49 protein-coding genes and 5 pseudogenes (1 of these 54 running past the window's edge) are annotated in these 56,680 nt (G+C 71.0%); 39 read left to right on the forward strand and 15 right to left on the reverse strand.

Going from position 1 to position 56,680, the window contains the following annotated elements; genetic code table 11:
* The 3 genes from ACLJTM_RS30535 to ACLJTM_RS30545 form a co-directional block, all read right to left on the reverse strand.
* The gene (locus tag ACLJTM_RS30535) at positions 1-912 is read right to left on the reverse strand and encodes a tryptophan 2,3-dioxygenase (RefSeq protein ID WP_411107014.1); all 912 of its coding nucleotides are present in this window, start codon (positions 910-912) and stop codon (positions 1-3) included.
* Positions 913-1,433: 521 nt separating this feature from the next.
* Positions 1,434-2,852 (reverse strand): 3-carboxy-cis,cis-muconate cycloisomerase, encoded by a 1,419-nt coding sequence (pcaB, locus tag ACLJTM_RS30540; protein ID WP_411107015.1) that lies wholly within the window; start codon positions 2,850-2,852, stop codon positions 1,434-1,436.
* Positions 2,849-4,882 carry an FAD/NAD(P)-binding protein gene (locus ACLJTM_RS30545; RefSeq protein ID WP_411107016.1) on the reverse strand — a complete coding sequence of 678 codons (2,034 nt, stop codon included), beginning with the start codon at positions 4,880-4,882 and terminating at the stop codon, positions 2,849-2,851. Before ACLJTM_RS30545 ends, pcaB begins: the two co-directional genes overlap by 4 nt.
* A 289-nt stretch (positions 4,883-5,171) precedes the next feature.
* Here ACLJTM_RS30545 and ACLJTM_RS30550 point away from each other — a divergent pair, with 289 nt between their 5' ends.
* From ACLJTM_RS30550 to ACLJTM_RS30630, 17 genes and pseudogenes are all read left to right on the forward strand, one after another.
* The gene (locus ACLJTM_RS30550; RefSeq protein ID WP_411107017.1) at positions 5,172-5,654 is read left to right on the forward strand and encodes an RrF2 family transcriptional regulator; all 483 of its coding nucleotides are present in this window, start codon (positions 5,172-5,174) and stop codon (positions 5,652-5,654) included.
* Positions 5,655-5,857: 203 nt separating this feature from the next.
* Entirely contained in the window at positions 5,858-7,519 is a 1,662-nt protein-coding gene (locus ACLJTM_RS30555) for an MFS transporter (RefSeq protein ID WP_411107018.1), read from the forward strand.
* Between the two features lie 28 nt (positions 7,520-7,547).
* Positions 7,548-9,191: an AMP-binding protein gene (locus tag ACLJTM_RS30560; RefSeq protein WP_411107019.1), complete on the forward strand. Its 1,644-nt coding sequence runs from the start codon at positions 7,548-7,550 to the stop codon at positions 9,189-9,191.
* Between the two features lie 72 nt (positions 9,192-9,263).
* Positions 9,264-9,533 (forward strand): acyl carrier protein, encoded by a 270-nt coding sequence (locus ACLJTM_RS30565; RefSeq protein ID WP_411107020.1) that lies wholly within the window; start codon positions 9,264-9,266, stop codon positions 9,531-9,533.
* Entirely contained in the window at positions 9,530-10,552 is a 1,023-nt protein-coding gene (locus ACLJTM_RS30570; RefSeq protein WP_411107021.1) for a hypothetical protein, read from the forward strand. The genes ACLJTM_RS30565 and ACLJTM_RS30570 overlap by 4 nt, the downstream gene beginning before the upstream one ends.
* Positions 10,549-10,797, forward strand: coding sequence for a phosphopantetheine-binding protein (locus ACLJTM_RS30575; protein ID WP_411107022.1), 249 nt, complete (start codon positions 10,549-10,551; stop codon positions 10,795-10,797). Before ACLJTM_RS30570 ends, ACLJTM_RS30575 begins: the two co-directional genes overlap by 4 nt.
* A gap of 9 nt (positions 10,798-10,806) precedes the next feature.
* Positions 10,807-11,457, forward strand: a complete 651-nt coding sequence (locus tag ACLJTM_RS30580) for a 4'-phosphopantetheinyl transferase family protein (RefSeq protein WP_411107023.1) — start codon at positions 10,807-10,809, stop codon at positions 11,455-11,457.
* Positions 11,458-11,500: 43 nt separating this feature from the next.
* Positions 11,501-12,001: a PaaI family thioesterase gene (locus ACLJTM_RS30585; protein ID WP_411107024.1), complete on the forward strand. Its 501-nt coding sequence runs from the start codon at positions 11,501-11,503 to the stop codon at positions 11,999-12,001.
* 97 nt (positions 12,002-12,098) lie between these two features.
* Positions 12,099-13,688 (forward strand): class I adenylate-forming enzyme family protein, encoded by a 1,590-nt coding sequence (locus ACLJTM_RS30590; RefSeq protein WP_411107025.1) that lies wholly within the window; start codon positions 12,099-12,101, stop codon positions 13,686-13,688.
* A 2-nt stretch (positions 13,689-13,690) separates the two neighbouring features.
* A complete protein-coding gene (locus ACLJTM_RS30595; protein ID WP_411107026.1) occupies positions 13,691-14,974 on the forward strand; it encodes a cytochrome P450 in 1,284 nt (427 codons plus the stop codon).
* Between the two features lie 9 nt (positions 14,975-14,983).
* Positions 14,984-15,781: an FAD-dependent thymidylate synthase gene (gene thyX, locus ACLJTM_RS30600; RefSeq protein ID WP_411107027.1), complete on the forward strand. Its 798-nt coding sequence runs from the start codon at positions 14,984-14,986 to the stop codon at positions 15,779-15,781.
* Between the two features lie 4 nt (positions 15,782-15,785).
* Positions 15,786-17,066 carry a protoporphyrinogen/coproporphyrinogen oxidase gene (locus ACLJTM_RS30605; protein WP_411107028.1) on the forward strand — a complete coding sequence of 427 codons (1,281 nt, stop codon included), beginning with the start codon at positions 15,786-15,788 and terminating at the stop codon, positions 17,064-17,066.
* 394 nt (positions 17,067-17,460) lie between these two features.
* A pseudogene (locus tag ACLJTM_RS30610) lies at positions 17,461-17,595 on the forward strand (hypothetical protein); the annotation flags it as partial.
* Between the two features lie 95 nt (positions 17,596-17,690).
* Positions 17,691-18,353, forward strand: a pseudogene (locus ACLJTM_RS30615) (beta-ketoacyl reductase); the annotation flags it as partial.
* A 248-nt stretch (positions 18,354-18,601) separates the two neighbouring features.
* Positions 18,602-18,853 (forward strand): annotated as a pseudogene (locus tag ACLJTM_RS30620) (thioesterase domain-containing protein); the annotation flags it as partial.
* Between the two features lie 21 nt (positions 18,854-18,874).
* On the forward strand, positions 18,875-19,249 hold the full coding sequence (locus ACLJTM_RS30625) for a hypothetical protein (protein ID WP_411107228.1): 375 nt from the start codon (positions 18,875-18,877) through the stop codon (positions 19,247-19,249).
* Between the two features lie 368 nt (positions 19,250-19,617).
* A complete protein-coding gene (locus ACLJTM_RS30630; RefSeq protein WP_411107029.1) occupies positions 19,618-21,195 on the forward strand; it encodes an MFS transporter in 1,578 nt (525 codons plus the stop codon).
* A gap of 61 nt (positions 21,196-21,256) precedes the next feature.
* On the opposite strand, the gene ACLJTM_RS30635 is transcribed toward ACLJTM_RS30630, so the two are convergent.
* A protein-coding gene (locus tag ACLJTM_RS30635) for an IS5 family transposase (RefSeq protein WP_411107212.1) occupies positions 21,257-22,050 on the reverse strand; the annotation gives its coding sequence in 2 pieces (ribosomal slippage) (positions 21,257-21,717 and positions 21,717-22,050; 795 coding nt in all).
* A gap of 247 nt (positions 22,051-22,297) precedes the next feature.
* Between ACLJTM_RS30635 and ACLJTM_RS30640 the strand changes: the two genes are divergently transcribed.
* Positions 22,298-24,154: a HelD family protein gene (locus ACLJTM_RS30640; protein ID WP_411107213.1), complete on the forward strand. Its 1,857-nt coding sequence runs from the start codon at positions 22,298-22,300 to the stop codon at positions 24,152-24,154.
* On the opposite strand, the gene ACLJTM_RS30645 is transcribed toward ACLJTM_RS30640, so the two are convergent.
* Positions 24,155-25,198 (reverse strand): IS630 family transposase, encoded by a 1,044-nt coding sequence (locus ACLJTM_RS30645; RefSeq protein ID WP_411107030.1) that lies wholly within the window; start codon positions 25,196-25,198, stop codon positions 24,155-24,157.
* An 83-nt stretch (positions 25,199-25,281) separates the two neighbouring features.
* Between ACLJTM_RS30645 and ACLJTM_RS30650 the strand changes: the two genes are divergently transcribed.
* Both ACLJTM_RS30650 and ACLJTM_RS30655 read left to right on the forward strand, forming a co-directional pair.
* Positions 25,282-26,160, forward strand: coding sequence for an AAA family ATPase (locus ACLJTM_RS30650; protein WP_411107031.1), 879 nt, complete (start codon positions 25,282-25,284; stop codon positions 26,158-26,160).
* Between the two features lie 55 nt (positions 26,161-26,215).
* Positions 26,216-26,431: pseudogene (locus ACLJTM_RS30655) on the forward strand (ATP-dependent DNA helicase); the annotation flags it as partial.
* A 149-nt stretch (positions 26,432-26,580) separates the two neighbouring features.
* On the opposite strand, the pseudogene ACLJTM_RS30660 reads toward ACLJTM_RS30655, so the two are convergent.
* A pseudogene (locus tag ACLJTM_RS30660) lies at positions 26,581-27,201 on the reverse strand (transposase family protein); the annotation flags it as partial.
* Between the two features lie 67 nt (positions 27,202-27,268).
* Here ACLJTM_RS30660 and ACLJTM_RS30665 point away from each other — a divergent pair.
* A complete protein-coding gene (locus ACLJTM_RS30665) occupies positions 27,269-27,469 on the forward strand; it encodes a response regulator transcription factor (RefSeq protein WP_411107032.1) in 201 nt (66 codons plus the stop codon).
* Positions 27,470-27,654: 185 nt separating this feature from the next.
* Here ACLJTM_RS30665 and ACLJTM_RS30670 read toward each other — a convergent pair whose 3' ends face one another.
* The gene (locus ACLJTM_RS30670) at positions 27,655-28,104 is read right to left on the reverse strand and encodes an Lrp/AsnC family transcriptional regulator (RefSeq protein WP_411107033.1); all 450 of its coding nucleotides are present in this window, start codon (positions 28,102-28,104) and stop codon (positions 27,655-27,657) included.
* A gap of 145 nt (positions 28,105-28,249) precedes the next feature.
* Here ACLJTM_RS30670 and ACLJTM_RS30675 point away from each other — a divergent pair, with 145 nt between their 5' ends.
* Entirely contained in the window at positions 28,250-29,251 is a 1,002-nt protein-coding gene (locus ACLJTM_RS30675) for an asparaginase (RefSeq protein ID WP_411107214.1), read from the forward strand.
* Positions 29,252-29,714: 463 nt separating this feature from the next.
* Here the strand turns inward: ACLJTM_RS30675 and meaB are convergent, their stop codons facing one another.
* The 4 genes from meaB to ACLJTM_RS30695 form a co-directional block, all read right to left on the reverse strand.
* Positions 29,715-30,737 carry a methylmalonyl Co-A mutase-associated GTPase MeaB gene (meaB, locus tag ACLJTM_RS30680; protein WP_411107034.1) on the reverse strand — a complete coding sequence of 341 codons (1,023 nt, stop codon included), beginning with the start codon at positions 30,735-30,737 and terminating at the stop codon, positions 29,715-29,717.
* A gap of 12 nt (positions 30,738-30,749) precedes the next feature.
* Positions 30,750-32,939 carry a methylmalonyl-CoA mutase gene (scpA, locus tag ACLJTM_RS30685; RefSeq protein ID WP_411107035.1) on the reverse strand — a complete coding sequence of 730 codons (2,190 nt, stop codon included), beginning with the start codon at positions 32,937-32,939 and terminating at the stop codon, positions 30,750-30,752.
* Complete coding sequence (mutA, locus tag ACLJTM_RS30690) at positions 32,936-34,795, reverse strand: methylmalonyl-CoA mutase small subunit (RefSeq protein ID WP_411107036.1); 1,860 nt, start codon at positions 34,793-34,795, stop codon at positions 32,936-32,938. Before mutA ends, scpA begins: the two co-directional genes overlap by 4 nt.
* Before the next feature lie 62 nt (positions 34,796-34,857).
* Positions 34,858-36,021 (reverse strand): ROK family protein, encoded by a 1,164-nt coding sequence (locus ACLJTM_RS30695; protein ID WP_411107215.1) that lies wholly within the window; start codon positions 36,019-36,021, stop codon positions 34,858-34,860.
* Positions 36,022-36,864: 843 nt separating this feature from the next.
* On the opposite strand from ACLJTM_RS30695, the gene ACLJTM_RS30700 reads away from it, so the two are divergent.
* From ACLJTM_RS30700 to ACLJTM_RS30725, 6 genes are all read left to right on the forward strand, one after another.
* A complete protein-coding gene (locus ACLJTM_RS30700; RefSeq protein ID WP_411107037.1) occupies positions 36,865-37,824 on the forward strand; it encodes a TauD/TfdA dioxygenase family protein in 960 nt (319 codons plus the stop codon).
* 291 nt (positions 37,825-38,115) lie between these two features.
* Positions 38,116-38,673: an NADPH-dependent FMN reductase gene (ssuE, locus tag ACLJTM_RS30705; protein ID WP_411107038.1), complete on the forward strand. Its 558-nt coding sequence runs from the start codon at positions 38,116-38,118 to the stop codon at positions 38,671-38,673.
* Between the two features lie 53 nt (positions 38,674-38,726).
* Entirely contained in the window at positions 38,727-39,767 is a 1,041-nt protein-coding gene (locus tag ACLJTM_RS30710) for an ABC transporter substrate-binding protein (protein WP_411107039.1), read from the forward strand.
* 7 nt (positions 39,768-39,774) lie between these two features.
* Positions 39,775-40,596: an ABC transporter ATP-binding protein gene (locus ACLJTM_RS30715; protein ID WP_411107040.1), complete on the forward strand. Its 822-nt coding sequence runs from the start codon at positions 39,775-39,777 to the stop codon at positions 40,594-40,596.
* Positions 40,593-41,645 (forward strand): ABC transporter permease, encoded by a 1,053-nt coding sequence (locus tag ACLJTM_RS30720; protein ID WP_411107041.1) that lies wholly within the window; start codon positions 40,593-40,595, stop codon positions 41,643-41,645. The genes ACLJTM_RS30715 and ACLJTM_RS30720 overlap by 4 nt, the downstream gene beginning before the upstream one ends.
* 163 nt (positions 41,646-41,808) lie before the next feature.
* A complete protein-coding gene (locus tag ACLJTM_RS30725; RefSeq protein WP_411107042.1) occupies positions 41,809-43,146 on the forward strand; it encodes an LLM class flavin-dependent oxidoreductase in 1,338 nt (445 codons plus the stop codon).
* A gap of 200 nt (positions 43,147-43,346) precedes the next feature.
* On the opposite strand, the gene ACLJTM_RS30730 is transcribed toward ACLJTM_RS30725, so the two are convergent.
* Both ACLJTM_RS30730 and ACLJTM_RS30735 read right to left on the reverse strand, forming a co-directional pair.
* A complete protein-coding gene (locus ACLJTM_RS30730) occupies positions 43,347-44,267 on the reverse strand; it encodes an NADP-dependent oxidoreductase (RefSeq protein WP_411107043.1) in 921 nt (306 codons plus the stop codon).
* A 60-nt stretch (positions 44,268-44,327) separates the two neighbouring features.
* Positions 44,328-45,113, reverse strand: coding sequence for a DUF2470 domain-containing protein (locus tag ACLJTM_RS30735; protein ID WP_411107216.1), 786 nt, complete (start codon positions 45,111-45,113; stop codon positions 44,328-44,330).
* Between the two features lie 172 nt (positions 45,114-45,285).
* On the opposite strand from ACLJTM_RS30735, the gene ACLJTM_RS30740 reads away from it, so the two are divergent.
* The 4 genes from ACLJTM_RS30740 (at position 45,286) to ACLJTM_RS30755 (ending at position 48,108) form a co-directional block, all read left to right on the forward strand.
* Positions 45,286-45,681: a cell division protein SepF gene (locus ACLJTM_RS30740; RefSeq protein ID WP_411107044.1), complete on the forward strand. Its 396-nt coding sequence runs from the start codon at positions 45,286-45,288 to the stop codon at positions 45,679-45,681.
* Between the two features lie 67 nt (positions 45,682-45,748).
* Positions 45,749-47,053, forward strand: coding sequence for an ATP-binding protein (locus ACLJTM_RS30745; RefSeq protein ID WP_411107045.1), 1,305 nt, complete (start codon positions 45,749-45,751; stop codon positions 47,051-47,053).
* 104 nt (positions 47,054-47,157) lie between these two features.
* Positions 47,158-47,499 carry a nucleotide pyrophosphohydrolase gene (locus tag ACLJTM_RS30750; RefSeq protein WP_411107217.1) on the forward strand — a complete coding sequence of 114 codons (342 nt, stop codon included), beginning with the start codon at positions 47,158-47,160 and terminating at the stop codon, positions 47,497-47,499.
* A gap of 123 nt (positions 47,500-47,622) precedes the next feature.
* Positions 47,623-48,108, forward strand: a complete 486-nt coding sequence (locus ACLJTM_RS30755) for a DUF6099 family protein (RefSeq protein WP_411107046.1) — start codon at positions 47,623-47,625, stop codon at positions 48,106-48,108.
* A 503-nt stretch (positions 48,109-48,611) separates the two neighbouring features.
* Here the strand turns inward: ACLJTM_RS30755 and ACLJTM_RS30760 are convergent.
* Positions 48,612-48,896, reverse strand: coding sequence for a hypothetical protein (locus tag ACLJTM_RS30760; protein WP_411107047.1), 285 nt, complete (start codon positions 48,894-48,896; stop codon positions 48,612-48,614).
* Between the two features lie 204 nt (positions 48,897-49,100).
* Here ACLJTM_RS30760 and ACLJTM_RS30765 point away from each other — a divergent pair, with 204 nt between their 5' ends.
* The 5 genes from ACLJTM_RS30765 to argF all read left to right on the forward strand — a co-directional run bounded on the left by ACLJTM_RS30765 (position 49,101) and on the right by argF (position 54,158).
* A complete protein-coding gene (locus ACLJTM_RS30765; protein WP_411107048.1) occupies positions 49,101-50,024 on the forward strand; it encodes an LLM class F420-dependent oxidoreductase in 924 nt (307 codons plus the stop codon).
* A 17-nt stretch (positions 50,025-50,041) separates the two neighbouring features.
* Entirely contained in the window at positions 50,042-50,971 is a 930-nt protein-coding gene (gene mmuM / locus ACLJTM_RS30770) for a homocysteine S-methyltransferase (protein WP_411107049.1), read from the forward strand.
* Positions 50,972-51,167: 196 nt separating this feature from the next.
* On the forward strand, positions 51,168-51,674 hold the full coding sequence (locus ACLJTM_RS30775) for a hypothetical protein (RefSeq protein WP_411107050.1): 507 nt from the start codon (positions 51,168-51,170) through the stop codon (positions 51,672-51,674).
* Positions 51,675-51,720: 46 nt separating this feature from the next.
* The gene (locus ACLJTM_RS30780) at positions 51,721-52,950 is read left to right on the forward strand and encodes an arginine deiminase (protein WP_411107051.1); all 1,230 of its coding nucleotides are present in this window, start codon (positions 51,721-51,723) and stop codon (positions 52,948-52,950) included.
* A gap of 197 nt (positions 52,951-53,147) precedes the next feature.
* Positions 53,148-54,158, forward strand: a complete 1,011-nt coding sequence (gene argF, locus ACLJTM_RS30785) for an ornithine carbamoyltransferase (RefSeq protein WP_411107052.1) — start codon at positions 53,148-53,150, stop codon at positions 54,156-54,158.
* 6 nt (positions 54,159-54,164) lie between these two features.
* Here argF and ACLJTM_RS30790 read toward each other — a convergent pair whose 3' ends face one another.
* Positions 54,165-54,590 carry an ATP-binding protein gene (locus tag ACLJTM_RS30790; RefSeq protein ID WP_411107053.1) on the reverse strand — a complete coding sequence of 142 codons (426 nt, stop codon included), beginning with the start codon at positions 54,588-54,590 and terminating at the stop codon, positions 54,165-54,167.
* A gap of 282 nt (positions 54,591-54,872) precedes the next feature.
* Between ACLJTM_RS30790 and ACLJTM_RS30795 the strand changes: the two genes are divergently transcribed.
* Both ACLJTM_RS30795 and ACLJTM_RS30800 read left to right on the forward strand, forming a co-directional pair.
* On the forward strand, positions 54,873-55,700 hold the full coding sequence (locus ACLJTM_RS30795; protein WP_411107054.1) for an enoyl-CoA hydratase family protein: 828 nt from the start codon (positions 54,873-54,875) through the stop codon (positions 55,698-55,700).
* A 4-nt stretch (positions 55,701-55,704) separates the two neighbouring features.
* Positions 55,705-56,680, forward strand: the 5' end (the start) of a protein-coding gene (locus ACLJTM_RS30800) for a bifunctional salicylyl-CoA 5-hydroxylase/oxidoreductase (RefSeq protein ID WP_411107055.1). It continues 1,292 nt past the right edge of the window; only the first 976 of its 2,268 coding nucleotides appear in the window; it begins with the start codon at positions 55,705-55,707; its stop codon lies beyond the right edge, outside the window.

Genomic DNA, 56,680 nt, shown 5'->3' on the forward strand with positions numbered 1-56,680 from the left:
TCAGAGTTCCGTACGAACGGACCACAGTTCGGGGAAGAAGCGGTGTTCGGCTACGCGCCGCAGCCACTCGACTCCCAGGGTTCCGCCGGTTCCTGGCTTGTAGCCCATGATCCGTTCGACCGCCAGGAAATGGGTGGTGCGCCAGCGCGAATACTGGAAGTTCAGTTCGGAAAGGGCCTCGGCGAACACGTACAGCTCGTGGTGTTCACGGGGCGATGTGTAGATTTCGGCCCAGGCGGCCTCGACCGCGGGGTGCGGCTCGTACGGCTCGGCGAAATCACGGGTGACGCATTCCTCCGGGATGTCCATGCCGCGGCGGCGCAGCAGGGACAGGACGGCGTCGTAAAGACTCGGCGCTTCCAGGGTCTCCGTGACTTGCGTGTACAGCCAGTCCACCGACCGGTAGGCCTCGGCCATGCGGCGGACCTTGTGGCCGAGAGAGAATTCCAGTTGTCGGTACATGTACGACTGGAAGCCGGAGGCCGTTCCCAGCTCGTTCCGGAAGCCGGCGAACTCGGTCGGCGTGATGGTACTGATCGGTTCCCACGTGGCCGTCAGAACGCGCTGAACACGCTCGATCCGGCGCAGGTACCAGATCGCTTCGTCGAGCCGGTCCTCGAAGAGGAAATCGCGCACCCTGTTCACCTCGGTGAACATCAGCTTGAAGAGGAGCTCCTGGATTTGCCCCGTGATGTAGAAGGGCCACTCCGCAGGTTCGTCGCTGCGGGGGTGCTGCAGGCTCAGCAGTACATCGACGCTGTGGTAGTCGATGTACGGTGTGCTGTTCTCGTTGACGCGTCCCGTGCTGAAGTCGAGTACGGGTTCTCCGTTGCTCTCCTCCATCTGCTTGCGCCGGTCCTCTTCGGACATCGGCTTGTAGGGGCGCGGCTGTGTCTTCGAGTGGGTGCTCATGGTGGGGTTCCGTCTCTGAACTTGCGTGGCGACACCGGGGCACAGCGCGGCGCACATACCCCGCTGAGAGTCGTCAGCCGCCGCTTACGGGCAGTTGAAACACAATCAAGGGATGCGAAGGGGACGCTTTGACAGGCTGTCAAAACAGTGGGTGCCGGCAGTTGTGCCAAGAGGTGAATGAATGCCGCTGTGGAACAGCGAATGAGGTACCCGACCGAACGGTTTCAGCGGTCCCAGCGGAGGAGCGCATGCCATGTCGGCGGGTGTTCTCGGAAAACGACTGGCTGGAATTCCGAAGTGCCGCGTGTGATCGCCGGAGCGCCTCGCTCTTCGCGGGCCCTGCTCAACTGGAGAACGACGATGCTGAATTCAGATGACGTTCAGTCAACCACGCGCATTCGGTATCTGATTGTCGGTCGGTCCTCCCATGGTTCCCCCGTGCCCCAGGTCGGAGCCAGCATACGTACGGCCAGATGCATCGTCAACTAAGCCATTTACACAAGAAAAGGCCTCGCACCTCTTCAGCCGCCGCTTCCCTGACGCAGCGCCCGGTCGACCAACGCCCCGGCGCCCCCCGTGTAGTGGGCCGGGTCACACAGATCGGCGAGTTCTGCCTCCGTAAGCCGGCCGGCCAGCTCCGGAAGCTCGGCCAGCACCTCGTGGAGCGGCCTCCCGGCCTCTTCTGCGGCAGCCGAGGCCTCGTTCAGCAGGCGGCGCGCCGCCGCACGCCCGAGGTGCGGCGTGAGCACAGCGGCGATCCGCTCGGAGGTGATGCGACTGCCGGTCATGCCGAGATTCAACTCCATCCGACTCGAGTGGACTTCGAGACCCTCTGCGAGTTCCACCACAGTGTGAGAGGCGCCACCTGTCAGCCGCAGGCACTCGCGGAGCAGCTGCCACTCCGCATGCCAGGCCCCCGCCGGGCGTTCGTCCTCGGCGACCATGCACTGCATCAGACCCGCTGCCATGAGCGGAACTTGGTGGGCAGCGCTGCGAATCAGCGTGGCCAGGACGGGGTTTCGCTTGTGCGGCATGGCCGAGGAGCTGCCCCGACCCGCTTGGAAGGGCTCCGTCACCTCCCCGACCTCGGTCCTGGTGAGGAACTGCACATCGGCGGCGATCTTCCCCAGTGCCCCGGCCGTGAAGGACAGCGCACCCGCCAGATCGGCCATGGGTGAGCGCAGAGTGTGCCAGGGCAGCACCGGCGCCGCGAGGCCGGTCTCTTCCGCATACATCTCGACCAGCCGCTCGAGGTAATCGCCGTCCGCCCACGGCTCCTCGGCGCCGACACGGGCGTACTCGAGGTAGCCGGCCATGGTGCCGGCAGCCCCGCCGAGCGATACGGGCAGCCGCCCCCGTTCCATCAGGTCGGCGAGCCGCTGTTCGGCGGCGAGCACCAGCCTCCGCCACCCCGCGGCCTTGAGTCCGAAGGTCGTCGGGACCGCGTGCAGCGCGAGCGTCCGCCCCGCCATGGGTGTGTCGCGGTGGCGCTCGGCCAGTACCGCCAGGGCCTGCGCGGATCTGTCCAGGTCGGCCCGGATGATCCTCAGGGTACGGACGCCGACCAGCATGGCACCGGTGTCCAGGATGTCCTGGCTGGTGGAGCCCCGGTGCACGTACTCGGCGGCCGCCGGATGCTCCTCGGCGACGAGCCGGGTGAATGCCTGTACCAGGCCCACCACGGGATTGGCGGTCTCGCGCCCGGCCAGGGCCACCTGTCTCAGATCGAGCCGCTCCGCTCTAGCGGCGGCGCTGATGGCGCGGGCCGCGTGCAGGGGCAGCGTGCCCAGGCGGGCCTGTGCGCGGGCCAGCGCCGCCTCGGCGTCGAGCATGGCCTGGAGCCAGGCGAGATCACAGACTGCTTCCTCCACCGGGGTGCCGGCGCGTACGGGGGAGAGGAGACCGGCGTCGAAGGTGACGGACTCGGGGTTCATGGTCATACGGGCACTCCGATCAGTTCGGGTTCGCGGGAGAGGGAGAGGGAGCGGGAGGGGCCGGCCGCCAGGGAGCCGCCGGCGGCAGGCAGGCTGAGGCAGGCGCGGGCGATTGCGTCGGAGTCCCCGAGGGTGACGGAGTCCACACCCGGCCGGATGCCCGCCGCCGTCACCCAGTGCACCGCCTCGGTCGGCACGCCGTAGGCGAAGCGCCGCGGGTGGGCCCGCCCGTCGGCGTCGATGACGTGGTACGGCCGCTGGGTCACCGCCAGTCCGCCGGTCTCGTGGAAGCCGCCCCGCGCATCGGCGATGCGGTACGTGGTGCACTGGCCGGTGTTCAGCATGTGCCGCTGCAGCGGGTCGGCCGTACGCCTGAGATCGGGCCCCGGCAGCCGGGCCTCGATCAGGACCGACGTCTCGACGGGTGCTCCGGGTACCAAGTCGGAGGAGGCGGTGAAGGCCGGCCTCCGCGGGTCGATGCGTACGGAGGTGCCCGGCCCCGTGGCGATCAGCACACCGGCCTCGATGAGCGCCGTCATCTGCTCGATGCGCGCTACCGGCGGGCCGATGGAGAGGAAGGCGTTGAGCGGGGTGAACCAGCAGTCCAGCTCATCGCGGTGCGACATCCCGTCCAGACCGCCGTGGTCCACGGCCAGCCGCACCTCGTTGCGTAGATCACGCAGTACGTCCAGGGCTGCTTTGAGCGGCCCGTCGACGTTTCCGGCCCGCGCGGCCTCGATATCGCGGGCCAGGTACTCCAGCAGCCAGGTGTTGAAGTCGTCCCTGCCGGTGAACGTCCGGTCTCCGCAGGGGTTCGTGACACGTTCCCAGTCCCACCGGTCCGCGGCCGGAATTCCGTACGCGTCCAGGAGCGCGAGCCGCTCCTCCTCGGCGGGGGTGCCGAGGTACTTGTCGGTGAAGGCCTCCGCCTCGCCCGCCCGGCCGCGGGAACGCAGCAGGGTCTGATAGTAGACGCTCTGTACTTCAGCGGAGATGAGCGGCCACAGCTGTTCGGTGAAGCGGATGTGCTCTCCGGCGCGTGTGCCCCGCCGCAGCCCTTCGATGTACTCGGGGGTGAGCAGGCGGGCGAAGTACCGCTCGTGCGCGCCCTTCTGGTTCTCGCCCCGCGCGTGGTAGGGCAGTCCGCGGCGGGAGGTCGCGTACATGGTGGGTTCGAGTCCGGAGGGCCGGTAGACCAGGCGCCATCCGCTGTCGTCCCCGGCCGCCGCCCGGACGAAGGTTCCGCCGCGACCGGTGGTGAACAGCGCCATGTAATCGAAGAAGTTGAGGCCCAGACCTCTGAGCAGTACGGGCTCACCGGGCAGGATGCCGCTGAGATCCGTGTCCGCCGGGTTCGCCGGCGCGAGGTACGTGAGCCGGTGGAGGTGCGCCAGGGACGCGGCGCGCTCCTCACCGCCGGACAGCCGGGCGGGTACGTGGCCCTGCGCCAGGACGACGGCGTGCAGATTCCGCAGCCAGCCGCCGTTCTCCAGCCGGATGCTCTGGGAGCCGCCCTGGCTGCCGTCGGCGTCGGCGATGGCAACGGCCCGCGTGCGGCGGGCCACCACGTTGACGTGTGCGGGCGCCCGCCGGACGATCCGCCGGAAGCTGTCGCGTAGGTAGTGCCCGTAGAAGGCGCGAGTGGGGTACGAGTCCGGGGTCAGCCGGCGGGCCTCGGCGAGCACGTGCTCGCCGGGGCCGTCCTCCTGCCCGGGCCGGGCGGGCGGGTGCGGGCTGGCGACGAGCGCCTGGGCCCACTCGTACAGGCTGGGCCCGGGCTCGATGGGGCCGTCGATGCGCACGCTGTCGTCGGTGTACACGGTGATCTGGGAAGCCACCGTGTTCATCAGCAGAACCCGGGACTGGTCGGTGCGCCACACGTGCCCGGCTCCGGGAGCCGCGGGGTCGATCACATGCACCGTCAGTGAGCGGCAGGACGGAGCCCTCCTCTCGTGGGCGCAGAGCCGCTCCAGGACGGACAGGCTTCGCGGACCTCCGCCGACAAGGCATATGTGGAGGTCGGCCGGGTCGTTCATCAGTGTTCTCCATCCCTGAGCCGTGTGCTCGGGGCGCGGACGGCCCCGTCGCGGGGCCGCTCTCTGGGGGCGCCCGGCGGGACCGTGTGAAGGGTGGCGGGGGCAATGTGGAGGGGCCGTCTGTCACAGGGGCGGAGCACACGGCCGATCTTTCGCCGCCTGGCAGGGCCACGTGGGTATCGGCACGTCATATGGCCTCGTGACCAACCCGCTTGATGCCACGTTACTTCCTCGCCCCCACCCGCTGAGCGGGGTGACAGGATCCAGGTGATCCTCTATCCTGAATCTCGTGAAGATCAGCACTGGTGTTGAGTGGATGGTTCACGCCTGCATCACCTTGGCGTGCGCTCCCCCGGGGACCCCGGTGCGGGCCGGTCGGCTGGCAGATTTCCACGGGCTGCCGAAGGCTTATCTCACCAAGCAGCTCCAGGCCCTGGTGCGGTTTGGGATCTTGCACTCCGTGCCTGGTGTGCATGGCGGGTTCTCTCTGGCACGCCCCAGTTCAGAGATCACCCTCATGGACATCGTCGCGGCAGTCGAGGGACGTGCCGACATGTTTCAGTGCACCCAGATCCGCAAGGGCGGAGTGGGCGCAACGTTCGGCACCACGGGGACGAACGTCCCCTGCACCGTTCAGAATGAAATGGCGAAGGCAGAGCTGGCCTGGCGAAAGGCCTTGGCGTCACGCACCCTCGCGGCCATTCTCGATGAGATCGCGAAGGATGCGCCAACGGTACTGCCCGTCACCCGCAAGTGGCTCGAAAACGCCTGATCCGCAGTATCTGATCGGGACAGCGCGCGATCCGGATAGCACCGGAACCGGGCGCGACGTCCCGCAGTGACCCTTGCCCCGCCCTGCCCGCTCCACCGCAGTGACCGCCGATTCGGTCTGTCGTGATGCCCACACATCCGACGTCGACCCGACGGGGTCTTGTCATGCCCTGACGCAACTTTGCCCGAAGACAGGAGTTTGCCGTGACTGGCAGCATAACTGCCACAGCTCAAGAGGACTCGAATCAGCTCAAGTCCACCGGCATGGCCGTCGCCGTCGTTCTCACCGCGGCGTTCCTCGTGCTGGCCGACACGTCCATCGTCAATGTTGCCGTGCCGGTTCTCCAGAGCGACCTGGGAGCCAGCTTCGCCCAGTCCCAGTGGGTCGTTGCGGTCTACCAGCTCGCCTACGCGGTTCTCTTGATCACCGGTGGCCGCCTCGGGGACCTGTACGGCCGACGCAGGCTGTTCGTGGTCGGCCTGGTGGGCTTCGTCCTCACCTCGGCGGCGTGCGGTTTCGCCACCAGCCCCGCCATGCTGATCGTCGCGCGAGCCCTGCAGGGTGTCGCCGCCGCACTGATGTACCCGCAGACCCTTGCCGTCATCCAGGTCGTGGTCCCGCCGGAGCGCCGTCCCAAGGCCTTCGCGGCGCTGGGCATGGTGGCCAGCTCCGCCACCATCGCCGGCCCGATGATCTCCGGTGTGCTGATCGAGCTCGACCTCTGGGGCAGCAGCTGGCGTCCGGCGTTCCTGCTGAACCTGCCCATCGGCATTCTCGGCGTGTTCGCGGCGCTGCGCTACCTGCCGGAATCGCGTTCGGAGCAGGCCCGCAAGCTCGACGTTCCGTCCGTCCTCATCATCAGTGCCGCCCTCGCCTGCCTGTGCTACCCGCTGATCGAGGGTCACGAGCGTGACTGGCCGTGGTGGACCTTCGCCGTGATGGCCCTCTCCCTGCCGCTCTTCGCACTGTTCGGGCTCCGCTGCACAAAGGTCCACCGCGAGACGCAGTCGGCGCTGGTGCCGCCCTCGCTCTGGCGCGACCGGGCCTTCACGGTGGGCCTGGTCATGTACCTGCTGGCCTACTCCGGTATCGCCTCGTTCTTCCTCTACCAGTCGCTGATGCTCCAGCTCGCCTTCGACTACAGCACCCTGGCGGTCGCGGCCGTCATGACCCCCTTCGCCATCGGCTCGCTGGTCGGCTATTACTCCTCCACCGCGTATGCACGCAAGACGAGCGGCCGCACGGCGGTCGTCACCGGCTCGCTGGTCTGGTCGGCGGGCGTGATCGGCGTCGGCGCCACCACGCTGCTGGCCGGCAACGGCCTCAAGGGCTGGTACTTCATCCCCACGTTCTTCATCGCGGGAGCGGGTCTGGGTCTGGCCCTTGCACCTCTCATGGGCGTGGTCCTGGGATCCGTGCGCAGCTCGGACGCCGGCTCCGCGTCCGGCACCCTCAGCACCGGCCAGCAGGTCGGAGCCGTACTGGGTGTGGCCCTGGTCGGTGTCGTGTTCTTCGGCACGCTCGGTTCGAGCTCCCACGACTCCGCCGCGGAGGGCGCGGAGAAGATCCGCGCATCGGTGTCGGCGACCGCGGACGGCGCACAGACCGAGCGGACGCTGCAGAGCTTCCAGGCCTGTGTGATCGCGCAGGGCGAGGGCAACCCGGCCGAGGCCGCCAAGTCCACGGACTGCCGCCAGGTGCTCGCCGACCCGGCAGGTCCCGCGAAGGCGCAGCTCGCGGAAGCCGCTCGGCACGACTACCGGATGGCCTACGGGGTGAGCTCGTTGGTCCTCGCCGCAGCGGCCGCGCTCATCGCCCTGGGCGTCGCCTTCCTGCCGCGCCCCCAGGCCGCGGCGAAGCAGTGAGCGCCCGGTACCCAGGAGGGATGTGACCATGAACGACACTCTGCTCGGTCTTCTCGAGACCCGGGTCCATGAAGGCGCCGAGTCCTCTGTGACCTTCGTCGAAGAGGAGCGCACGCTCCGGCTTTCCGAGCTGCTCGACGAGTCCAGGGCCACCGCCCGGGGGCTGATCTCCCGGGGAGTCGCTCCCGGCGACCGCGTCGCCTACATCATGCAGAACGGCAGCGGGTTCCTGAAGGCGCTCTTCGGCGCCCAGTACGCCCACGCGGTTCCCGTCCCCCTCGCACTGCCCTTCGGGCAGGCGGGCTCAGACGCCTACGCACGCCATGTCTCCGCGATCCTCAAGGACGGCGGGATCACGGTCCTCGTCGTCGACTCGGCGATGGAACGCGTCCGCCAAGCCATGGAGCAGGCGCTTCCCGGGATTTGCGTGGTGTCCTTGGGCGACCTCGTGCCGCCCGTCGGCGGGGCAGCGCTGCCCGCCGGCCCCGTCCCCGCCGATGCGCTGGCGTACATCCAGTACACGTCCGGCAGCACCTCGGCTCCCAAGGGGGTGGCGCTCACCCACGGGAACGTGATCGCCGGGCTCAACGCGATCGCGGAACCGTCGGCCGTCACCAGCGAGGACCGCTGGGGCATGTGGGCGCCGCTCTTCCACGACATGGGCATCTTCAGCGTGCTCACCGCTCTGTCGGTGGGCGCCGATGTGATCCTGTGGCATCCGCGTGCCGCCATCCGCAACCCGCTGGAGTGGCTGCGCCGGTTCGTCGAGGAGGGCTGCACCCTCAACTCCGCGCCCAACTTCTTCCTGGACGCCTTGGTCACCGCCGTGAGGTCTCAGGACGATCCGCCCGCGCCCCTCGACCTGTCGAAGTGGCGGCTCCTCTACAACGGCGCCGAGCCGGTGAACGTCAACTCCATCGAGGAGTTCCAGAAGACGTTCGGCCCCTGGGGTTTCCGGCCTCAGACCATGTACCCGGTCTACGGGATGGCGGAAGCCACGCTGGCTGTGACCTTCCCGGTGCTCGGCCGCGAGCCCGTCGTCCGCTGGGTGGACCGCGAGTCGCTTCTCGACGGCCGGTTCGTCCCCGCCGACGAGGGCGCGATCGGTGCTCGCCCGCTGGTCAGCCTCGGTCAGGCCGTGCCCGGCGTCCACGTGCGGATCTCGGTCGACGGCCGGCCCGCAGCCGAACGGCAGGCCGGCGAGATCGAGATCTCGGGCCCGGCCGTCACGCCGGGCTACTTCGGACGCCCGCCCGGCGATGAGCACACCGCCGACGGCTGGATACGGACCGGCGACATGGGCGTGATGGACGGCGGCCACCTGTTCATCTTTGGCCGCCTGAAGGACATGGTCATCGTGCGCGGGGTGAACTACTACGCGGAGGACGTGGAGGCCGTCGTACGCGACCTTCCGGGCGTATACCGAAAGCGCTGCGCAACCCTGCTGGAGTCGGAACACATGGCGCTCGTCGTGGAAACCGACCTCGGTGACATCGCCGAGCGTGCCGCGCTTGTCGCCGCGTGCCGCAGGGAAATCAAGCTGCAGATCGGGATAGGTGACGTAGTGGTATATCTCGCACCCCCGCGCTTCTTGCCGCAGACGAGTAGCGGTAAGGTTCAGCGTAACAAGCTCCGCCGTTCTCTTGATGAACTCACCGCCATTTACCCCTAGTTGTGGGGTTGGCGTGACGAGTTATCCGGAGCGATCAATGAAGGGAATCCCACAGTGGAGACACACTCCACGATGACCGTCGCCGATTCTGTCCGCGAGGTTCTCGCGACCGAACTCGGTATCGCGGTCGGCGATATTTCTGGAAAAGCCGAAATCAATCTGCTTCCTGGTATGGAGTCCGTGAAGCTCCTGAAAATTGTGAGCGAACTCGAGGAGATTCACGGGGTCTCCCTGGACGACGACGTGCTCTTCGCCATGGAGACGGTCAACGACTTGGTCCAGGCGCTCCAGAGCCCGGAATCCGCCGGGGGCGCGCCGGACGGCGTGGAGTCCGGACGATGACCCGCGAGGTGTCGGCACACGGCGCGGGCGGCTGGCTCGACGCCCTGTCGGAGATCGTGCCGACGCCCGAGGAGTACCTCCGCTTCGACATGGACCGCGCCAGTGCGCTGGCGGTCATGCGGTGTCCGGAGCCCGTTCTCGACGCGTTGATCGAGGCGGGGCTGCGGCACACCACCGAGGGCGGACGTGTGCTGTTCGACGACAGCGACATCCGCAATCTGGCCGCGTCCTCCGGATCGGGTACGTCCGTGCCCGAACTGGTGCAGCGCTACCTCTTCCGGTTCGCCGCTGGCGCGCCGAGCGAGTGGACCGACCCGCGCCCGTGGCACGTCCGCAATCTCGCCGCGTGTCCCGACGCGGCGGGTTGCACCGGCTCGTGGGAGTTCGCCGCCCTGTCCAGTGCGGACTTCGGCGGGCAGGCACGGGACGAGCGCACCCTGGTGGGCGCAGCGGTGGACGCCGGTGGAGCGAACGTCGACGGGTACCCCCCGATGGCGATGTTCGAGGCGACGGTCCGCACCGTCGGCAGTGTCCGGCGGGTCGGCCACCCGCTAGTCCGGCAGGCCTTCCACGAGGCGCTGGACGAGATGCGCACCGGTCGGATGCGCTACCAGTCGATGCCCCTCGCCCTGCGCAACGACCCGGTGGCGGCTCGCGCGAACGGCACGGTGAACTGCATCAGCGTCAGCCTCGAGCTGGAGCGGGTGTTCGCCGAGGCCGGCCTCGAGGCCCGCAGCCGGCGGGGATACCTCATGGGCCTGCTCGGCAGCGATCACTCGTGGACGGAGGTACGCGAGGACGGGGAGTGGAAGGTCATTGACCCCGTTTTCGCTCTGCTGGGGCTCCGGCAGGGCGCCTCCGAGGACTTCGTCGAGTTCTGCCTCGGCTCCGTACCCAACAGGCTCGTGCCCTGTGACAGCCCGGCGGACCGGGAAACGGTCCGGCACCAACACGGAGAGGCACCTGCCGCCACACGCAACGTGGTGCTGGTGCGTCCACTCAAGGAGAATCCATCATGACCGGCCGTCAGCTCTTGGCGGAGTGCATGTCCGCTCCCGCCATCCTCAACTCCATAGCCGATGACGACGACCTGCGTGATGCCGGTCTGAACTCCGGCGAGATGGTTCTCCTCGTGATGAAGCTGGAGGACGAGATCGGACGCGCCATGGAGGACGAGGAGATCGTCTCCGTGGCCACCATCGCGGACATAGACGCGCTGCTCGGTGCGCGCCCGGCGCAGGACACGGCTGCGGTCTGCGCCTAGTTCCCGTTCATGCCCACGACTGCCGGAACGACCGCCCCGCCGCTCTTCGGACTGGCCGAAGGGGTGGTGCTCGAGTACGCCCGTCTGCCGGTGGACGGACTGCCTCCGCTGCTTCGGGAGGAAAGCCGGCTGATGGTCGGCCTGCCACTCGCCCGCAGGGAGGACTTCCGGCTAGGACGTGCGGCAGCCGCGAAATGCCTGAGCGTACTGGGACAACGAGGTCCCGTACTGTCGGAGGGAAGAATGCCGCTCTTCCCCCAGGGTGTTGTCGGGTCGATCAGCCACCGGAATGGTACGGCGGTATGCCTGGCCGCCCGGAGCAGCGATATTCGGGCGGCCGGTGTCGACATCGAAATTGCGAGGTCGATTCCGCCGCGTGCTGCCAGGATTCTCTGTACGGAGCGGGAACGGGCCTGGCTGAAACAGCAGCCGGACCCCGAGCAGCAGCTCACTGCTCTCTTCTCGATGAAAGAAGCGGTCTACAAAGCCGCATGCGGACTGCGCCTGGCGATTCGCAGCTTCAAGGAACTGGAGCTTCCCGTGGACTGCTATGACGGGAAGGTGTGGGACGGAATCGCGGTCGTGCACGGCGTCCGATTGCAGACGGGCGGCCGGCCCGCCGACCGGACCGTATTGACGTGGGCGGTTGCCCGCCTCTGACCCCCGCGCTTCCGAACCCCGCCCTCTGACCATTGGACCTCTCATGCGCAGCTTCCACCTTCTCCTGGACAAGATCGTCGCCAAGGAGTCGCGCCCGCCCGCAATCGTCGAAGTGCTCCGCCTTCCGGGCATCGACGGCTGGGAGGAGGGCCGGATCTGGGGCGAGTGGGATGTGGACCCCGTCATGGTCGGCCCCGGGGGAGTCTTCGGCGGATACCTCTCCGCCGTCGCCGACAGCTACGCCGGCATGTGCATGTACACCGTGCTTGAGGACGGCGAGTGGCTGGCGACCCGGGAGCTCTCCATGCGGTTCCTGGCGCCTGTGCCCGGCGGGCGGGTGCGCACAGAGTCGTCCATCGTCAAGACGGAGGGCCGGCGGGTCTGGGTGGACACCGTCTTCACCGACGCGTCCGGAGTGACGGTGTGCACCGCGCAGGTGGTCCAGGTGGTCGTCGCCGCCAGGCGGACCGGTGCAGCCGCCCAGTGGCAGGAGGAGCCGCCGGCACAGAGCGGCACGACACGGCACGGGGCTGAAGAAGGCTGAGAACAGAGCCGGTCCGGCAGTCGGCGTATCGGCAGAGCAACAGGCGTACGGGGCGCCTTCCCCTCGATACTTCTACATCGCTTGGAGAGACAGCGACATGGCAGCAACGTCCAACGAGGCCCTCCGTATAGGTGAGCTGTTCGACATGGGGGCCGCCCGCCACCCGAACTCTCACGTCACCCTCGACCATCGGTTGGCCCTGTTCCCGGAATCCGGAACGAGAATCACCTTCCGCAAGCTCGCCGACCACGTGGCCGAGATATCGGCACGGCTGGCGGCCGCGGAGGTCCAGACCGGCCAGCACGTCGTCCTCTTCGCGTCCAACAGCTTCGACCTGGTCCTGGTCGCGTGCGCGCTGGGCCGCCTCGGCGCCATCCCGGTCCTGCTCTCCCCGAAGCTCGAGGGCGCGGTGGTGGCTGAGCTGCTGACCAAGCTCGACCAGCCCCCCGTCCTGCTGACGGACCCCGCAACGCTCGAAGGGGCTCTGGACGGGATCGACCTGTCCGGGATCACCAGCCGGGTCCTGCTGACGCACGGCACGACCGGGGACAGCCTCAGCCTGGAGAAGTTCGTCGGTGCACCGCGCCGGGTTGCCGTGCGCCGCGGTGCCGACGAGCCGGCGCTCGCGACGCACACCTCCGGCACGACCGGTCTGCCCAAGCTCGTGGTGCAGTCAGCCCGCAGCCTGTGGTGGCACCTCAAGCCCCAGCTGAAGACCGCCAAGGTGCTGCGCGCCAGTGAGACCCGCGGCTTCTGCGTCTCCTTCGTCCACGCCAGGATCTGGCCCCTCCTGTGGATCACCCTCTACCGGGGTCAGCACACGGTGATCCTCGCCGACCCGGATCCGCGCAACGCTGCCGATCTCTTCAGCGAGACCAAGCCCGGCATGATCGAGGCCCACCCCAACTGCCTGATCCAGTGGGAGAAGCTGGCCCAGGACCCGCGCGGACCGCTGGCCAACGTGCGCTACTTCATCAACACGTTCGACGCCATGCACCCCAGGACCATGCGCATTCTGCTGGGTGCCAGCCGGCGCAAGCTTCCGCTGTACATCCAGGGGTACGGACAGTCGGAGACCGGCCCGATCTGTATGCGTCCGTACACGCGGCAGCTGGCGAAGACGGCGGACGGCCGCTGCCTCGGGCGTACGTTCCAGGGCGTGTCCGAAGTCAAGATCGGTGAACCGCTGATCGACACGCCCGGACCCGAGCGGGTCGGCCCCATCCTCGTGCGTTCGCAGGGACACTCGCTGGGCATCATCGGCGGGGCCGAGCAGTTCGCCGAGCGGTTCGCGGGCGGCTGGTGGCGCATGGGCGACCTCGGCTACCGGACGAAGTGGGGCTGCGTCCACCTCCTGGACCGGGAGATCGACCACATCGACGGTGTGGCGAGCAGCCTGCAGGTGGAGGACGCGCTCATGGAGCGGCTGCCCGAGTTGACCGAGATCGTGCTCGTGGGCGACGCCGACGGCCGGCCGGTCCCGGTCATCTCTACCCACGACGACAAGCCGCTGGACCGCCTCGCCTGGCGGCAGGCGGTCGTCGGCCTCCCGCCGATGGCCGATCCGCTGCACTGCGCCTGGAACGCGCTGCCGATGACCTCGACCTGGAAGGTGCGCCGTCAGGCACTGGGCGTCATGGTGGCCGACGGCACGCTGCCCCTGGTCGGCTCCCCGGCACAGGTCTGATCGTGCTGACAACGGATGCAACCGGCGCCGGCGCGTCAACGGGCCGGGAGATAGACCTCTTCTCCCAGGAGTTCGCGGCCGACCCGTTCCCCGTCTACTCGCGGCTGCGCAGTTCCGCGCCGGTCCACTACGACCCGGCGACGCGTCTGTGGCTGGTGAGCAGGGACGAGGACATACGCAAGGTCCTGCTGGACTCGGCCACGTACCGCAATGACAACGCCCTGCGCCCGGTCCTGCCGTTGCGTCTCCCGGCGCTGAGGATCATGGAACGGGTCGGCTTCAATATTCCGCCGGCGCTGTTCAACAACAGCGGCGACAGCCATGCGGGACTGCGCGGGATCGTGCTCAGGATGTTCAGCGCGCAGCGGGTGCGCGAAGCGCTGCCGATGATCGAGAGGGTCACCGCCGAGGAGCTGGACCTGCTTGAGGCGGCCTTGGAGGTGGAAGGCCGGTGTGATGTGGCATCGACCGCCGCCCGCACCATCCCCATTCGGGTCATGCTGGAGATGCTGGGGATCGCCGGTCTCTCAGAGGTGGACACCGCGACGGTCGCGGAATGGACGGACGCCTTCATCACCCTCTTCTGGGGGCGTACGGACAAGGACGAGCAGCGTCTGCTCGCCGGCCGCGCCTCCGATTTCTACGCGTGGCTCTGCGACTTGGCCGAACTGCGCGAGGTTCCGGACGGTTCGCTGCTCGCTGCCCTCGCGGCGCACCGTATGCCGGACGGCTCGCCGATGACCCGCGACGAGATCGTGGCCATCTGCTCCAACCTGCTGGTAGCGGGTCATGTGACCACGTCCCAGATGATCAGCACGGCGCTGTGCCGGGCGTTGGAGAGCCCGGATGAGTGGCAGGCGCTGCAGGCCGGCGGGCCGGAGCGGGCCGAGGCCTTCGTGGAGGAGACGCTGCGCAGGGAGCCGTCCCTGACGGCATGGCGCCGGATCACCAGCCGGGAAACCACCCTGAACGGGGTGGAGCTGCCGGCCGACGCGGAGCTTCTGCTGCTGCTCACCAGCGCGGGAACCGATCCGGAGGCCTTCGAGGATCCGGAGGGAATCTGCCCCTTCCGCGATTCCGGCCGTCAGCACCTCGGCTTCGGGCTGGGCCGGCACCGCTGCCCGGGCGCCGAACTGGCCCGCGCCGAAGGACGTGTCTTCCTCGACATGGCCGCCCGGAGGTTCCCGAACCTCCGGGCGGCGGATGCGGACGGGCCTCCCTTCCTCGAACTGGTCTCCTTCCGCGCGCCCAGCCGGTTGCTCGTGGCCCAGACAGATGGCAAGTGAAAGAGAAGAATGAAGAACACTGAACCCGAGGTCCTGGTCGTCGCTCGTCCCGCGCTCGACTTCGAAGAGATCGCCAGGTACATGGGAGAGGTCGGTGGCGTCGAATGGCTGGCGCGGCTCGACCAGGGCCGGCTGGACGAGGAGTTGAACGAGGCGCAGACCCTGGCGGAGATCGCCGGCCGCGTGTGCTACAGGTCCTGGGAGCCTGGGCTCAACCCCAATGTGAAGCGGGTGCGTACCGATCAGGGCGCGTATCTGAAGAACATCCTGTCGAGTGCGCACGGGTCGGTGCTGGAGCACGCGAACTTCAGTTTCGTACTGAACAACGTGAGCCGGGTCTTCACCCACGAGCTGATCCGGCATCGCGCCGGTACCGCGGTGTCCCAGGAGTCGCTGCGGTTCGTCCGGTTGCAGGAGATCCCGTTCTGGTTCCCGGAGTGGGCTCGCGAGGATGCCGAGCTGATGGAACGGGCGTCCGGCGTACTGCGGGAGCTGGAGGAGTTCCAGACCTGGATGGCAGGGCGTTTCGGCCTCGACGAGGACGGCGTCGTGTTCTCGGAGAAGAAGCACAAGACTTCTTTCATGAGGCGATTCGCTCCCGAGGGCGTGGGCACCACCCTGCTCTGGACGGCGAACATCCGCACACTGCGGCACACCATCGAATCCCGGACGGCACCGGGGGCGGAGGAGGAGATCCGTCTCGTCTTCCACAAGATCGGAGAGATCATGCGTGCGGAGGCACCGGCGCTCTTCGGGGACTACACGATCGAGGACGGAGCTTGGGTGCCGTCGTGGCGGAAGGTCTGAGTCGATGTCCCTGCCGCCCTCCCGATGCGTTCCGTCGTCCGATGTCGTGGTCATCGGCGCGGGCATATCCGGCCTGTGCGCCGCCTACGCGATGCGGCGGGCGGCGCCTGACCTGAAGGTCGCCGTGCTGGAAGCGGGCGGTGCGGCGGGCGGGAATCTGCGCAGGGTCGCGGTCGGCGAGTCCTTCGTGGATGCCGGCGCTCAGACGGTGAACGGCCTTTCACCGGAGCTGGAGGACATGCTGAGGAGCCTCGGGCTGGAGAGCCTGATGACCTGGTCTTCCAAGCCCGAGGTCCGCATCTACGCCCGTGGCCGGCTGCGGGGCCTTCCCCGCTGGTCCCACGACGGCCCCATGGCACGGGACATCCTCCGGCTGGGTTACGTATCGGGTCCGACAGCGGCCCTGGGGGCGATCCGGTCGCTCCGGGCGGCCTTCAGCCGGGAGGCCGGCGGCGGGATCTCGGCCGACACGCTGCGCTCAGTGGTCAGGGCCGGTGCCGAGCCGTCGTTGCTCGCGCCCTTGCGGGAGTCCTCCTACGACCCGGGCATCTCCGGGGACCCCACGCGGAGGCGCCAGGCGTGGGGCCTGTCCGGAGGAACCGCTCAGCTCGCGGAACGCTTGGAGAGGGAGCTCGGTCCCGTCATCGAGACGGGGAGCCCGGTCGCGAAAGTGCTACGGGAAGGGCAGGGCCGGCTTCTGGTCGACGCGCGCGGCGAAGCGCTCCGGTATGCCGATTCCGTCATTTGCGCCACGCCGGCGCCTGTCGCGGGCGGCCTTCTCGCGGACCATTCGGTCTCGGAGGTCCTGACGGGAATCCCGTACCGGGCGTCGGCGACGGTCACTTTCCGTCTTGCCGACGGCAGCGAGCCGCTGCACGACGACGTGACGGGGATTCTGGTGGGAGACGCCCGGCTCGCGCCCCTCGTGGCCGTGTCCTTTCTGGACAGGAAGTTCGACCGCGCCGGAACGGGCGAGAACTTCGTACGCTGCAGTCTGCGGGTCGGCCCCTCTATGGACACCACCCCCGAGGCGGTTTGCCGGCTTGCCGCTGAGCGGCTCGGCGCAATCCTCGGTCATCAGCCCCGGATTGTTGACCGGGCCGCGTCGGTTTTCCGCTACGGGGTTCCCCAGGCATCTACCGAGGATGTACGGAGACTGCGGGAAGCGCAGGCCGGTCTCGGGGAGCAGGGCATCCAGCTCGCCGGATCGTACCTGGCACGCCCGTCAGGCCTCAGGGCAGCGATCTCCTCCGCGTTCCAAGCCGTTGACGCGTTGACGCGTTGACACAGCCGCGTTCCTTGCCCCGTGTCAGCTTCGGGCGGCGGCAAGGCGGTGGCCGGCGCCGCAGGCACTGGCGGCCGCGCCTGGACCGGGAGACCGTTCGAGCCGTCGGCTGCCCGCCCTACGGACCGGTCTGAGCTGCACCTGGTGGTCAGCGACGCCATGGTGATGTCTCTGGAAGCAGGCCAGTGCCCGCACAGGCGGTTCATCCGCTTGAATGACGAGCGTCGGCATCGGAGCGTGCTGGCCGGTGTGCCTTGACCGGTAGGGCTACCCCTTGAGACGGGTGGGCCCTCTCTCCGAGGTACGGCTATGCTCCCCGGCATGGTTGCGACCCGGCCGGTCCTCAGGGTGCCGCGATCCCGCTCTCGTTCAGCGGGTCCGCTGCGGATCTGTGGTGCAGATCGCCGGCAAGGACGAGTGGCTGTTCACCGGCAGGCTCTCGCTGCGCACGCACCCATGGCTCGCCGACCACGCCGTCTTCGGCGCGGTCTCGATGCCGGGTACCGGATTCGTGGAACTGGCTCTGGCCGCTGGTGCCCACCCTCACCACCACGCAGACGACACGGGTGCTGGCACCGAAAGTCGATGCGGCACTACATCTGCACGAGCTGACCCGGGACGGATCTGTCGGCGTTCGTGCCGTTCTCGTCCGCGTCGCCGTTGCTCGGCGGACAAGGACAGGGCAATCACGGCGCCGCGAACAGCGTGCTGGACGCGCTGGCACGCGCGCGGCGCAGCGCGGGCCTGCCCGCACACTCGTTGGCCTGGGGACTGTGGACCGTCGACATGGCAGGGATACTCGCCGGGGACGGCGCTGAGCAGTGCGCCCGCCAGTTCCGGGCCAAGCTCGGCCTGGTCCCCATCGACCCGGCGTCCGGGATGGCGCTGTTCGACAACGCGCTCGCGACCGACCGGGCGACACCGGTCACGGCACTGCTGGACACGGCGGCGCTCACCACCCTGGCCGGCGGCGGCACACTGCCCGCGGTACTGCGCGGCATGATCCGGATTCCCCCGGCCGCCGCGAGTACCGGTGTCAGCCTGACGCGGCAGCTGGCCGCACGGCCCGACGCCGACCGCGGCGCTGTGATCCTGCGCGAGGTGCGCAACGTCGCCGCGGGGGTCCTCGGCCACCTGTCCGGCGACGCGATCGACCTGCACGCGCCGTTCACCGAGCTCGGTTTCGACTCCCTCGGGGCCATCGAATTCCGGAACCGGCTCGTGCAGTCGACCGGGCTGGTGTTGCCTTCGACGCTGATCTTCGACCACCCGACCGCTGCCGACGTGGCCAAGCTGGTGCGATCGCTGATCGAGGAATCCGACACCGGGGTGGTCGAGCAGGCACCGGTCGGCGTGCGAGGCACGACCACCGACTTGGTGGCGGCGGCACATCGCCGCGGCGAACTTGAAACGGCGATGCCCCTGCTCATCGCGAGTTCGGCCCTGATGACCATGTACTCCGCCGACGAGGCAGCCGTACGGCGCCCGGCTGCGTCGCAGCTCTTGGCGCGCGGGGCCACCGCACCGGCACTGATGTGCATCCCCTCGTTCCTGGCGGGATCGGGACCGCACCAGTTCGCCCGGCTGGCCCGCGGTCTGGGCGGCGAGCGGCAGGTCAGCGCGTTGCGGCTGCCTGGTATGAGCCCGGGCGACGACCTGCCGCGACATGGGCGGCGGCGATCGGCAGCCTTGCCGCGGCCGTTGCGTCGCAACGCGAGCGGGGCCCGGTGGCGCTCATCGGCTATTCGGCCGGTGGTGCAATCGCCCATGCTGTCGCCCGGCGGCTCGAGGACGACGGCGTTGACCTCGTGGGCGTCGCGATGATCGACACCTACTCCCCGGAAGAGCACGGACTCAACCGCCTCGTGCTCACCGACGCGCTGGGGCAGATCCTGTCCCGGGACAACGCACTGACCCCCGTCGACGACCACGCCTTGGTCTCCATGGGCGGCTACGTGCGGATATACCCCGAGCGTGCGGCCGAGCCGATCACCGCGCCGACGCTGAACCTGCGGGCCACCGTGACGCTGAGCAGCTTCGGGGACGTCGACCCCGTCCCCGCCCGGCAACACCGTGGACCGATCGAGCGCATCGAGTCAGATCACTTCTCGATCATCGAAGAACAGGCGGAGGAGACCGCCGCGCACCTCCGGCGCTGGCTCGATCCGCTCAGCGGCCGTTGATGAGCGAACCGTCAGATTGGCGCCCGACGGGCTCGGGCGCCTGCGCCGGGCATTCGACGATGTTCAGGCGCGGGGGCCGACCCGAGCAGTTGCCCGGCTGGTCCCTGGCCCGAGCCGGCGATCACCGCGGCGACGGCAGGGCGGGCCGGGTCGCAGGACGCGGTGCGACAGGTTACTGAAGACATGGAATTCGCTTTCTTGTAAATCCACCAGAGGCACAAAAATATTCCATCCGCAAATCCGGCTGAGAGGCACGTATTTCGTTCGGCTGCAACAGTCTCGGCGAGGAATTCTAAGCTTGACAGGGTCGTAGGGTTTGCTTATGGTCCAGTCGTTCAGTTTCTGCCGATCGATATCCGAAGGTGTTCATGGCCGCGCCTGCAACGCTGCCCGAGCCCAGGCAGCAGTTGATTCTCGCCATTCTCATGCTGTGTTCGCTGCTGATTTGGCTGGACAATACCGTCCTGAGTACCGCGCTGGAGACCCTTGCAGACCCGGGCCGTGGACTGGGAGCCAATCCCGGTCAGCTGCAATGGGCGACAGGTTCGTACACTCTGGCCTTCGCCACATTGATGTTCACTGCGGGGGCACTGGGAGACAGGTTCGGCCACCGGACTGTGTTCTCCAGTGGATTGGCCATCTTTGCCGGGTCCTCGCTGTGGGCGGCATACGCAAGCGATGCGGGCCAGCTGATTGCGGCTCGAGCTGTGATGGGCGTGGGCAGCGCGCTGATCACGCCGGCCATGATGGCCATCCTTATGTGGACTTTCACCGGCACCGCGCGGGCTGCCGCAATCGGAATCTTTTCGACGTCGGCCGGTGTCGGAATGGCTGCCGGACCGGTACTGGCAGGTTTTCTGCTCGACCATTTCTGGTGGGGCTCGGTCTTCCTGATCAATGTCCCGGTCGCGGCCCTGGCACTGGCGGGGCTCGCCGTGCTGGTTCCGAATTTCCGCAGCCCTGTTCGGCGGCCCATGGACCCCGCAGGAATGCTGCTGTTGATCAGCGGCCTCGTGGCGTTGGCCTACGGACTGATCCGGGCGGGGCAGGTGGCGGCGTGGACGCGTACCGACGTCTGGGCGCCGATCGTCGGCGGTCTGCTTCTGCTGGCTGTTTTCGTATTGGTCGAACTACGTCTCAAGGCGCCCAGCTTCAACCCGCGACTGTTCGCGCAGCGCACCTTCAGCGGCGGCAATGTAGCGCTCGGGCTGCTGCTCTTCGGTGTGGCTGCCATCACCTTCTATAACGCGTTCTACCTTCAGGGTGCGCTCGGATTTTCGCCGACGAAGGCGGGTTTGGCCAATATCCCGACGGCGGCCGGTGCGCTCGCGGGGGCGCCTCTCGCCTCGCGCCTGGTTCGCCGCCTGCCGCTCCGCCTGGTCGCCGTGCCGGCACTGACCGTGGCTGCGTTGACCATGGGCGGGTACGGGTTCCTCGGACTCCAGACTCCGCTCGTCTGGGTCGAGGTCCTGTTGTTGATCCAGGGTCTCTCGATCGGCATGGTGATCGGTCCCGTCACGGCCGCGTTGACCAACGACTTGCCGTTGGAACAGGCCGGTGCAGGATCGGCGGTCACCAACACCGTGCGGCAAACCGGCAGTGTGATCGGAATCGCCGTCGGCGGCACGATCATGTCGATCATGTACCGACGGGCCATCGAACCTTCGCTGGAGGGCGTACCCGGTCCGCTGCAGGATCAGGTGCGAGTTTCCGCAGAACAGGCCCGCCACGTCGCCGCCACCATGCACCAGCCCACTCTCGCGCAGGCTGCTGACCATGCCCTTGTCGATGCCATGCACGTCGGCGCAGGCTGGATTGCGGCCATCGCACTGCTCGGAGCAGTCGTGCTGCTGATCACCTTGCCTGCTGCCGGGAAGAAGAAGAGTCCGGCAGTGGAGCCGGACTGTGAAGAGGCGCGCAGCTCCGACTCTCGATCCACCGCGTGAAGGTCGACCGGATTCCCTCCGCCCATGAGCTCGAAGGGCGGGCTCGCCCATAAGAACTTTCCTAACTCAATGCGGATCGGAGTCGTCTCCAGCAGATGAGTGAGCAGGCGAGCTTGAGGAAGGCCTCGTGAATGTCGTGACGGATCTCCCAGCGGATGCGGAGGCGTCTGAACCAGTGCAGGAGCGCGATGGTCTGTTCCACTACCCAGCGTTTGGTTCCCAGGCCTGAGTTGTGTTGATTGCGTCGGGCGATGCGGTGTCGGATCTTCCTGCTCCGCAGGAGGGTGCGGTTGGCCCGGGAGTCGTAGCCGCCGTCTGCGTAGACCTCGTCGGGAAGGCTGGCGGGACGGCCGACTTTCCCACGGATGGGCGGGAGAGCCTCCAGCATGGGGGCGAGCTCACGCATATCGTTGAAGTTGCCGCCGGTCAGGCGTACGGCAAGCGGGATGCCGTTGGCATCGCAGATCACGTGATGCTTGGAGCCCGGACGTCCTCGGTCGACCGGGCTCCTGCCAGTTTTGGGCCGCCTTTCATGGCCCGGATATGGGAGCTGTCGATCACCGCCCGTGACAGGTCGAGACGGTCAGCGGCGCGGAGCTCGGCCAGCATCACCTCGTGCAGGGCCTGCCAGACACCCGCTTCATTCCAGTCGCGCAGTCGTCTCCAGCACGTCATGCCCGACCCGAAGCCCAGCTCGGCCGGCAGCCACTCCCACCGGATCCCGGTGTAGAGGACGAACAGAATCCCGCACAGCACCTGACGATCATCCAGAGCCTTCCGGCCCGGATACCGATGCCGGCGCTGCCGCACCGGCAGCAGAGGCCTGATGCGAGCCCATAACTCGTCGTCCACCACCCACGGCTGAGGATCGCGCTTGCCCACGCACACCCAACGGCGTCACCCAGTCAGAGGACACGCTCAGCCCATTTTGTTAGGAGTTCTAAGGCAGGCGGGCATGGGAGCGCAAACAGCGATGACGTCCAGCTGCCTGCCGCGGGCCGGGCGGTCCGCTTGGCGGCGGCGGCACACTTCACCAAGGAGCCCTCTGTTGTCGAAGAAGAACGATCCTGCTGTGCGTGCGGTTCAATCGGAGCGGGACTACGTGTCCTCCTTGTATGCACTGCTCGCCGACCGTGTGTCCGAGGCGCGAGCACAGCGAGCCAGCGTGCTGAAGGCCCCGGCGGAAAGCGCCGGGGAGGCATACGAGAGGGAGATTGCCGCAGAGCGTCTGGCCAAGGAAATCGGACGGCTGGAGGGCGCCGAAAGGGGGCTGGTCTTCGGGCGCATCGACTGGACAGACGGCACGGCCCTGCGCCTCGGACGGATCGGCCTGCATACGGAGGAGGATGACCTGCCCCTGCTCGTGGACTGGCGCGCAAACGCGGCGCGGCCCTTCTACGAGGCGACACCAGTCCACCCGGTGGGCTTGCGGCGGCGCCGGCACCTGCGTCTCGAGGAGCGCACGGTCATCTCGGTGAGTGACGAACTGCTGGACGGGACCGCCCCGACCGACGAGGACGTCGTGGGCGACGGCCCGTTGACCGAGGCTCTGTCGGCACGGCGGACGGGCAGGGTGCACGCGGCCGTCGCGACACTGCAGGCCGAGCAGGACGAGATCGTCCGCTCCGCCCACCGCGGGGTGACCGTGGTGCAGGGCGGGCCCGGGACCGGCAAGACAGTGGTCGCCCTGCACCGGGCGGCCTATGTCCTGTACGCGTTCCCGCGCGCCGCGGAAGAGGGTGTCCTGGTGGTGGGCCCGAACGCCCGGTTCCTCGACTACATCTCGCATGTCCTTCCGTCACTCGGAGAGAATGACGTCGTTCTGGCGACCTGCCAGGAACTGGCCGGAGTGTCCACGGACACGGCAGACCCGTTCGATACGGCGCGCCTCAAGGGCAGCTCCGACCTCGCGGATGCCCTGGCCGGTCTGCTGCGCGTCCACCAAGCCCCCACAGGTGACTTCACCGTGTGGGTCGGACAGGAACTGGTCCGCCTCTCCGGCGAGGAAGTCGCCGCGGCCCGCGAGGGTGCCGTGGCAGCCGTATCGGGGCACAACCCCGCGCGCCAGGTGTTCAAGGAGCTGTTGGTCGACGCCGTGACCGACGGGATGCAACGCGACATGGGCGACCTGCTCGAACAGATCGACGCCGATGCCGAGAGGATGACGGGCATCAACCTCGACCGGTTCACGGGGGCCGCCCAGCGCCGTGCAGAAGGTGCGGCCGACCCGGGCCCGGTCCATGAGCTGGACTTGGACGCCATCCGAGCCGATCTCCTCGACGACGCCGGCGTCGACCGGGCGGTCGAGGTGTTGTGGCCGCGGCTGGCACCCGGTGACCTGGTGCAGGCACTCCTGACGAACGCCGGCGCTCTCGCCGAGCGCCTGCCCCGCCTTACCGCCCAGGAGAGGTCCCTCCTGCTGCGCGCTCCGCACGACCCGTGGACCGATGCCGATGTGCCGTTGCTGGACGAGGCGGCGAGCCTGGTCGACGGCCTTCCCGAGCGGACGTACGGGCACGTCGTCGTCGACGAGGCGCAGGAACTGACCGCCATGCAGTGGCGGATGATCGTCCGCCGCTGCCCGGCAAGGGCGATGACGCTGGTGGGTGACTTCGCCCAGGCAGGCCCGGTCGCGACAGCACGCGACTGGAAGGAAGCACTGAGCCCCCACGTCGGACCGCGGTTCACACTGCACAACCTGACCGTCAGCTACCGTACCACGCAGGAGATCCTGGAGAGCGTCCGGGATCTGCTCCTGGGGATCGCGCCGGACCAGAAGCCCACACGGTCACTGCGAAGCGGTGAGAGCCCTCGCGCCGTGACCACACGTCCGGACGGGTTGGTCAGCGCCGTCGCCCAGGAAGTCCGCGCCCAGAGCAGCGCGTACCCGGGCGAGCTTCTGGGAGTGATCTGCGCGGACACTAGTACTGCTCCGCGGAAGTTCGTGGAGGGGTGTTGATCAGGCGGCCTTGAGCGGTGTGCCTTCGTAGGTCCATCGGTAGGGCTGGGCGGTCTCGTTGTGCCCGATGACGTATGCCTCCAGTTTCTCGATCAGGTCGTCGCGGCTGGTGAAGTCGCCATGCCGCACGACCCGGCGGGTGAGGGCGGAGAAGAACAGCTCGACCTGGTTGAGCCAGGAGGCGTGCGGCGGGGTCCAGCGGACGTGCCAGCGCGGGTGCGCGGCCAGCCACGCCTTGGTGTGCTTAGCGGTGTGGGGGGAGCCGTTGTCGAGAACGACGTGGATCTCCTTGCCAGGAGCGATCGCCCGGTCGAGCTGGTCCAGGAAGGCGGTGAAGGTCGCCGCGTTGTTGCGGGCGATCACCTCGGTGAGGACCTCACCGGTACGAACGTCGAGAGCGGCGACGAGGGAGGCGGTGCCATCACGCCGGTACTCGAACTCCTGCCGGGCGGGTTCACCGGGGCGTGCGGGACGACCGGGATAGCGGCGTGAACGGGCGGCGATCGCGGTCTTCTCGTCGATGGAGAGCACCCCCGCCCCCTCCGGCGGATCAAGGTAGAGGGCGCACACTGCGGACGCTCGCTGCCAGAAGTCGGGGGTGTCCCGGCGGGTGAGCCAGCCACGGACCTTGTGCGGCTTCAGGTCCAGACCGGCCAGGATCCGGCCGACTTGGGAGGCGGAGACCGACACCAAGCAGGCACCGGCCACGCGCTGGGCGACGGCCCGGTGCGACCAGGTCCCCTCCGGATGCGGCGGCATGCTGGTTGCTGTGGCCACGATCGCCACGCGGACCTCGGGCCCGTAGATCTTCGGCCGCCCCGACCGTTCGGCGTCCCGCAGGCCGTCCGGGCCCAGTGCGGCGAACCGCCCGCGCCACTTGCGCACCGTGTTCACGCTGACCTCGAGCTCCCTGGCGATCGCGCCATTGGCGAGTCCGTCCGCCGCCGCGAGGACGATCCGGGCCCGCAGCACCGCCCGCATCTCGGACTTCGCCGAGGCCACCGTCCGCACCAGCCGCTCGCGGACCCGCGAATCGATCGCCACCGCCACCGCTGTCCCTGCCCGTCGCCCACCCTCCACGGCCAACGATCATGGCGGGCCGCCGCCGCACCCGGCAGGATGGGCCCGTGCCGAAGAACCCCCCGGAAGCGATGCAGCACCACCTGCGCCAGCGTCTGAACCGCCACGCCCGCGAAGGCTGGCCCCACATAGACGCCATCACGGTCCGCTTCCGCACAGGATTCGCCTACGTGGCAGCCGAGTTGCCCGGCGAGCGGAGCCTGCCGCTTTGCCGACTGCGCTTCACCGGCGTGCTGCACACCTGGGGCTTCGCCCTCTATCTGGCCAGCAGCGACAGCTACCGGGACAACATCCTGCCCAGCGGACTGCCGGCCGGCTCCCCGGAGGAAGCCCTCGACTGCGCAGGCGACCTCTACCTCAACGCTCTCGCGCCGGCCATCCGGGTGCCGGCAGGACTCGTTGTCCTCGTCGGCCCACCGGCCTCGGGTAAGACCAGCTTCGTTCGGGCACTGATCGCGAGCCGGCAGATCGACGCGGAAGCCGTGGTGTCCAGCGACGAGATCCGCGCGGAGCTTTTCGGCACCTCACCCGCGCAAGCGGAATCCGACGCGGCGGACGCACGAACGTTCGAGGAACGTGACCGCAGGATCGTCGCCAGGCTCGCCACCGGACACAGCGCAGTCGCCGAGTCAACGAACGTCACACCGCAGGCACGCGCACGACTCATCGCCATCGCCAGGCGCTTCAACGCCCCGGTGACCATGCTGCGATTCAACCCCGACGTCACCGACCTCCTCCAGCAGTACACCGAGCGAGGCCGCACGGACCTCACCGCCGCGGACGTCCGTGCCTACGCCGCCATCATGACCCGGGACGCCAGTGCCGACCAGCTCCGCTCCGAAGGCGCAACCACCGTCCACGATGTCCCCGGACGCCGCCAAGCGACCACGCCCGCCGAAGCCGCCGCGCGCTTCTCCTTCGCCTGACACATCCGACGTGTCCAGACCTGCCTTCCGACAACCCCTCCACGAACTTCCGCGGAGCAGCACTAGGATGGGCGAGCTGACGGCCCAGGGCATCGCTCACCACGCACGCATCGTGCCGGCGTCCGAAGCACGCGGTCTGGAATTCGACGGGGTCGTCGTCATGAACCCCGAGGAGATCATCACGAACCGCCCCGGCGGGGAAAGGGACTTGTACGTAGCCCTGACCCGGGCCACCAAGCGCCTCTGCACCATCGCCGTCCAGTCCGCCTGAAGACTTGGCGCCCGCGTCGTTGCCGCGAACGCACTCCGCGGGGTACAGACTCCGGCTCGCGCCGGGGGGCTGCTCCAGGACTGCCTCCCGTCCACGGTGTACGCGTTGCCGGGGTCCGGGCCCAGGCGGTCGGGGCCGGATGCGGTCGCTCATCCGGCGATGGCGAGGTTGTGCATGAGGGCGATGCCGAGCATGGCGTGGTGGACTCCCTCGTCGTGGAGGCGGCAGTCGCGGAGGATCTTCCAGGTCTTGAAGCGGGCCAAGGCATGGAAGACGCGGGTGGGTGCCTGCATGCAGGACGTGTGGCGGGTCTGCTTCGGGTCGGGCAGTCCTCCGCCTTGGCGAAGGCGGTGCGGCAGGACGAATCCGGTGCCCGGGCAGCCGCCGTCGGCCGTGGCCATGGTCGTGCCGACGGAGGCCTCGGCGCCGGACTCCGCCGATGCGTTGCAGTCGTTGCGGTGTCCGGCGGGGGGCCGGCCGACCACGATGACCAGGCGGGTGTCGGCGTCGATGACGACCTGGCGGCTGGTGGACAACCGGCAGTTCCCCGACCGGGCGGCGGTGGTGGTGGATTTGTGGGCGGGGACCAGGGTGCCGTCCACGATGAGCACGGTGTCCTTGCCGAACCGTTTGCGGGGCTGGAGCGCAAGCATCGGCCCGAGGTGGTCGATGATGCGGGCCGCGGCCGACTTGGACACTCCGAAAAGCGCCGCGATCTGGCGCATGGTGAGGTTGGTGCGCCAGTACGTCGCGACCAGCAGTGCCCGGTCTCTGGCGCGACGGTCCGTCACGGCACCCGACCAGGCAGGTGGTGACGCCGCCTCGAAGCGCGCGTCAATGATTGCTCTGACGGCACGTGAACAACAGGTACTGCGTCTGATTGCGGAGGGGCAGAACAACCGGCAAGTCGCCGGATCGCTGCGCATCTCTGAGCATGGGGTCAAACGCACGGTCGGCATCATTCTGGCCAAGCTCAACTGCCCGAATCACACTCTTGCGGTTGTCCGGGCCGTGGAGTCGGGGCTCCTCGCTGTGTGAGGTGTCGACCCGTTGACGAAGGTCTGTCCGCCCCTGTGACAGGACGTCCGGCCGCGCCCTACCGAGGGGGCGGCGTGGGTGTTGAGCCCATCGCTCCTGCGTGTCGGCGGGTGACTGCATGATTGGCCGGACACCCCGCACAGCGCAGCCGGACGAGGGCGTGGGCGGTGCGGGGTGCGGGGTGGTCAGACGGGGAGGCCTGTGGGTTCCTTGATGCGTTTCATGATGATCTGGGAGTTGACCTCCGTGACGCCCGAGAGGGCTGTCAGCTGTTCGATCCAGAGGCGTTCGTACGCGCGCAGGTCCGCGACCGCGATGCGGAGCAGGCAGCCCGGGCTGCCGAAGAGGCGGTAGGCCTCGATGACGTCCGGGATGTCCTGCAGGGCGGCCTCGAAGGCCTCGACCGCCTCGCGGTCCCGGCGCACCTCGACCGAGACGAGCACTTCGAAGCCGCGGCCCACCGCCTCCGGGGAGATCACCGCGCGGTAGCCCTGGATCACCCCGTCCTGTTCGAGCTGGCGTACGCGGCGCATGCACGGGGACGGGGTCAGGCCCACGCGCTGGGCCAGCTCCTGGTTGCTGAGGCGGCCGTCGGCTTGGAGCTCACGCAAGATATCTCTGTCAATCGCGTCCATGGCGCAATTATCGCTTGGTGAATGTTACGGGAGGGGAGAAAGAAGCAATCGCGTTGCGCGTAGATCTCTCTATCATTGCCGGGTTCCGCACGCGTGTGCGGGGCCTCACTCTCGTATGCGCGCACGATGGAAGGCGGCCACGGCCATGGGACGGATCGTCGTCATCAGCACCGGCGGAACCATAGCCAGCCGCTGGCAGGGCTCCGGTTTCGCGGCGGAAGCCGACGGCCAGGAGGTCGTCGCCACGGCGCCGCTTCCCGAGGGCGTGACCGTCGAGCTGGTCGACCTGTTCAGCGTGAACAGCCCCCGGCTCACCACCGCCCACCAGCTGACGCTGCTGCGTACCGTGCACGAGGTGCTTGCCGACCCGGGTGTGGACGGCATCGTCGTCACGCACGGCACCGACACCCTGGAGGAGAGCGCTTTCCTCGTCGACCTGCACCACCACGACGCACGCTCCGTGGTGTTCACCGGTTCGCAGCGGCCCATGGGCACGGCCGACGGTGACGGGCCGGGGAACCTGTACGACGCCCTGCTCACCGCGGCGAACACGCGCGGGCTCGGCGTGCTGATCGCCTTCGCGGGGCGGCTGCACGCCGCCCGCGGCACGGTGAAGACCCAGGCTGTGGACCTGGACGCGTTCGCCGACCCCTCGAAGGAACTGCTCGGGAAGATCGGCTACGGCAAGGTCACCATGCTGCGTACGCCGCAGCGGCCGGCGGCGCTGGCGCTGCCGGCCATGCCGGAGGTTCCGCCGCGGGTGGACATGGTCATGCACCACGCCGACGGGGACCCGGTGCTGCTGAACGCGGCGGTCGAGGCGGGGGCGCGGGGGATCGTGCTGATCGGGACCGGTGCGGGGAATGCGACGCCGGAGATCGTGGAGGCGGTCAGGGATGCGGTGGCCCGGGGGGTACTGGTCGCGTTGACCACGCGGGTGGTGGCCGGGCCGGTGACCGAGATCTACACGCACGGCGGTGCGGTGGACCTGGTGGCGGCCGGGGCCGTGCCGACCGGGACGCTGCGGGCCGGGCAGGCGCGGATTGCCGTGCTGGCCGCGTTGCTCGCGTCTCACGAGGTGGGGGAGCGGACGCGGGTGCTGCGTGAGGTGTTGGCTGCGGGTGGGTCGGTGCTCGTCGACGCGTGATCCCTCCGGGGGGCGGGGTACGGGCTCGGCTGCGCCGGGCTTGGCCCTGGGGGCGGGGGTTCGGCTGCGCGCCGAGGCCCTCGGGGCTCCGCCCCGGACCCCGCGCCTCAAACGCCGGCGGGGCTGAATATGTGACCCCGCGTCTCGAACGCCGGCGAGGCTGATCATCCGGCTTCGCGCCTTGAACCCCGGCGGGGCTGGGAGTGGGGCCCGGCTTGGGCGCGGGGTGAACCTGCGGGTCGGCTGCCGGGGCTCCGCCCCGGACCCCGCGCCTCAAACGCCGGCCGGGCTGGTTGTGCGGCCCTGCGCTGCGAGCGCCGGCGGGGCTCCGCCCCGGACCCTGCGCCTCAAGCGCCGGCGGGGCTGATCATGTGGCCCCGCGCCCCTAACGCCGGCCGGGCTGGGAATGGGGGCCCCCGGGGGCTCTGCTGCGGCCCCGCGCCCCCAACGCTGTCGGGTCTTGTCAGGTCGTGTCGGCCCGGGGCTCGTCCGTCGGGGGTGGCGGGGTGGTGAAGGCTGACAGGAGTTGGTCCGCCGCCGAGGTGGGGGTGGTGGTGCCCGTGCGGACGGCGGATTCCAGGGTGGGGGTCAGGGCGCGGACTGCGGGGTGGGCGCGGAGGCGTTCCAGGAGTTCTTCGCGGACCATCGACCAGGTCCACTCCACCTGCTGCGCCGCCCGCTTCGCGGCCAGGCGGCCGCCCGCTTCGAGCAGGGTGCGGTGCTGTTCCAGGCGGTTCCAGACCTCGTCGAGGCCGGACGATTCGCGGGCGCTGCACGTCAGGACCGGGGGGGTCCAGGCGGCGTCGGCAGGGTGCATCAGGCGCAGCGCGCCCGCCAGTTCGCGGGCCGCCGCCTTGGCGTCCCGTTCGTGCGGGCCGTCGGCCTTGTTGACGGCGAGGACGTCCGCCAGTTCCAGCACGCCCTTCTTGATGCCCTGGAGCTGGTCCCCCGTACGCGCCAGCGAGAGCAGGAGGAAGGAGTCGACCATGCCGGCGACCGTGGTCTCCGACTGGCCGACGCCGACCGTCTCGACGAGGACCACGTCGTAGCCCGCCGCCTCCATGACGATCATCGACTCCCGGGTGGCTTTCGCGACGCCGCCCAGCGTCCCCGCCGAGGGGGAGGGGCGGACGAACGCCGCCGGGTCCACCGACAAGCGCTCCATCCTGGTCTTGTCGCCCAGGATGGAGCCGCCCGTGCGCTTGGACGACGGGTCCACGGCGAGCACCGCCACGCGGTGGCCGAGCCCCGTCAGCATCGTGCCGAACGCGTCGATGAAGGTGGACTTGCCCACCCCCGGCACCCCGCTGATGCCGATCCGGCGCGCCCGGCCCGCGTGCGGCAGGAGCTGCGTCAGCAGCTGCTGCGCCAGGACCCGGTGCTCGGCGCGGGTGGACTCGACGAGGGTGATCGCGCGGGCGATGTGGGCGCGCTTGCCGTCGAGCACGCCTTTGGCGTACGCGTCGACGTCGATCTTCGGGGGCATCCGCGCGGCCGCCTACAGCTCGTGGCCCAGATCCGCGGCCAGCCGCGTCACCAGGTCGTGCGCCGCGTCCGGGATCACCGTGCCGGGCGGGAAGACGGCGGTGGCGCCCATCTCCAGCAGCGTGGGGACGTCGGCCGGCGGGATGACACCGCCCACCACGATCATGATGTCCTCGCGGCCCTCCTCCGCCAGCTGCTCGCGCAGCGCCGGTACGAGGGTCAGGTGGCCGGCCGCCAGGGAGGAGACACCCACCACGTGCACGTCCGCCTCGACGGCCTGGCGGGCCACCTCCGCCGGGGTCTGGAACAGCGGGCCGACGTCCACGTCGAAGCCCAGGTCGGCGAAGGCGGTCGCGATGACCTTCTGGCCGCGGTCGTGCCCGTCCTGGCCCATCTTGGCGACCAGGATGCGCGGACGGCGGCCCTCCGCCTCCTCGAACCGGTCCACGAGCGCACGGGTGCGCTCCACCGACGGCGACTCGCCTGCTTCGTTGCGGTACACACCGGAGATCGTACGGATCTGGCTGGCGTGCCGCCCGTACACCTTCTCCAGGGCGTCCGAGATCTCACCGACGGTGGCCTTCGCGCGCGCCGCGTCCACCGCGAGCGCCAGCAGGTTGCCCTCGCCGCTGCCGGCCGCGTTCGTCAGCGCCCGCAGGGTGTCCTGGGTGACGGCCTCGTCCCGTTCCTCGCGCAGCCGGCGCAGCTTCGCGATCTGCTGGGCGCGTACGGAGGAGTTGTCGACCTTGAGGACGTCGATGGCCTCGTCGCTCTCCACGCGGTACTTGTTGACGCCGATCACCGGCTGGCGGCCGGAGTCGATGCGCGCCTGGGTGCGGGCCGCGGCCTCCTCGACGCGCAGCTTCGGGATGCCCGCGTCGATGGCCTGCGCCATGCCGCCGGCCGCCTCGACCTCCTCGATGTGCTGCCAGGCGCGGCGGGCGAGGTCGTAGGTCAGCTTCTCCACGTACGCGCTGCCGCCCCAGGGGTCGATCGAGCGGCAGGTGCCCGACTCCTGCTGGAGGAGGAGCTGGGTGTTGCGGGCGATGCGCGCCGAGAAGTCCGTCGGCAGGGCGAGCGCCTCGTCGAGGGCGTTGGTGTGCAGCGACTGGGTGTGGCCCTGGGTCGCCGCCATCGCCTCGATGCAGGTGCGGGTGACGTTGTTGAAGACGTCCTGCGCCGTGAGGGACCAGCCGGAGGTCTGCGAGTGGGTGCGCAGGGAGAGGGACTTGGCGTTCTTCGGGTCGAACTGCTTGACCAGGCGCGCCCACAGCAGCCGGGCGGCGCGCAGCTTCGCGACCTCCATGAAGAAGTTCATGCCGATGGCCCAGAAGAACGACAGGCGCGGCGCGAAGGCGTCCACGTCCAGTCCGACGGCCTGGCCCGCGCGCAGGTACTCGACGCCGTCGGCGAGGGTGTACGCCAGCTCCAGGTCGGCCGTGGCCCCGGCTTCCTGGATGTGGTAGCCGGAGATGGAGATCGAGTTGTACCGGGGCATCTTCTGCGAGGTGAACGCGAAGATGTCGGAGATGATCCGCATCGAGGGCTTCGGCGGGTAGATGTAGGTGTTGCGGACCATGAACTCTTTGAGGATGTCGTTCTGGATGGTCCCGGCGAGCTTGTCGGGGGAGACGCCCTGCTCCTCCGCCGCCACGATGTACAGGGCGAGGACCGGCAGCACGGCGCCGTTCATCGTCATCGACACCGACATCTTGTCCAGCGGGATCCCGTCGAACAGCTGGCGCATGTCGTAGATCGAGTCGATGGCCACGCCCGCCATGCCGACGTCGCCGGTGACGCGGGGGTGGTCGCTGTCGTAGCCGCGGTGCGTGGGCAGGTCGAAGGCGACCGACAGCCCCTTCTGCCCGGCGGCCAGGTTGCGCCGGTAGAAGGCGTTGGACTCCTCGGCCGTGGAGAATCCCGCGTACTGCCGGATCGTCCAGGGCTGGTTGACGTACATCGTCGGGTACGGGCCGCGCAGGTACGGGGCCACGCCCGGGTACGTCGCCAGGAAGTCCAGGCCCTCCAGGTCCCGCCCGGTGTAGAGCGGCTTCACGCCGATGCCCTCGGGGGTCTCCCACACGAGGTCGTCGGGGGCGGCGCCGGTGGCCTCCTTGACGGCGGCGCGCCACTGGTCCTCGGAGCCGGCCGAGGGGCCGCCGCCGTCCAGTGCGAGCCCGGAGAAATCGGGGATGCTGCTCAAGACGTCACTCCCATCCGGTCGAGTACCGAGGACAGCACCTCGACGGCGTCGCAGCCGGCGAAGACGTACGCGTCCACCGCTTCCGCGGCAGTGCCGGGCTTGCCCGCGAGGAACACCGTGCTCGCTCCTGCCGCGCGCAGGGCCGCGGCCACCTCGGCGGCCTGCTCCCCGTACAGCGCGTCACTGGAGCAGAGCACGGCCGTGCCGTCCGCGCCGCTCGCCGCATAGGCTTCCGCGGCCGAGTCCGGGGTCACGGACACCGGGTCGTGGACGGCCTCGATGCCGCCCGCCTGGAACAGGTTCGAGGCGAAGGTCGCCCGCGCGGTGTGCGCGGCTGCCGGACCCAGTGCGGCGAGGAAGATCCGCGGCCGGGCCCCGGTGGCCGCCAGGTGCGCGTCGCTGCGGGCGCGCAGTGCTTCGTAGGCCTCGTCGCGCCGGACGCGGGGCAGACCGCCGACGGGTCCTGCGGGGGCGGGCTCGCGCACGACCGGCTTCTCCGCGAGCAGCGGGAACTCGCTGACCCCGGTGACGGGTTCGCGGCGCCGGGCCAGCTCCTTCGAGCGGGCGGCCCAGGTGGTGGCGAGGCGTTCGGCCACCAGTCCCGAGCGCAGGGCGGTGGCCAGGCCGCCCGCCTTCTCCACCGTCTGGAAGAAGTCCCAGGCGGCGTGCGCGAGTTCGTCGGTGAGGCGCTCCACGTAGTACGAGCCGCCGGCCGGGTCGATCACGCGGGCCAGGTGCGACTCCTCCACCAGGATGGTGGAGGTGTTGCGGGCGATGCGGCGCGCGAAGGCGTCAGGCAGGCCCAGTTCGTGGTCGAAGGGCAGGACGGTCACGGAGTCCGCGCCGGCCACGCCCGCGGCCATGCAGGCCACGGTGGTACGCAGCATGTTCACCCACGGGTCCCGGCGGGTCATCATCACCGGGGAGGTCACGGCGTGCTGGCGCTGGGCGCCGGACTCCGGGGCCCCGCAGGCCTCGGCGACACGGGCCCACAGCCGGCGGGCTGCGCGCAGCTTGGCGATGGTGAGGAACTGGTCCGCGGTGGCGGCGTAGCGGAACTCCAGCTGGCCCAGTGCCGCTTCGACGCCGAGTCCGGCCGCGGTCAGGGCCCGCAGGTAGGCGACGCCGGTGGCCAGGGAGAGGCCCAGCTCCTCGGCCGCGGAGCCGCCGGCCTCGTGGTAGGGCAGCGCGTCCACGGCGAGGGCGCGGATCCCCGGGTATCCGGCGGAGGCGGTCTCGGCCAGCGCGACGGCTTCGGCGAGGTCCAGGGCCTCGCCGGTCCGGGCCTCGTGGCCCAGCGGGTCGGCTCCGAGGCAGCCCCGTGCCGCTTCAGGCGCGACCTCGCGGTCGGCGTACAGGCGCAGCAACGCCCGGGCGGCGGCCGCGTATTCGGCGCCGGCGTCGAGCGAGACGGGAGCGAGGTCGAGGTAGACGCCGTCCAAGGCGCGCGGGAGCGCGTCGACGGGGAGCCCGTCCCGGCCCAGGGTGAGCCAGAGCGAGGTCACCCCGTTCTCCAGGTCGGCGAGGACGGCCTCGTTCACCCGTACGGGATCGCTGCCGAGGTGGCGCTGGCGTACGTCCCAGCCGTCGGCGGCGCTCCCCTCGGCCCGGCCGCCGCGGACGAAGGGGGCCGAACCGGGGAAGCCGGTGTCGGCCGCGGTTGCGGGTGCGGTGTAGAGCGGGCGGGTGGTGAGCCCGTCCTCGAGCGTGGTGGACAACGCGTCTTCTGCGGCCTCGCCGGTTGCTTCCTTGCCCGACTTGCGCAGCACGCCTTCTACCAGGCGCTGCCACTGCTCATGCGTCGCGTCAGGGAACTCGGCGGCCAAGGAGAGCCCGTCGTCAGGCAGGACCGTCATGGCTCGAATGCTAGGGGGGTGCCCGGGCAACAACCAGAACCACCGGATGTGATCTCCCCCTCTCATGTGAGGTGGGAGGGGTCACGGAAGAGCGGAACGAGCCGTACTGCCGCTGCCGCGCCCGGGAGCACGGCGGGTCCGGCGTACGGTCCCACGATCCGCTCCGGAGCGCTGTGCACCCGGGAGAGGGCCGCGGCGGCCTCGCGGATCTCGGCGAGGTAGCCGTCGTGGAGCACGCTCGACAGCTCGGTGACCACCATGACCGCCGGGTTGAACACGTCCAGGAGCAGGGCGGCGGCCCGGCCGACGGCGCGGGCGCGTTCGCGCAGCAGCCGGTCGGCGCGCGGGTCGCCGGTGGCGGCGGCGTCCACGAGCATCGGGACCGACGGGTCGGGGACGATGGCGCGGCGGACGGCCTCGGCGCCGAGCGCGGTGTCGGAGGCGGTCGCCTGGAGGCAGCCCGTACGGCCGCACGCGCAGGGAGCCTGCGAGCCCGGCACCGGGAGGTGCGCGACGTCGCCGGCGGCCGCGCCGGGGCCCTGGTGCACGGCGCCCTCGGTGCCGAAGGCGGCGTCGACGACGTTGCCGATGAAGAGGTGCACGAGGCTGCGGCGGGCCTCCGGACGGCCGAAGAGGATCTCGGCGTGGGCGACGGCGCGGGCATGGTTGTCCACGGACACCGGCAGGCCCAGTGCGCGTTCCAGTGCGGCGGCGAGCGGCACGTCCCGCCAGCCGAGCGCCTCGTGCCGCACCACGGTCCCGTCGCCGGGCCGCACCCAGCCGCCGAGGGCGGCCCCGATGCCGAGCAGCGGCCGGCCGGTGTCGAACGCGCGCAGGAAGCGGCCCAGCTGTTCGGCGATGTCACGGCAGAGTGCGGGGTCGCGGGGGTCGCGGTGCGGGAAGGACCGGCGGGCCAGGAGGCGCCCGCGCAGGTCGACGAGGCTGAACGTGGACTGGGGCACCCCGACGTGCAGTCCGGCGGCCACCGGCCCGCCGACCGCCCCGGTGTGCAGGTCGAGGGGGATCCGCGGGCGTCCCACGCCTGCGGCCGGTCCGGGCAGCTCGCGCAGCAGGCCGGACCGGAGCAGCCCGGTGGCCTGCCGGGACACGGCCGCGGGGCTGAGCCCGCACAACCCGGCGATCCCGCTCCGCGCGACCGGACCGTGCTCCAGCACCGTCCGCAGCACGGAGGCGGCGTTGGCGGCGGCCCTGCTGTCACCGGCCATGCGCGTCACGGGGCCTCCTCGGTGGACGTGTTCCCCCGATCATGCCGGACCCCGGCCGGGCACCCGGCGGCAACCGCCCCGGGGGCGGCGCCTGCGGCGGGGGCACCGGCCCGGCCCGGGGCGCGGGGCGGCGCCGTACGAGGGCGGGGCGTGGCAGGGGCGTTGCGGGACCGTGAAATCCGGCCATGGTTTTCGGCCGTCCCCCGGCCGGCCGGGCGCTTCTGGTACGGGCGGGAAAGACCAGGTCAGCGGCGGTGTACGGGGTCGGGCGGGAGCCCTTCCCGGCAGGTGCGGCGGGGGCGCTGGCGGGGGTTGACCGGGAGCGGGGGCGCTGACAGGCTCCGAGCCATGTCCGCGATCGAGTACCTCGCCCCGCGGCTCCACACCCCCGGCGGCCCCTGTACGGCGCCGCTCCGGTGTCCGGGCCGCTGTCCGGCCCTGCGCCGCGCCTGAGCTCCGCCGCGCCTCCGGGCGCCGATGCCCGTGACCTGCCGGGCCGTCCGCCGGCGCCGCCGGCACCGGGGAACCTCCGCGCCCCCGGTCCCGGCGTCCACCGGAGCGTCCACCGCATCCGCACCCGTATCCGCATCCGCACCCGTATCCACGGCACCCGCATCCGCGGTACTCGCCACCACGGCTGCCGTGGGTACGGCATCCGCACCCACGGCAGCCGCGAATGACGGCCGCCGCACCCACGGCGTCCGCGCCGCACCGCCACACCACCGCACCGCGCACGACCGCACCGTCACACCACCGCACCGCGCTCGACCGCACCCCCTCCTGCCGTACCCGCATTTCTTCCGCTGCGGAAATAAATACCGCAGCCCTGCCCGAGGAGTACCCATGGCCACCGCCACCCAGACCGCACCCCCCACCGCGTCCACCGTTACGAAGATCGGCGGCCGTATCGGCGCCGAGATCGGCGGCGTGCGGCTCGGCGGGGACCTCGCCCCCGAGACCGTCGCCGAGGTCCGCGCCGCGTTCCTCGCCCACAAGGTCGTCTTCTTCCGCGGCCAGGACCACCTCGACGAGGCGGGCCACGAAGCCTTCGCCCAGCTGCTCGGCGCCCCGGTCGCGCACCCCACCGTCCCCTCCGCCGACGGGCGCTACGCCCTCGGCATCGACTCCCACCACGGCGCCCGCGCCAACCAGTGGCACACCGACGTCACCTTCGTCCCCGCCTACCCCGCCTTCTCCATCCTGCGGGCCGTCACCATCCCCCCGTACGGCGGCAACACCCTGTGGGCGAACACCGCGACCGCCTACTCCCACCTCCCGGCGCCGCTCCGCGCCCTCGCCGACAGCCTGCGCGCCGTCCACTCCAACGCCTACGACTACGCAGCCCTGCGGCCCGACGCGCTTCCCGAGGCGCTGGCCGAGTACCGCGAGGTGTTCACCTCCACCGAGTTCCTCACCGAGCACCCGGTGGTCCGCGTCCACCCCGAGACCGGCGAACGCACCCTGCTGCTCGGCAACTTCGTGCAGCGGATCAGCGGGCTGACCGGCCGCGACTCCCGCGCCCTCCAGGACCTCTTCCAGTCGCACATCGAAAGTCCCGAGAACACCGTCCGCTGGCAGTGGCGCGAGGGCGACGTCGCCATCTGGGACAACCGCGCCACCCAGCACTACGGCGTGGACGACTCCGACGAGCACGAGCGCACCCTGCGCCGGGTCACCGTCGACGGTGACGTCCCGGTCGGCCCCGACGGGGTCCCCTCCCGGCTGATCAGCCCGGAGAGCGTTCCGGACCCTGCCTTCGGCATCGCCTCCGGCGCCTCCACCACGGCGCCCGAAGCCGCCTGACCGCCGCTTGCGGCCCGGCCGGGCGGCTTCGGGCCTACCGGCCTAGCGCCTCCCGGCCTACCGCTTCCCGGCCTACCGCCTGCCGGCCAACCGGCCGGCCCGGCCCCCGGCCGTCCGGGCCCTGCACGTCTGAGCGGCCCCCCGGCCGTCCGCCCGGCCCCGTCCGCCCGGACCTTGCACGTCCGAGCGGCCGGCCGGCCGGCTGTCCGCCGGGCCCGGCTGCCGCGGCTGTTGCCCTCCCCGCGGCGGCCCGCCCGCGCCCCGCCTCCGTACGCCTTCCAAGGAGCCCCCGTGCCCCGCTTGCTCGCCATCACCGGAAGCCCCTCCGCCCACTCCCGCACCGCTGTCGTCGCCGACCACGTCCTGCGCCGCCTCTCCCACGCCGGGTTCGAGGCCTCGCACCTGTCCGTGCGCGAACTGCCCGCCGCCGACCTCCTCTCGGCCCGCCGCGGCGAGCCGGAGATCCGCCGGGCGCTGGAAGCCGTCGCCGCCGCCGACGGGATCGTCGTCGCGACCCCGGTCTACAAGGCCTCCTACACGGGACTCCTCAAGGCCTTCCTCGACCTGCTGCCGCAGGACGGCCTCGCCGGGAAGACCGTCCTGCCCCTGGTCACCGGCGGCAGCCTGGCCCACGTCCTGGCCATCGACTACGCGCTGCGCCCCGTGCTCGCCGCGCTCGGTGCCCGGCACGTCACGGCCGGCCGGTTCGTCCTGGACTCCTCCGTGGAGCGCGGCGCCGGCCCCGACCGGCTGCGGCCCGAGGCCGAACTCGACCTCTTCCAGGCCGTCGACGAGTTCGCCGAGGCCCTGCGCGCCGTCCCGCTCCCCGCGCTCACCGCGACCCCCTAGCCCACCGTCCCCGCCCCAACCCCCGGCCCCGTACGCACCGACAAGGAACCGCCATGCCCGCAGCCTTCACCCCGACCACCACCTCCCGACGCCAGTTCCTCGCCCTGCTCGGCATCTCGGCGGCCGCGGTGAGCTGCGGCACGGCCACCGCCGGCGGATCCGGTTCCGGATCCGGCAAGCAGGTCACCACCCTCAAGTACCAGGGCGGAGTGGGCGCCGTGACGCTGCCCGAACTCGCCGCCGACCTCGGATACCTGGGGAACCTCAGCCTGGAGTGGGTCGGCAACACCATCAGCGGCCCGCAGGACATCCAGTCCGCCGCCACCGGACAGACCCACTTCGGCGGGGCCTTCAACGGTGCGGTCGTCAAACTCGCCGCGGGCAACGCACCCGTCAAGGCCGTCATCTCGTACTACGGCTCCGACAAGGACACCAACCTGGGCTACTACGTCCTGGAGGACAGTCCGCTGCGTTCGGCCCGCGACCTCATCGGCAAGAAGGTCGGCATGAACACCCTGGGCGCCCACGCCCAGGCCCTCCTGGACATCTACCTCGGCCGCGGGGGCCTCTCCCGCGCCGAGTCCGACAAGGTCGAAGCCCTCGTCGTACCGCCCGTCAACACGGAGCAGTCGCTGCGGCAGAAGCAGATCGAGGTCGGCGTCCTCAGCGGGGTGCTGCGCGACAAGGCCGTCGCGGCCGGCGGCATCCGGCCCCTGTTCAGCGACTTCGACCTGCTGGGCGCCTTCAGCGGCGGCACGTACGTGATGACCCAGCGCTTCATCAAGGAGAACCCGGACACCGTACGCACTTTCGTGACGGGCGTCGGCAAGGCCATCGACTGGTCCCGCAGCACGCCCCGCGAAGAGGTCATCGCCCGGATGACGGAGATCGTCAAGAAGCGGGGCCGCAACGAGGACACCTCGACCCTCCAGTACTGGCGCTCGTACGGGGTCGCCGCACCGTCCGGACGGATCGAGGAGAAGGAGTTCCAGCTCTGGATCGACTGGCTCGCGGAGCGCGGCGAGATCAAGAAGGGCCGGCTGCAGGCCGCCGACCTGTTCACCAACGAGTTCAACGGCAGCGGAAAGGGCTGAAGCCCCCATGGCGAAGATCGTGTTCGAGTCGGTCACCAAGACCTTCCCGACGAAGGACAAGAAGGTCACCGGGGAGTTCACCGCCCTCGACGGCATCGACCTGGAGATACAGTCCGGCGAGTTCCTGGTGGTCGTGGGACCCAGCGGGTGCGGCAAGTCCACCCTCCTGGACCTCCTCGGGGGCCTCACCCGGCCCACCTCCGGACGGATCCTGCTCGACGGCAGACCCGTCACGGGGCCGGGCCTGGACCGGGGCATCGTCTTCCAGCAGTACGCCCTGCTGCCCTGGCGCACCGCCCTCGGCAACGTCGAGTTCGGCCTGGAGGCGACCGGGGTGCCCCGGCGGCAGCGGGCCGCCAAGGCACGGGAGTTCCTGGACCTGGTCGGCCTGACCGGTTTCGAGGACCGGTATCCGCACGAGTTGTCGGGCGGCATGCGCCAGCGGGTCGCCATCGCCCGCTCGCTGGCCTACGACCCGGACGTCCTGCTGATGGACGAGCCGTTCGCGGCCCTCGACGCACAGACCCGCGAGTCCCTCCAGGACGAGCTGCGCCGCATCTGGCAGCGCACCGGCAAGACCGTCGTCTTCATCACGCACGGCATCGAGGAAGCCGTGTACCTCGGGCAGAAGGTCGCCGTCATCACCTCCCGCCCCGGCCGCATCAAGGAGGTCGTCCCCATCTCCTTCGACGACCGGGGACCCGGGCTCCAGGGCGAAGACCTGCGCTCCAGCCCGGAGTTCGCCCGCTACCGCCACGAGATCTGGACCCTGCTCCACGACGAGGTGGCCCGCGCCCAGCAACTGGAGAAGGAAGAGGCCTCGGTATGACGATCCGAACCGAAACCCCCGTAACCGCCGCCGGAGCGGTCGCGGCCGGCGCACCGGCTGCCGCACTGGCTGCCGCTCCGGCTGCCGCGGCCGCACCGACGGTCGCACCGGCGGTCTCCCCGGCAGCCGTGCCCGCCGCCGCGTCGGTCGGTGCTCCCGCCGCGGTGTCGGTTGCCGCGCCTGCTGCCGCGCCCGCTGCCGTGCCCGCCGAGGAGCGGAAGCCGCGCCGGAGCAGGCGGGCCCGGGCGAGCGCCCCCGCCCGGACCACATCCTCGGCGGCGGCGACCGTACTGCGCCTGCTGCGCGCCGCCCTGCTCCGGTCGGCTGCGGTCCTCGGCCTCCTCGCGCTGTGGGAGACCGCGCCGCGCCTCCACCTGGTCGACGCCACCTTCCTGCCGCCGGTCAGCGAAGTCGCCGTCGCCTGGTGGGAGCTGCTCGGCGACGGCCAGCTCGGCGAGCACGTCGGCGCCAGCCTCACCCGCTCCTTCGGGGGCTTCGCCATCGCGGTGGTCGTGGCGGTGCCCCTCGGCCTGCTGATCGGCTGGTACCGGCCGGTCGCGGCGTTCCTCGGCCCGCTGCTGGAGCTGTTCCGCAACACCGCGGCCCTCGCCCTGCTGCCGGTCTTCGTCCTGCTGCTCGGCATCGGCGAGACCTCCAAGGTCTCGATCGTGGTCTACGCCTGCGTCTGGCCCATCCTGCTGAACACCATCAGCGCGGTCGGCAACGCCGATCCCACGCTCGTGCGGCTGGCCCGCTCGATGGACCTGTCCACGCCGCGCCTGTTCCAGAAGGTGATCCTGCCCGCCTCCGTGCCGACGATCTTCACCGGCATCCGGCTGGCCGGCGCCGTGTCCATCCTCGTCCTGGTGGCCGCCGAGATGATCGGGGCGAAGGCGGGCCTCGGCTACCTGATCAACGCCTCGCAGTTCAACTTCGCCATCCCGCAGATGTACGCGGGAATCGTCACGATCTCCGCGATCGGCGTGGCCTTCAACCAGATCCTGGTCGCCGTCGAACGCCGCCTCAGCCTCTGGCGCGTACCGGCCTGAGCGCCGCGCACCCCGCTTCCTCAGCTCCTCCCGCCCGTACCCGCCCTCCGCCCGTACCCGCCCTCCGCCCGTGCCCGCCCTCCGCCCGTACGGCGCCCCCGTACGCGCCCGCACGCAGCCCGTTCGCACCCCGTACGCACCGCACGCACCCCAAGGACCCGACATGACTGCTCCCCGGACCCTCCACCTCAACGCCTTCCTGATGAACGCAGGGCACCACGACGCGGCCTGGCGCCACCCGGACAGCAGCCCCGAGCGCGTCACCGACCTGCGGTACTTCCAGGAGCTGGCCCGCACCGCCGAGCGCGGACGGCTCGACTCCATCTTCTTCGCCGACGGGCTCGCGCTCTGGGGCAAGGCCCGCTACAACGCCCTCGGCGGCTTCGAACCGCTGACGCTGCTCTCCGCCATCGCCGCCGTCACCGAGCACATCGGGCTCATCGCCACCGTCTCCACCACCTTCAACGAGCCCTTCCACACCGCCCGCAAGTTCGCCTCGCTCGACCACATCAGCGGCGGCCGGGCCGGCTGGAACATCGTCACCTCCGGCACCGTCGACGAAGCCCGCAACTTCAACCGCGACGAGCACCTCGCCCACGCCGTGCGCTACGAGCGGGCCCGAGAGTTCCTGGAGGTCGCCACCAAGCTCTGGGACAGCTGGGAGGACGACGCAATCGTCCTCGACAAGGAGCACGGCATCTACGCCGACACCGACAGGCTGCACCCGGCCGCCCACCGCGGGAAGCACTTCCAGGTCGCCGGCCCGCTCAACGTGCCGCGTTCCCCGCAGGGCCACCCGCTGCTCGTGCAGGCCGGCTCCTCGGAGGACGGCAAGGAGTTCGCCGCCCAGTACGCCGAGGCGGTGTTCACCGCCCAGCAGACCCTGGCCGACGGTCAGACCTTCTACAAGGACCTCAAGTCCCGTCTGGCCAAGTACGGCCGCACCGAAGGGGACCTGCTCGTCCTGCCCGGCATCGCCCCCGTCATCGGATCCACCGAAGCCGAGGCGAAGGCTTTGGAGCAGCAGCTGACCGACCTCCAGGTGCCGGAGTACGGGCTCGCCCAGCTCTCCGGCATGCTCGGCACCGACCTCACGGGACTTCCCCTGGACGGCCCGCTGCCCGACCTCCCCGAGGAGCGGGACATCAACGGCAACAAGAGCCGCTTCACCCTCGTCGCGGAACTGGCCCGGCGCGACGGCCTGACCCTGCGCCAGCTCATCGCCCGGCTCGGCGCGGGCCGCGGACACCGGGTTTTCGCCGGCACCCCCGAGCAGATCGCCGACCAGCTGCAGGAGTGGTTCACCCAGGGCGCCGCCGACGGGTTCAACATCATGGCGCCCGTCCTGCCCACCGGGCTGACCGACTTCGTCGACCACGTCGTGCCGATCCTGCAGCGGCGCGGGCTCTTCCGCACCGAGTACACCGGCCGGACCCTCCGGGAGAACTACGGCCTGCCCCGGCCCGCCAACCGCCATGCGGCGGCCGCCCAAGGCGCCTGACCGATCGGGCGCGGGGCGGGATCGGACCCGTCCGCGCCCGTGGCCTGCCTGCCCCGGCCGGCCGGGCAGGACGCGGCGGGGCAGATCGTCAGACGTTAAGGTCGTCACACCGGCACACCGGCACACCGGCACACCGGCGGACGGTCGGACGGTCGGACGGTCGGACGTTCGGGCAGACAGGCGGTCAGACCGTCAGACCGTCAGACCGTCAGCACGATCTTTCCGCGGGTGCGGCCCGCGGCGCTGAGCTCCCAGGCCTTCGCCGCCTCCGCGAGCGGCAGGGCGTGCGCGATGTTCACGGTGAGCCGGCCCGTGTCCGCGAGGTCGGCCAGGAAGGTGAGGTCAGCGGTGTCGGGGCGGACCCACAGCTGGTGCGCGCCCTGGGCCGCGGCCTCGTGGTCGGCGATGGAGACGACCCGTTCGCGCTGCTTGACCAGGGACTGGAGGAGTCCGATGACGCCGTCCCCGTGGAAGTCGAGGGCCGCGTCGACGCCTTCGGGTGCCAGCGCGCGGATGCGGTCGGCCATGCCCTCGCCGTAGAGGACGGGTTCGGCGCCGAGGGAGCGGAGGTAGTCGTGGTTGTGGGCGCCCGCGGTGCCGATGACGCGCAGGCCGAGGGCGACGGCGATCTGGACGCCGAAGGAGCCGGTGCCGCCGGCCGCCGAGTGGATGACGACGCTCTCGCCGGCCTTGAGGCCCGCGCGCGTGAGCGACTGGTAGGCGGTGAGCCCGGCCAACGGGAGGCCCGCGGCCTGTTCGAAGGTCAGCTCGCGGGGCTTGCGGGCGAGGGTGCGGACGGGGGCGCTGACCAGTTCGGCGTAGGTGCCGAGCTCGACCCACTCCTTGCGGACGTAGCCGTAGACCTCGTCGCCCACGGCGTAGTCGAAGGTGTCCTCGCCGACGGCTTCCACGACACCGGCGACGTCCCAGCCGGGTATGACGGGGTAGCGCACCTCCAGGATCGGGTCGAGGTATCCGGCGGCGACCTTCCAGTCCACCGGGTTGACCCCGGCGGCGCGGACGCGGACGAGTACCTCGCCCGGTCCGACCTTGGGTCGGGGGACCTCAACGAGCGCCAGGTTCGCGGGAGTTCCATAAGCGTTGTACGTGATGGCCTTCATGATCGACACCAACCGGGGCCGGCCGGCGGCTATTCCGTCTCCCACGGAATTCCCGGGGGTTCAGGCCGGCAGGGTGTTGCGGTGCGAGCGGCGGCGGGCCGCACTGAAGAGGGCCTGGATCTGCGCGCCGGACTGCTCCACGTCGTCAAGCGGGCAGGGGAATGCCAGCCGCACATCGCGGTGGCCGCGGCGCTCCTCCAGGCGCAGGGTGAGCCCGTACCGGTCCATCGCGACCGGCAGCGCGCGGAGCACCGTGGCGCTGGGTACGGGCCGGACCAGGCGCAGCAGCAGGGTGACGAGGTCGGGGTGGTCGTCGAGGAGGTGCGTCAGCATGCCGGCCTCGTAGGGGGCGAGGGGGTCGGGGCGCGCCTCGTCCAGCTCTTCGAGGCCGACGTACGCGACGCCCTCCGCGGTCTCCAGGACCGCCCGGCCGAATTCCATGCACGTGCTGTCGGGGGAACCGGTGCTCGGGGCGTCGAAGCCGGTGGCACCGGCGAAGCCGGGCGCGGCGTGCGGGTACGGGGTGAGCAGCCGTCCGAGGAGGGTCACCCGGGCGCGCACCCGGTCGCGTACGGGGGTGGGGGCGATGTCGGTGAACTCCAGCCGGATCGAGGGGAGGTCCCGACCGTTGCCGTCCGGTGCGGCGGGGTGCAGGTGCAGCCGGCCCAGCGGGTCGGCGCCGTCGAGGTGGCGCACCTCCGAGCGCAGCCCGTCGGCGAGCACGGTCATGGAGTGGGCGGCTGCCAGGACCGACCGGACCCGCTCGGCGTCGGTGGGCCGGTCGGCGGGCGCGGGGTGGGCGGCAGGGTTGGCAGGGCTGGCAGGGCTGGCAGGGGCACCGGGCATGCGCATGCGGATCTCTCCGTAATCCCGAGGAGTGACTTGGTTAGGTATGCCTAACCTAACTCACTTCGCTTCTGCGGTGTACCCGGTCCCGCCTCGTGTCGTTGTTGGGCTGAACGGGTGAAACGGGGGAGGATGGGGGGATGCACATGAAGCGCACGGCCGAGGCGGCCCGGTGAGCAGGTACGACGTCACCGACGAACAGTGGGAGGGGCTCGCGCAGGTGGTACCCCTGCGCAGTCGCAACGAATGGCCCTCCCGGGTGGACCACCGCACGATTCCCACGGCGCCGGTGGCGGCCGCTGCGGAACAGCGGCGCTTCGTGGTGATCCGGGTCCAGATCTTCGCGGACGCCCGGGAGGTGGCCGAGTACCTGATCGCCCAGATCCCGGTGCTGCTCGACCTCACGGGTGCGGACACCGAAGTGGCCAAGCGCATCCTGGACTTCAGCAGCGGGGTCGTCTTCGGCCTGGGCAGCGGGATGCACCGGGTGGACCGCAACGTGTTCCTGCTGGCGCCCGTCGGAACCGAGGTCGAGGGGATCGCCGCCGCAGCTGTCCCCCGATCGTAGGAAGGTGACGGGGGCGGAACGGTTCGGCGGGCTCCCGGGGGGTCCGGCGGCCCGTACCGTCCGGCCCATGGAAGCCTCCCCCCTGAGCGCGCCGCCGGCAGGCCGCGCCACCGCGTCAGCCGTTGCCGCCGCGTCCGTCTCCCCCTCCACCTCCACCTCCACCTCCCCTTCCTCCGCCGCTGTCGGTTCCGGCGCCGGCCCCGGCGGCTTAGCCGCAGCGGCGGCCCTCGTGCCTGCGCAACGGCAGTCGCAGCCCCGGCCCGTCGTCACCGAGCTGCGGCTGTCCGCCTTCGGCCCGCACCGCGCCGCCGTCTTCCCGCTCGGGCCCGTCACCCTGTTCGGCGGCCCCAGCGGCAGCGGCAAGTCCCGGCTGCTGGCTGCCTACGAGGCCCTGGCCGAACTGGGCTCCGGGGCCACGCTGGAGGAGGCCTTCCCGGACGCGGCCGCCTGCATCCCGGACCGGGCGGCCCCCGACGCCGACCGGCGGCGCGGCTTCCGTATCGGCTGCACGGTCGACGGCCCCGCCGGGCCGGTCCGGCTGGACCTGGCGGTTCAGGCCGAGCCCTCGCTGCGGATCGTCGGCGAACGCCTCACCCAGGACGGCCAGATCCTGCTGAGCACGGCCCTGCGCGACCCGGGCCGGCGCTCCGTCCAGGCCGCCTGGCTGACCGGCGGCTCCACCGGTGTCACCCGGGCCCCGCTGCCCGACGACCGGCTCGGCACGGCCCTGCTGCCGCTCCGGGTGGCCGGGTCCACGGCGGGGCAGCGGCAGGTGCTCGCCGCCGCCGAGCAGGTGGTGGTGGCCCTGCGCTCGGTGTTCTCCTGCGACCCGCAGCCCGGCCGGATGCGCGCCCCCGTCCCGCTCGGGGAGGGCCGGCTGCTGCGCGACTGCGCCAATCTGGCCGACGTACTGCGCCGGACCCGTCACGAGTGCGGTACGCGGCACGCCCTGCTGACCGAAGCGGCCCGGACCGGCTGCGCGGGCCCGGTCGCCGGGCTGGGTGTGCGGGGCGAGGCGGACGGTCCGGTCACGGCGCTGCTCGACCGCGGTCCCGACCGGCCCGCCACGGAGCTCGGGCGGCTCGGCGGCGGCGAACTCCGTTTCCTCGCCCTGTCCTTGGTGCTGCTGACCGGGCCCGGAGTGCTGGCGATGGATCCCGCCGCGGAACTGCTCTCGGCGCAGCAGACGCTGACCGTGCTCGCCGACGGGCTCGACCGCGAACTGGACCGGCGGCAGGCCGCCGAACTGCTGAGGCTGGCGGTGCTGTCCTGTAGCCGGGGCCATGTCCGGCTGGTCGCGTCCGTGGGGGAGGTGACCGCGGACCTCGCCCGTGGGATCCCGGGCCTCGCGATGGTAGACCTGACCCCATGAGCGACATGGGTGACGCGGGTGACGCGGGTGACGCGAATGGGCCGCAGGACCGGGCGGCGGACGAGGGGCGGACCGAGGGAGGGGACGAGGGAGGGGGCGAGCGGCTGCGGCAACTCCAGCGCAGGCTGGTCGAGTTCGCGACGGTCCGCGGCTGGGGGCCCTACCACACGCCGAAGAACCTGGCGGTGGCGCTGAGCGTCGAGGCGTCCGAGCTGGTGGAGATCTTCCAGTGGCTGACGCCGGAACAGTCGGCGAAGGTGATGGAGGAGCCCCGGAGCGCGCACCGGGTGGCCGACGAGGTAGCCGACGTGCTCGCCTACCTGCTGCAGTTCTGTGAGGTGCTGGGGGTGGATGTGCTGGATGCGCTCGCCGCGAAGATCGAGAGGAACGAGCTCCGCTTCCCGGTTCCGGGCAAGCCGACGGGTGATCGTCACTCTTCGGAGTGACGGGCTCGTCCACAATCACGTTTCTGTCCACAATTTCCGAATACCCCTGGCTTTACTGGCCCATTGCCCTCACTCTGGGTAGTGGTGAGATTGGCAGGATGTCGTGCGGACGGGGGACGGCATATGGATGCGGTACGGCTTATCGCGGCCGGCCGGCACGCGCTGGCACAGAGCGGGGCGGCATGGGACATCGTGGGGGAGGCCTGGCAGGCCCAGGCTCTCGCACAGGGGATGGGAGGGTGGTTGGCGGTCACCGGACCGCCGGAGCTGAGACCCGAGGCCAGAGGCCTGGGCGAGGCGGGAGGCAGGGGGTGCGGTGTGCTCGACCGCGCTGCCCTGCGCGGAGAGGGCGTCACGCCCGAACACCCGCCGCGGGCGGCGCAGCTGACCGGCGTGGCGGACGTCCGCCAGGCGCTGCTCGGGCTGCAGGCGCTGCTGGGTGAAGTGGGCATAGCGCTGGTCGGGGTGGCGTGCGGGACCGACGAAGAGGGCCTGTACTGGCAGTGCATAGAGTCCATCGACGCGGCCGACGAGTCGAGCGACCGGGTCAGGGCCCTCCTGCGCCGCCTGACGGTCCGCGAACGCGGCTCAGCCTCCGGGGTGACCTGACGGGCGGGCGTCTCGGGGGGCGAGCCGGGAGACGGCTGGGTCCCGGGGGCCGGCGTGCGGGTGGTCGGCGGCCGGGGCCGGTGTGTGGGTTCGGGGGCCGGTGGGTGGTTTGGGCTGCGGGCTGGGGCCGGGGGCCAGCGTGCTGGTGGTCGGTGGTCGGTGGTCGGTGGTCGGTTGCCGGGAGCGGGGAGCGGGGAGCCGCGGGGTACGGGGGCCTCGGCCAGATCGCGACGGGGGAGGGGTGCGCGGCCTTGCCCGTAGGGCGGCGGACATCCCCCGGGCCCTGCGGGAGGCGCCGGTCGTTCTCGTTGCGGCAGCGGCAGCGGCAGCGGCAGCGGGTGGGGGTGGGCCGGGCCTGCTGGTGCGGACGGTGCCTGTGCCGTCCGGCGGTCGGCCGTGGACGGCTCCACGGCCCGGGCCGGTTCCCGCCGGTCGCGGCGGCGAGCCCGGTCCGCCGCCCGGTCGGGGCTACCGGAGCGGCCCCCGGACCCGGACCCGTACGGTCACAGCGGGCGGTGGGGCGGGCGTTCGCTCCCGGTGGTGTGCAGGTCCGCGGTCGGGGGCCTGCCGGCGGACGGGCGGTCCGCGGAGGATTGGAGGTCGGCGTCGAGCTGCGAGAGGTCGGCGTTCAGCGCCGCCATCAGCTCCTCCATCTGCTGTAGCAGGCCCTTCGGCGCGCCGTGCAAGGCCGGGTCGGGCGCCGCGGCGTCCTGCCCTGCGTGCCCGGGTGCTGCCTGCCCGGTGGGTCCGGTCGGTCGGGGGGTCTGCGGCACGGCCTCGTGGGACATGGCGGCCTTCTCGGTCCTGGCCCTCCCGGTACGGAAGGGGGCGGTGGACGCACGGGCGGAGGGCCGCCGGCGCGCGGGCCGGGCGGTCCGGCTCCGTCCGAGCAACGATCCCCCTCCGGGGTGGTCACTGGCCGGGCCGCGGGCGCGCTGTCCCGTTGACGCAGATTCACCCTGCGGGGGTGGGAGGAAGGCAGGATGGAAGGCATGGACCTCCGCATCTTCACCGAGCCCCAGCAGGGCGCCGACTACGACACCCTCCTGGCCGTCGCCAAGGCCACCGAGGACTTGGGCTTCGACGCGTTCTTCCGCTCCGACCACTACCTGAGGATGGGTTCGGCCGACGGCCTGCCCGGCCCCACCGACGCCTGGATCACCCTCGCGGGCCTGGCCCGCGAGACCAGCCGCATCCGGCTCGGCACCCTCATGACGGCCGGCACCTTCCGGCTGCCCGGTGTCCTGGCCATCCAGGTGGCGCAGGTGGACCGGATGTCCGGCGGGCGGGTCGAGCTGGGCCTGGGCGCGGGCTGGTTCGAGGAGGAGCACAAGGCGTACGGGATTCCGTTCCCGACGGAGCGGATGGCCCGGCTGGAGGAGCAGCTGGCCATCATCACCGGCCTGTGGGCCACCCCGCCGGGGCAGCGTTTCGACTACACGGGCCGTCACTACCAGGTGGAGGACTCGCCCGCGCTGCCCAAGCCCGCCCAGGCCAAGGTGCCGGTCCTCATCGGCGGCCACGGCGCCCGGCGCACCCCCCGGCTCGCGGCGCGGTACGCGGACGAGTTCAACATGCCCTTCGCCTCGGTCGCGGACAGCGCGCGCCAGTTCGGCCGGGTCCGGGAGGCCGCCGAGGAGGCCGGGCGCCGGGCCGACGACCTCGTCTACTCCAACGCCCTGGTGGTATGCGTCGGCAAGGACGACGCCGAAGTCGCCCGCCGTGCCGCCGCCATCGGCCGCGAGGTGGACGAGCTCAAGGCCAACGGCCTGGCCGGCTCCCCGGCCGAGGTCGTGGAGAAGCTCGGCACCTACGCCGCCGTCGGCGCCTCCCGCGCCTACCTCCAAGTGCTCGACCTCGACGACCTGGACCACCTGGAGCTGATCTCCTCCGGCGTCCTGGCCCAGCTCGGCTGAGGGCGGGCGAAGAAGCCGTGCCCCGCGCATCCGGTCCGCTCGCCGAAGCCCTCGCCGGCCGGCCCCGGCCGCTGCTCCTGGACGGCGGGCTGAGCAACCAGCTCGCCGCCCAGGGCTGCGACCTGTCCGGAGGCCTGTGGACGGGACGGGTCCTCGCCGAGCGGCCGGACCAGGTGGAGGCGGCCCACGGGGCGTACGCGCGGGCCGGCGCCGAGGTGCTCGTCACCTCGTCCTACCAGGTCGGCTACGCCTCCTTCGCCACCCACGACCACGACCGCGCCGCGACCACCGCGTTCCTGGGTCGCAGCGTCGGCCTCGCGGCCCGGGCCGCCGGGGCCGCCGGCCACGAGGTGTGGGTGGCGGCCTCCGTGGGCCCCTACGGGGCGGTGCTCGCGGACGGCTCCGAGTACCGCGGCCGGTACGGCCTGACCGTGCGCGAGCTGGCCGCCTTCCACCGGCCCCGTGTCGAGGCACTGCTGGCCGCCGGGCCGGACGTACTGGCCCTGGAGACGGTCCCCGACCCGGACGAGGCCGAAGCCCTGCTCGGGATCCTCGCCGAGACGGGCGCCCCGGCCTGGCTGAGCTACACCGTCGAGGACGGCCGGACCCGCTCGGGCGCGCCCCTGGCCGAGGCCTTCGCGCTCGCCGCGGCGGCGCCGCAGGTCATCGCGCTCGGCGTCAACTGCTGCGCTCCCGGGGAGGTGCTGCCCGCCCTGGAGGCGGCGGCCTCGGTCACCGGCAAACCGCTGCTGGCCTACCCCAACGACGGCTCCGTCTGGGAGGCCGCCACCGGCACCTGGCATGCCCCGCCGGACCCGCCGCGCTGGCCCGTGGCCGCCTGGACCCGGGTCGGCGCCCGCCTCGTCGGCGGCTGCTGCCGCATCGGCCCCGCCGCGGTCGCGGACCTCGCCGCGACGCTGCGGGCGGGCCCCACCTGCGAACCGTAGGGCGCGGGACAGGGCGCGGGACAGGGCGCGGGGCCGGGCGCGGAGCCGGGCGTAAAGCAAGGGCCCCCGTACGGCCTGGAATTAGGTCGTATGGGGGAACTTTCGCGGAGAACTCCGGGAATGCCACCGGCGGGATCGTTCATCCAGGGCAGCGGAACGTCCGCGACCTTGGAAGGACGGAACATCACCTATGAAGATGACCGCGCGCGGAAGCATTGCGGCGCTCCTGACCTGTATGGCCGCGGCCGGCGCGGCCACCCCGGCCATGGCCGACTCGGTCCCGGTGGGCGTCCCGCTGGAGGCCGTGGAGACCACTCTGGGCGTGGCGGCCCCCCGCGTGGCCACCGGCGTGCCGGTCCCGGTCGTCGGAGCGCCCGAGGCGCCCCGCCACCACAAGGGCGACATGCTCCCCACCCCCCTGCTCCCCGCCGTCCCGATCGGCGCCGAGCTCGGCAACACCCTCGTCACCTCTCCGGTGCCGAACCTCCTGGGCGCGCCCGAGACCGACGGAGAGGGGTCCCTGGACGCCCCCGCGGACACCCTGCGCACCCGCACGCCGGGGCTGGTCCTCGGCGCTCCGCTGACGATGCCGGACGGCTCCAACTACGGTCTGCCGAACCTGACCAGGCCCGAACTGGGCCTCCTCACCCCGGAACTGACCGGCGCGCCCTCCGCGCTGCTCGGCCTGACCACCCCCCGCTGAGCGGAGGCCACGTCAAAACGCCGCCCGGTCTGCGAACGTGTACGGCATGGGATTCCACGTCGACTCCGAGACCGGGCGGCTCCGCCGCGTCATCCTCCACCGGCCCGACCTGGAGCTGAAGCGGCTCACACCGAGCAACAAGGACGCACTGCTCTTCGACGACGTGCTGTGGGTGCGCCGGGCCCGCCAGGAGCACGACGGGTTCGCGGACGTGCTGCGCGACCGGGGCGTGGAGGTCCACCTGTTCGGGGACCTCCTGTGCGAGGCCCTGGACATCCCGGAGGCCAGGCACCTCGTGCTGGACCGGGTCTTCGACGAGAAGGAGTACGGGCCGCTCGCCACCGACCACCTGCGGTCGGCCTTCGACGGGCTGGGTCCGGCCGCGCTGGCCGAGGCGCTGGTCGGCGGGATGACCAAGCGGGAGTTCCTGGAGCGGCACGCCGAACCGGTGTCGGTGCGCTTCCACGCGATGGAGCTGGACGACTTCCTGCTGGGGCCGCTGCCCAACCACCTCTTCACCCGGGACACCTCGGCCTGGATCTACGACGGGGTGTCCATCAACGCGATGCGCTGGCCCGCCCGGCAGCGCGAGACCGTCCACTTCGAGGCGATCTACCGCCACCATCCGCTCTTCACCTCCTCCGGCGCGTTCCACTACTGGTCGCAGGGGCAGGCGGACTACCCCTCGACCATCGAGGGCGGGGACGTGCTGGTCATCGGCAACGGGGCGGTGCTGATCGGGATGAGCGAGCGGACCACTCCGCAGGCCGTGGAGATGCTGGCCCGGGGCCTGTTCGCCGCCGGTTCGGCGACCACGATCGTGGCCCTGGACATGCCCAAGTCGCGGGCCTTCATGCACCTGGACACCGTGATGACGATGGTGGACGGAGATACGTTCACTCAGTACGCGGGCCTGGGCATGCTGCGCTCCTACACGATCGAGCCGGGGGCCGGGGCCAGTGATCTGAAGGTGACCGACCATCCGCCGGAGCACATGCACCGGGCCGTCGCGGCGGCCCTCGGGCTGGACTCGATCCGGGTGCTGACCGCGCGGCAGGACGTGCACTCGGCGGAGCGCGAGCAGTGGGACGACGGCTGCAACGTGCTGGCCGTCGAGCCGGGGGTGGTCGTCGCGTACGAGCGGAACGTCACGACCAACACGCACCTGCGCAAGGAGGGGATCGAGGTCATCGAGATCCCGGGCAGCGAGCTGGGCCGCGGACGCGGCGGCCCGCGCTGTATGAGCTGCCCCGTCGAGCGGGACCCGGTCGGCTGACACCGTCACACCGCCACACCGCCACACCGCCACACCGCCACACCGCCACCCCGCCACACCGCCACCCCGCCACCCCGCCACCCCACCACACCGTCCGGGGCGGCAGGGCGGTGGAGGGGACTCATGGGACTGTATATCGATGCAGAGGATCGTATAGACTTCCATCATCCCCTGTCACCGTGACTCTGGAGCGACCCATGGCCACCGATCTCGTCGGCCGTAGTTTCCTCAAGGAGCTCGACTTCACCGCCGACGAGTTCCGCGGCCTGGTCGAGCTCGCCGCCACGCTCAAGGCCGCCAAGAAGGCCGGCACCGAGCAGCGGCTGCTCCGGGGCAGGAACATCGCGCTGATCTTCGAGAAGACCTCGACACGGACCCGCTGCGCCTTCGAGGTGGCCGCCGCGGACCAGGGCGCCCACACCACCTACCTCGACCCCTCCGGCTCCCAGATGGGGCACAAGGAGTCGGTCAAGGACACCGCCCGGGTGCTGGGCCGGATGTTCGACGGGATCGAGTACCGCGGCGACAGCCAGGAGGTCGTCGAAGGGCTCGCGGCGCACGCCGGGGTCCCCGTCTTCAACGGCCTCACCGACGACTGGCACCCCACCCAGATGCTGGCCGACCTGCTGACCATGACCGAGCACAGCGCCAAGCCGCTGGAGCGGATCGCCTTCGCCTACCTCGGCGACGCCCGCTTCAACATGGGCAACTCCTACCTCGTCACCGGCGCCCTGCTCGGCATGGACGTGCGGATCGTGGCGCCGAAGGCGTACTGGCCCGCGGAGCCGGTGGTGGCCGCGGCCCGGGAGCTCGCGGAGCGCAGCGGGGCCCGCATCACCTTGACGGAGGAGATCGGCGAGGGCGTCGCCCAGGCCGACTTCGTGGTGACCGACATCTGGGTGTCCATGGGGGAGCCCAAGGAGGTCTGGGACGAGCGGATCCAGGCCCTGGCCCCGTACGCGGTGACGATGGACGTGCTGCGCGCCACGGGGAATCCGGACGTGAAGTTCATGCACTGCCTGCCCGCCTTCCACGACCTGGGCACCGAGGTCGCCCGGGAGATCCACGAACGCCACGGGCTCGCCTCCCTGGAGGTGACGGACGAGGTGTTCGAATCGGCGCACTCGGTGGTCTTCGACGAGGCCGAGAACCGGCTGCACACCATCAAGGCCGTGCTCGTCGCCACCCTCGCGCGGCCCGCCGCCTAGTGCTGGTCATGCCGGGGCCGCCCGGCCCGGCAGGGTGAACCACACCGCCTTGCCGTGCGCGGTCTGCCGGTGGCCGCAGTCGGAGCTGAGCGCCCGGATCAGCAGCAGACCGCGGCCGTGCTCCTGCCAGGGGTCCGGCGGGCGGCATGCGTCGCCGGGACGGGCCGCCAGCCCTCCGGGCAGGCCCGGGTCGCCGTCGTGCACCTCCACCTGGCAGCCGTTCGCCAGCAGCTCCACGACCAGCTCGATCGGCCCCCCGGCGGGGGTGTGCTCCACCGCGTTGGCCACCAGTTCGGCGGTCAGCAGCTCCGCCGTGTCGCTGTCCGCGGGCGTCTCCACCTCGGTCAGCGCCGTACGGACCAGGGCGCGGGCCATGGGGACGGCGGCGGCCGTGTGCGGCAGGGCGATCCTCCAGGCGGAGGCGTCGGGCACGGCGGGTCCTTCCTGGCGGGAGGGGCGGCTGGGGGTGCGGGCGCCCGGCGGGAGGCGCCAGGTCCGGTTGTCGTGCCCGGCCGACGCGCACGGCGGCCGGGAAGTCGTCGTTTCAACCATACGGACGGCCCGCGGCTCCCCGTAGGGCACCCCGCCCGCAGCCCGCGGGACCAGAGGGTGCCCGCGGCCGGGACCTTCGGCGCGTGTGGCCGCCCGACCGGACCGGAGCAGGCGTGTCGCGTTTCTGTGACGGCAGTCACCATCCAGTGATACCGTCTGCGTGTGAGCCCTTTCACCGGTTCCACCTCCGCGACCGAACGGTGGCGCCACCTCCGGGTGACCCGGCAGGACGGCGTGGCCACCGTCACCCTCGACCGCCCCGACAAGCTCAACGCGCTCACCTTCGGCGCCTACGCCGACCTGCGCGACCTGCTGGCCGAACTGTCCCGGGAACGCTCCGTACGCGCCCTCGTCCTCGGCGGGGAGGGGCGCGGCTTCTGCTCCGGCGGCGACGTGGACGAGATCATCGGCGCCACCCTCGCCATGGACACCGCCCAGCTCCTCGACTTCAACCGGATGACCGGCCACGTGGTCCGCGCCCTGCGCGAATGCCCCTTCCCGGTCGTCGCCGCCGTGCACGGGGTGGCCGCCGGAGCAGGCGCGGTCCTCGCCCTCGCCGCCGACTTCCGCATCGCGGACCCCACCGCCCGCTTCACCTTCCTCTTCACCCGGGTCGGCCTCTCCGGCGGGGACATGGGCGCCGCCTACCTGCTGCCCCGGGTCGTCGGCCTCGGCCACGCCACCCGGCTGCTGATGCTCGGAGAGCCCGTACGGGCCCCCGAGGCGGAGCGGATCGGGCTGCTCAGCGAACTCACCGACGAGGGCAAGGCCCACGCGCGGGCCGCCGAACTCGCCGCGCACCTGGCCGCCGGACCGGCCCTCGCCTACGCGCAGACCAAGGCGCTGCTCACCGCCGAACTCGACATGCCGCTGGCGGCCTCGGTGGAGATGGACGCCGCCACCCAGGCCCTGCTGATGAACGGCGAGGACTACGCCGAGTTCCACGCCGCCTTCACCGGGAAGCGGCCGCCGGAGTGGAAGGGCAGGTAGCGGCATGTCCGCGGACACCGCACACGCCCCGCACGCCCTGAGGGTCGCCGTCGTGGGCGGCGGGCCGGGCGGACTGTACGCCGCCGCCCTGCTGGCCCGCCAGGGCCACCGGGTGGACCTGTGGGAACGCAACGCACCGGATGACACCTTCGGCTTCGGCGTGGTCCTCTCCGACGAGACCCTCGGCGGCATCGAGCGGGCCGACACCGAGGTCCACGCCGCCCTGGCCGCGGAGTTCGTACGCTGGGACGACGTGGACGTCGTACACCGCGGCCGCCTGCTCACCTCCGGCGGCCACGGCTTCGCCGCCCTCGGGAGGCGCCGGCTGCTGGAGATCCTGCACGCGCGCTGCGCCCGCCTGGGCGTCCGGCTCCGCTTCCGCGCCGCCGTCCCCGACGCCTTCACCCTCGCCGCCGACCACGACCTGGTCGTCGCGGCGGACGGGGTGCACAGTGCGACCCGGCAGGCCGGGGCCGCCCACTTCCGCCCCACGGTGACCCCCGGACGCTGCCGCTACATCTGGCTCGCCGCAGACTTCGCCTTCGACGCCTTCCGCTTCGAGACCGCCGAGACCGAGCACGGCGTGATGCAGCTGCACGCCTACCCGTACTCCGCGGACTCCTCCACGGTGATCGTGGAGATGCGCGAAGAGGTGTGGGCGGCGGCCGGCTTCGACCTGTGCGACGCGGACGAGTCCGCGGCCCGCTGCGCCAAGGTCTTCGGGGAGGCCCTGCGGGGACGCCCGCTGCGCGGCAACCACTCCGCGTGGACGCGCTTTCACACCGTCGTGAACGAGCACTGGTCCCACGGCCGGGTCGCCCTGCTCGGCGACGCGGCCCACACCGCCCACTTCTCCATCGGCTCCGGCACCAAACTGGCCGTGGAGGACGCCCTCGCCCTCGCCGACGCGGTCGCCGCGCACCCGGACGTACCGGCCGCCCTCACCGCGTACGAGACGGCGCGCCGCCCGGCCGTGGCGA

It is taken from the genome of Streptomyces sp. cmx-4-9 (assembly GCF_046548835.1).
GTDB lineage: Bacteria > Actinomycetota > Actinomycetes > Streptomycetales > Streptomycetaceae > Streptomyces.

Coding starts and splice junctions, on each gene's coding strand:
- ACLJTM_RS30675 (WP_411107214.1), top strand. CDS start 28,250: ATGGGACGGATCGTCGTCATCAGCACCGGCGGAACCATAGCCAGCCGC.
- ACLJTM_RS30670 (WP_411107033.1), bottom strand. CDS start 28,104: ATGGACGCGATTGACAGAGATATCTTGCGTGAGCTCCAAGCCGACGGC.
- ACLJTM_RS30585 (WP_411107024.1), top strand. CDS start 11,501: ATGCGCAGCTTCCACCTTCTCCTGGACAAGATCGTCGCCAAGGAGTCG.
- ACLJTM_RS30780 (WP_411107051.1), top strand. CDS start 51,721: ATGGGATTCCACGTCGACTCCGAGACCGGGCGGCTCCGCCGCGTCATC.
- ACLJTM_RS30760 (WP_411107047.1), bottom strand. CDS start 48,896: ATGTCCCACGAGGCCGTGCCGCAGACCCCCCGACCGACCGGACCCACC.
- ACLJTM_RS30560 (WP_411107019.1), top strand. CDS start 7,548: ATGAACGACACTCTGCTCGGTCTTCTCGAGACCCGGGTCCATGAAGGC.
- ACLJTM_RS30755 (WP_411107046.1), top strand. CDS start 47,623: ATGGATGCGGTACGGCTTATCGCGGCCGGCCGGCACGCGCTGGCACAG.
- ACLJTM_RS30765 (WP_411107048.1), top strand. CDS start 49,101: ATGGACCTCCGCATCTTCACCGAGCCCCAGCAGGGCGCCGACTACGAC.
- ACLJTM_RS30570 (WP_411107021.1), top strand. CDS start 9,530: ATGACCCGCGAGGTGTCGGCACACGGCGCGGGCGGCTGGCTCGACGCC.
- thyX (WP_411107027.1), top strand. CDS start 14,984: ATGAAGAACACTGAACCCGAGGTCCTGGTCGTCGCTCGTCCCGCGCTC.
- ACLJTM_RS30575 (WP_411107022.1), top strand. CDS start 10,549: ATGACCGGCCGTCAGCTCTTGGCGGAGTGCATGTCCGCTCCCGCCATC.
- ACLJTM_RS30710 (WP_411107039.1), top strand. CDS start 38,727: ATGCCCGCAGCCTTCACCCCGACCACCACCTCCCGACGCCAGTTCCTC.
- meaB (WP_411107034.1), bottom strand. CDS start 30,737: ATGCCCCCGAAGATCGACGTCGACGCGTACGCCAAAGGCGTGCTCGAC.
- ACLJTM_RS30715 (WP_411107040.1), top strand. CDS start 39,775: ATGGCGAAGATCGTGTTCGAGTCGGTCACCAAGACCTTCCCGACGAAG.
- ACLJTM_RS30605 (WP_411107028.1), top strand. CDS start 15,786: ATGTCCCTGCCGCCCTCCCGATGCGTTCCGTCGTCCGATGTCGTGGTC.
- ACLJTM_RS30580 (WP_411107023.1), top strand. CDS start 10,807: ATGCCCACGACTGCCGGAACGACCGCCCCGCCGCTCTTCGGACTGGCC.
- ACLJTM_RS30775 (WP_411107050.1), top strand. CDS start 51,168: ATGACCGCGCGCGGAAGCATTGCGGCGCTCCTGACCTGTATGGCCGCG.
- ACLJTM_RS30725 (WP_411107042.1), top strand. CDS start 41,809: ATGACTGCTCCCCGGACCCTCCACCTCAACGCCTTCCTGATGAACGCA.
- ACLJTM_RS30700 (WP_411107037.1), top strand. CDS start 36,865: ATGGCCACCGCCACCCAGACCGCACCCCCCACCGCGTCCACCGTTACG.
- ACLJTM_RS30665 (WP_411107032.1), top strand. CDS start 27,269: ATGATTGCTCTGACGGCACGTGAACAACAGGTACTGCGTCTGATTGCG.
- ACLJTM_RS30735 (WP_411107216.1), bottom strand. CDS start 45,113: ATGCCCGGTGCCCCTGCCAGCCCTGCCAGCCCTGCCAACCCTGCCGCC.
- ACLJTM_RS30730 (WP_411107043.1), bottom strand. CDS start 44,267: ATGAAGGCCATCACGTACAACGCTTATGGAACTCCCGCGAACCTGGCG.
- ACLJTM_RS30565 (WP_411107020.1), top strand. CDS start 9,264: ATGACCGTCGCCGATTCTGTCCGCGAGGTTCTCGCGACCGAACTCGGT.
- ACLJTM_RS30535 (WP_411107014.1), bottom strand. CDS start 912: ATGAGCACCCACTCGAAGACACAGCCGCGCCCCTACAAGCCGATGTCC.
- ACLJTM_RS30695 (WP_411107215.1), bottom strand. CDS start 36,021: ATGGCCGGTGACAGCAGGGCCGCCGCCAACGCCGCCTCCGTGCTGCGG.
- ACLJTM_RS30545 (WP_411107016.1), bottom strand. CDS start 4,882: ATGAACGACCCGGCCGACCTCCACATATGCCTTGTCGGCGGAGGTCCG.
- ACLJTM_RS30745 (WP_411107045.1), top strand. CDS start 45,749: ATGGAAGCCTCCCCCCTGAGCGCGCCGCCGGCAGGCCGCGCCACCGCG.
- ACLJTM_RS30630 (WP_411107029.1), top strand. CDS start 19,618: ATGGCCGCGCCTGCAACGCTGCCCGAGCCCAGGCAGCAGTTGATTCTC.
- pcaB (WP_411107015.1), bottom strand. CDS start 2,852: ATGACCATGAACCCCGAGTCCGTCACCTTCGACGCCGGTCTCCTCTCC.
- ACLJTM_RS30720 (WP_411107041.1), top strand. CDS start 40,593: ATGACGATCCGAACCGAAACCCCCGTAACCGCCGCCGGAGCGGTCGCG.
- ACLJTM_RS30590 (WP_411107025.1), top strand. CDS start 12,099: ATGGCAGCAACGTCCAACGAGGCCCTCCGTATAGGTGAGCTGTTCGAC.
- mutA (WP_411107036.1), bottom strand. CDS start 34,795: ATGACGGTCCTGCCTGACGACGGGCTCTCCTTGGCCGCCGAGTTCCCT.
- argF (WP_411107052.1), top strand. CDS start 53,148: ATGGCCACCGATCTCGTCGGCCGTAGTTTCCTCAAGGAGCTCGACTTC.